The 43261-nt window shown below is 71.9% G+C and carries 34 protein-coding genes and 1 tRNA gene; 14 read left to right on the forward strand and 21 right to left on the reverse strand.

From position 1 onward, the window contains the following. Positions 1 to 133: 133 nt before the first annotated feature. The 3 genes from nrfD to fdh all read right to left on the reverse strand — a co-directional run bounded on the left by nrfD (position 134) and on the right by fdh (position 5435). The gene (gene nrfD / locus ABZ234_RS27270) at positions 134 to 1273 is read right to left on the reverse strand and encodes an NrfD/PsrC family molybdoenzyme membrane anchor subunit (RefSeq protein ID WP_355013929.1); all 1140 of its coding nucleotides are present in this window, start codon (positions 1271 to 1273) and stop codon (positions 134 to 136) included. Beyond that, entirely contained in the window at positions 1270 to 2094 is an 825-nt protein-coding gene (locus ABZ234_RS27275; protein ID WP_330157573.1) for a 4Fe-4S dicluster domain-containing protein, read from the reverse strand. Before ABZ234_RS27275 ends, nrfD begins: the two co-directional genes overlap by 4 nt. Positions 2095 to 2204: 110 nt before the next feature. Continuing rightward, entirely contained in the window at positions 2205 to 5435 is a 3231-nt protein-coding gene (gene fdh / locus ABZ234_RS27280; protein ID WP_355013930.1) for a formate dehydrogenase, read from the reverse strand. Positions 5436 to 5795: 360 nt separating this feature from the next. Between fdh and ABZ234_RS27285 the strand changes: the two genes are divergently transcribed. Further along, a complete protein-coding gene (locus ABZ234_RS27285) occupies positions 5796 to 7454 on the forward strand; it encodes a catalase (RefSeq protein ID WP_355013931.1) in 1659 nt (552 codons plus the stop codon). Between the two features lie 17 nt (positions 7455 to 7471). Beyond that, entirely contained in the window at positions 7472 to 7930 is a 459-nt protein-coding gene (locus ABZ234_RS27290) for a hypothetical protein (protein WP_355013947.1), read from the forward strand. Between the two features lie 70 nt (positions 7931 to 8000). Here ABZ234_RS27290 and ABZ234_RS27295 read toward each other — a convergent pair whose 3' ends face one another. The 8 genes from ABZ234_RS27295 to ABZ234_RS27330 all read right to left on the reverse strand — a co-directional run bounded on the left by ABZ234_RS27295 (position 8001) and on the right by ABZ234_RS27330 (position 16420). Then, a complete protein-coding gene (locus ABZ234_RS27295; RefSeq protein ID WP_355013932.1) occupies positions 8001 to 8459 on the reverse strand; it encodes a DUF4383 domain-containing protein in 459 nt (152 codons plus the stop codon). 316 nt (positions 8460 to 8775) lie between these two features. After that, positions 8776 to 9342 (reverse strand): DUF1349 domain-containing protein, encoded by a 567-nt coding sequence (locus ABZ234_RS27300; protein WP_355013933.1) that lies wholly within the window; start codon positions 9340 to 9342, stop codon positions 8776 to 8778. Between the two features lie 215 nt (positions 9343 to 9557). Further along, complete coding sequence (locus ABZ234_RS27305; protein ID WP_355013934.1) at positions 9558 to 10925, reverse strand: MFS transporter; 1368 nt, start codon at positions 10923 to 10925, stop codon at positions 9558 to 9560. A gap of 504 nt (positions 10926 to 11429) precedes the next feature. Next, on the reverse strand, positions 11430 to 12554 hold the full coding sequence (locus ABZ234_RS27310; protein WP_355013935.1) for a hypothetical protein: 1125 nt from the start codon (positions 12552 to 12554) through the stop codon (positions 11430 to 11432). 92 nt (positions 12555 to 12646) lie between these two features. Then, positions 12647 to 13708 (reverse strand): extracellular solute-binding protein, encoded by a 1062-nt coding sequence (locus ABZ234_RS27315; RefSeq protein WP_267947369.1) that lies wholly within the window; start codon positions 13706 to 13708, stop codon positions 12647 to 12649. A gap of 83 nt (positions 13709 to 13791) precedes the next feature. Further along, on the reverse strand, positions 13792 to 14808 hold the full coding sequence (locus ABZ234_RS27320; RefSeq protein WP_355013936.1) for an ABC transporter ATP-binding protein: 1017 nt from the start codon (positions 14806 to 14808) through the stop codon (positions 13792 to 13794). Then, a complete protein-coding gene (locus tag ABZ234_RS27325; protein WP_344179170.1) occupies positions 14805 to 15602 on the reverse strand; it encodes an ABC transporter permease in 798 nt (265 codons plus the stop codon). The genes ABZ234_RS27320 and ABZ234_RS27325 overlap by 4 nt, the downstream gene beginning before the upstream one ends. Further along, positions 15599 to 16420 (reverse strand): ABC transporter permease, encoded by an 822-nt coding sequence (locus tag ABZ234_RS27330; RefSeq protein WP_355013937.1) that lies wholly within the window; start codon positions 16418 to 16420, stop codon positions 15599 to 15601. The genes ABZ234_RS27325 and ABZ234_RS27330 overlap by 4 nt, the downstream gene beginning before the upstream one ends. A gap of 184 nt (positions 16421 to 16604) precedes the next feature. On the opposite strand from ABZ234_RS27330, the gene ABZ234_RS27335 reads away from it, so the two are divergent. After that, positions 16605 to 17582: a LacI family DNA-binding transcriptional regulator gene (locus tag ABZ234_RS27335; RefSeq protein ID WP_267947365.1), complete on the forward strand. Its 978-nt coding sequence runs from the start codon at positions 16605 to 16607 to the stop codon at positions 17580 to 17582. Between the two features lie 121 nt (positions 17583 to 17703). On the opposite strand, the gene ABZ234_RS27340 is transcribed toward ABZ234_RS27335, so the two are convergent. Next, on the reverse strand, positions 17704 to 19821 hold the full coding sequence (locus ABZ234_RS27340; protein WP_355013938.1) for an SMI1/KNR4 family protein: 2118 nt from the start codon (positions 19819 to 19821) through the stop codon (positions 17704 to 17706). A gap of 280 nt (positions 19822 to 20101) precedes the next feature. Between ABZ234_RS27340 and ABZ234_RS27345 the strand changes: the two genes are divergently transcribed. The 3 genes from ABZ234_RS27345 (at position 20102) to ABZ234_RS27355 (ending at position 22541) form a co-directional block, all read left to right on the forward strand. Next, the gene (locus ABZ234_RS27345; protein WP_355013939.1) at positions 20102 to 20854 is read left to right on the forward strand and encodes a MerR family transcriptional regulator; all 753 of its coding nucleotides are present in this window, start codon (positions 20102 to 20104) and stop codon (positions 20852 to 20854) included. Between the two features lie 456 nt (positions 20855 to 21310). Then, positions 21311 to 22237 (forward strand): alpha/beta hydrolase, encoded by a 927-nt coding sequence (locus tag ABZ234_RS27350; protein WP_355013940.1) that lies wholly within the window; start codon positions 21311 to 21313, stop codon positions 22235 to 22237. A gap of 82 nt (positions 22238 to 22319) precedes the next feature. After that, entirely contained in the window at positions 22320 to 22541 is a 222-nt protein-coding gene (locus ABZ234_RS27355; protein WP_355013941.1) for a hypothetical protein, read from the forward strand. 20 nt (positions 22542 to 22561) lie between these two features. Here ABZ234_RS27355 and ABZ234_RS27360 read toward each other — a convergent pair. From ABZ234_RS27360 to dnaA, 9 genes are all read right to left on the reverse strand, one after another. Further along, positions 22562 to 22635: transfer RNA gene (locus tag ABZ234_RS27360), tRNA-Ile, on the reverse strand. A 180-nt stretch (positions 22636 to 22815) separates the two neighbouring features. After that, positions 22816 to 23571 carry a DUF3566 domain-containing protein gene (locus ABZ234_RS27365; protein ID WP_355013942.1) on the reverse strand — a complete coding sequence of 252 codons (756 nt, stop codon included), beginning with the start codon at positions 23569 to 23571 and terminating at the stop codon, positions 22816 to 22818. A 107-nt stretch (positions 23572 to 23678) separates the two neighbouring features. Then, a complete protein-coding gene (gene gyrA, locus ABZ234_RS27370) occupies positions 23679 to 26300 on the reverse strand; it encodes a DNA gyrase subunit A (protein ID WP_355013943.1) in 2622 nt (873 codons plus the stop codon). Between the two features lie 75 nt (positions 26301 to 26375). Then, positions 26376 to 28313, reverse strand: coding sequence for a DNA topoisomerase (ATP-hydrolyzing) subunit B (gene gyrB / locus ABZ234_RS27375; RefSeq protein WP_267947359.1), 1938 nt, complete (start codon positions 28311 to 28313; stop codon positions 26376 to 26378). 486 nt (positions 28314 to 28799) lie between these two features. After that, positions 28800 to 29225, reverse strand: coding sequence for a DUF721 domain-containing protein (locus ABZ234_RS27380; protein WP_267950582.1), 426 nt, complete (start codon positions 29223 to 29225; stop codon positions 28800 to 28802). A gap of 172 nt (positions 29226 to 29397) precedes the next feature. Then, positions 29398 to 30531, reverse strand: coding sequence for a DNA replication/repair protein RecF (gene recF, locus ABZ234_RS27385; RefSeq protein ID WP_355013944.1), 1134 nt, complete (start codon positions 30529 to 30531; stop codon positions 29398 to 29400). Between the two features lie 186 nt (positions 30532 to 30717). After that, positions 30718 to 31620 (reverse strand): phosphogluconate dehydrogenase (NAD(+)-dependent, decarboxylating), encoded by a 903-nt coding sequence (gene gnd, locus ABZ234_RS27390; protein WP_267947357.1) that lies wholly within the window; start codon positions 31618 to 31620, stop codon positions 30718 to 30720. A 101-nt stretch (positions 31621 to 31721) separates the two neighbouring features. Further along, positions 31722 to 32861: a DNA polymerase III subunit beta gene (gene dnaN / locus ABZ234_RS27395; protein ID WP_267947356.1), complete on the reverse strand. Its 1140-nt coding sequence runs from the start codon at positions 32859 to 32861 to the stop codon at positions 31722 to 31724. Positions 32862 to 34061: 1200 nt separating this feature from the next. Beyond that, positions 34062 to 36233: a chromosomal replication initiator protein DnaA gene (dnaA, locus tag ABZ234_RS27400; protein ID WP_355013945.1), complete on the reverse strand. Its 2172-nt coding sequence runs from the start codon at positions 36231 to 36233 to the stop codon at positions 34062 to 34064. A gap of 751 nt (positions 36234 to 36984) precedes the next feature. On the opposite strand from dnaA, the gene rpmH reads away from it, so the two are divergent. The 8 genes from rpmH to ABZ234_RS27440 all read left to right on the forward strand — a co-directional run bounded on the left by rpmH (position 36985) and on the right by ABZ234_RS27440 (position 42968). Beyond that, positions 36985 to 37128, forward strand: coding sequence for a 50S ribosomal protein L34 (rpmH, locus tag ABZ234_RS27405; protein ID WP_013155858.1), 144 nt, complete (start codon positions 36985 to 36987; stop codon positions 37126 to 37128). A 96-nt stretch (positions 37129 to 37224) separates the two neighbouring features. Next, on the forward strand, positions 37225 to 37713 hold the full coding sequence (gene rnpA, locus ABZ234_RS27410) for a ribonuclease P protein component (protein WP_355013946.1): 489 nt from the start codon (positions 37225 to 37227) through the stop codon (positions 37711 to 37713). Further along, the gene (gene yidD, locus ABZ234_RS27415) at positions 37710 to 38024 is read left to right on the forward strand and encodes a membrane protein insertion efficiency factor YidD (RefSeq protein ID WP_267947354.1); all 315 of its coding nucleotides are present in this window, start codon (positions 37710 to 37712) and stop codon (positions 38022 to 38024) included. Before rnpA ends, yidD begins: the two co-directional genes overlap by 4 nt. A gap of 28 nt (positions 38025 to 38052) precedes the next feature. Beyond that, the gene (gene yidC / locus ABZ234_RS27420; RefSeq protein WP_267947353.1) at positions 38053 to 38997 is read left to right on the forward strand and encodes a membrane protein insertase YidC; all 945 of its coding nucleotides are present in this window, start codon (positions 38053 to 38055) and stop codon (positions 38995 to 38997) included. A gap of 143 nt (positions 38998 to 39140) precedes the next feature. After that, positions 39141 to 39629 carry a R3H domain-containing nucleic acid-binding protein gene (locus tag ABZ234_RS27425; protein WP_267947352.1) on the forward strand — a complete coding sequence of 163 codons (489 nt, stop codon included), beginning with the start codon at positions 39141 to 39143 and terminating at the stop codon, positions 39627 to 39629. Between the two features lie 560 nt (positions 39630 to 40189). Continuing rightward, positions 40190 to 40918 carry a 16S rRNA (guanine(527)-N(7))-methyltransferase RsmG gene (gene rsmG / locus ABZ234_RS27430; protein ID WP_267947351.1) on the forward strand — a complete coding sequence of 243 codons (729 nt, stop codon included), beginning with the start codon at positions 40190 to 40192 and terminating at the stop codon, positions 40916 to 40918. Between the two features lie 158 nt (positions 40919 to 41076). Beyond that, complete coding sequence (locus tag ABZ234_RS27435; RefSeq protein WP_267947350.1) at positions 41077 to 41901, forward strand: AAA family ATPase; 825 nt, start codon at positions 41077 to 41079, stop codon at positions 41899 to 41901. Positions 41902 to 41987: 86 nt separating this feature from the next. Next, positions 41988 to 42968, forward strand: a complete 981-nt coding sequence (locus ABZ234_RS27440) for a ParB/RepB/Spo0J family partition protein (RefSeq protein WP_267947349.1) — start codon at positions 41988 to 41990, stop codon at positions 42966 to 42968. Positions 42969 to 43261: the final 293 nt, after the last annotated feature.

Here is a 43261-nt window from a genome sequence, read left to right on the forward strand (position 1 = left end):
TGCTTCTGGGGCCGCGGGGCGGGTTTAACCCCTTGCGGGGGTCTTTGTGGGTTCCGTCGCGGGTTTCCTTCCCCCCCCCGGGGGGGGGGGGGGGCCCCCCCCCCCCCCCCCCGCCGGTACCACCTCGGCCGGTTCACGCCCCGGCGTCCCCGCCCGCCGCGTCCCCGCCTCCGGCGCCGCCGGCCCCGGCCCGCCCCGCGACGCGTCCGGCCGCCTCGGCCCGGGCCTCCTGCCCGCCGTCCGCCCCGGCGGCCCGTTCGGCCATCCGCCTGCGCTGGGGCACCACCGTGTACTTCGGGTCGGCGGCGGACTGCTTCCCGGCGTGGAAGACCCCCAACCGGGTACACGCCGAACCGGCGAGCAGTGCGGCGCCGCTCAGCGCGGACACCGTCCGGCTGCGGCGGCCCAGCACGGCCCCGGCCGCGCCGGCCAGGGTCAGGGCCTTGGCCGCGCGGACGAAGGCGCCCGCCGTGCCCAGCCGGTAGGGCTCCCCGGCCAGTCCCATCCGGTGCTCCATGGCGGTGGACACCGCCGTCTCCACGAGCGCGCCGCCCACGGCGGCCCGGCGCGCGGGTCCGCTCTGCCCGAGGGGCGAGGCCACCAGCCCCGCCCCTCCCGCCGCGGCCGAGGCCGAGGCCGCGAACAGGAACGGCATGTACCGGTACCCCTCGTGCCAGGACGGTACGGCGGTGTCGCACACCAGGGGGGCCGTGTAGGTGGCGACCAGGGGCCCCACCGCCGCGGCGCCGAGGGTGGCCGCCCGGCCGATCCGCGGGAACCACCCGGTCGCGGCGGTCACCGCGGCGACCCCGGCGAGCGGCCCGTACGCCGTGAGGATCCACGTCCCCACGCTCATCGGCGAGGTCGGCTTGACCACGCGGAGCATGTTCAGGAAGCGCTCGGGCCGCCCCAGGTCGTGGACGAGCGCCACCACGGACCCGGAGATCGCGGCGAGGGCCGTGTACTTGAGCGGGCGCGCCAGGGCGTCCCGGCCGGTGAGATCGGCCCCGGCCGCGAGGACCGACGACGCGCCGGCCAGCCCGCCCAGGAACAGGTACCCGCCGATGTCGGAGGCCTCCCACACCACCTGGTTGAGGACGGGCCGCCCGTAGTAGGAGCGGAACTCGGCGTCGGGCGCCCGCGTGGGCCCGCCGCGCCGCCCGCCGTGCCGGCGGCGCTGCTCCTCCCCGACCACCCGTGCGCTCCCGGTGACCGCGTCCCGTCCGGGCCGCTGCCCCCGCACGCCCTCCCTCGTCACGTCCGACGTGCTCACCGTCGCCTCCCCGCGAACGCGGCGGCCGCTCCGACCAGCAACGCGGCGGCCGCCAGGCCCGCGTGCGCCCACATCGACGGCAGGTCCCGGGTGGTGACCACCGGGTCCGGCGGCATCCCGTAGACCTCGGGCTCGTCCAGCAGCAGGAAGAAGGCCGCGTTGCCGCCCACCCCGTCGCCGGGGTCCTCGCCGTACAGCCGGGCCGAGGAGACCCCCGCCCCGTGGAGGTCCTCCAGGCGCCTCGCCGCGCGCTCCCGCAGCTCGTCCAGGTTCCCGAACTGGATGGAGTCGGTGGGGCAGGCCTTGGCGCAGGCCGGTTCCATGCCGTCGCCGATCCGGTCGTAGCACATGGTGCACTTCCAGGCCCGGCCGTCGTCCTCGCGGCGGTCGATGACGCCGTAGGGACAGGCCGAGACGCAGTACCCGCAGCCGTTGCAGATGTCCTGCTGGACGACCACGGTGCCGAACTCGGTGCGGAACAGCGAGCCCGTCGGGCACACGTCCAGGCAGGCGGCGCTGGTGCAGTGCTTGCACACGTCCGAGGCCATGAGCCACCGGAACTCCTCGCGCTCCTCCTCGCCGGTGTAGGCGCCGGGGAGTTCCGTGGACGGCATGCCGAGGTCGACCGGCGCGGGGCGGCCCACGCCCGCGTCCTGGTGGCCCAGCGGTCGCCGCTGCTCGACGAAGGCCACGTGGCGCCAGGTGTCCGCCCCCAGGCCGACGCTGTTGTCGAACGACATGGCGGTGAAGTCCAGGCCGTCCTCGGGTACGGAGTTCCACTCCTTGCAGGCGACCTCGCAGGCCTTGCAGCCGATGCACACGCTGGTGTCGGTGAAGAACCCGACCCGCTCCCGCTGCTCGTCCCCGTACCCCTGCCCGGTCCCGCTCTCCCCCGGGTCCCCGTGTCCCCGCGCGCTCCGCACGACCACGGTCACACCTCCGTTCCGGTCCGCTCGGTGATCCCGGCGCGCTCGCGGTGCGAGCGCACCAGCTCCTCCCTGTCCGCACCGCGCGGCCGACGCCCCGGGACGATGTCGGCGGTGAGCGCCTTGACCTCCTGGATGTGCGTGTTGGGTTCGAGCGCGATGGACATGAGTTCGTTGGCGGCGTCGCCGGTCGTGTAACCGTTGGGGCCCCAGTGGTAGGGGAGGCCGATCGTGTGGACGACCCGCCCCTGGACGCGCAGCGGCGCCATGCGGTCGGTGACCAGGACCCGCGCCTCGATGGCGGCGCGGGCGGTGACGAGGGTGGCCCAGCCCCCGTGCTCCAGGCCCCGCTCGGCGGCCAGCTCGGGGCCGACCTCGCAGAAGAACGCGGGCTGGAGCTCCGCGAGGTAGGGGGTCCACCGGCTCATGCCCCCGGCCGTGAAGTGCTCCGTGAGGCGGTAGGTGGTCACCAGGTAGGGGTAGACCTCCGCTCCCGGGGTCCCCGCCTGCGGGTGGTACCGGTTGTACTCGTGCGGGTACAGGAGCCGGGTGGGGTTGCGCTGCCGACCGTAGAGCGGGTTCTCGAAGGGGGTCTCCTGCGGCTCGTAGTGGGTGGGCAGCGGCCCGTCGTGGAGGCCGGTCGGCGCGTACAGCCACGCCCGCCCGTCGGCCTGCATGATGAACGCGTCGGTCCCGCTGAGGGCCTCCACGCCCCGGGCCCCCTCCGGCGGCCGGTAGTCCGGCGCCTTGTGCAGCTCGAAGTCGGGGACGTCGTGTCCGGTCCACTCACCGCGCCCGGCGTCCCACCACACCAGCGCCTTGCGCTCGCTCCACGGCCGGCCCTCCGCGTCGGCCGACGCCCGGTTGTACAGCAGCCTCCGGTTGGCCGGCCAGCTCCAGGCCCACTCGGCGGCCACCCAGTCCTGCTCCGCCCCGGGCTTGCGGCGCGCCGCCTGGTTGACGCCGTCGGCGTAGACCCCGCAGTAGATCCAGCAGCCGCAGCTCGTGCTGCCGTCCGCCCTCAGCTCGGTGTAGGAGCCGAGCGGGGCGCCGTCCGGGCCGCGGCCGTTGATCTCGGCCAGGACCGCCGCCGCGTCGGGGTCGCCGTGCTCGTCGGTCGGGTAGTCCCAGGTCAGTTCGAGCAGGGGCAGGTCCCGGTCGAGCCCCGAGTCGGCGAGGAGCGCGCGCAGCATCGTGCCGAGCCGGTGGACGAACCACAGGTCGCTGCGCTGGTCGCCCTTCGGGCGCACGGCGCGGTCGCGCCACTGGACCGTGCGGTTGGTGTTGGTGAAGGTGCCCTCCTTCTCCGTGTGGCAGGCCGCCGGGAAGAAGAACACCTCCGTGGCGATGTCCTCCGTGCGGAGCTCGCCGGACTCGATCTCGGGCCCGTCCTTCCACCACGTGGCGCTCTCGATGAGGGAGAAGTCGCGGACCACCAGCCATTCGAGGTTGGCCATGCCCATCCGCTGCGCGCGGCTGTTGGCGGAGCCCACGGCCGGGTTCTCGCCCATGAGGAAGTAGCCCCGGCACTCGCCGCGGATCTGCGCCATGACCGTGTCGTAGGTGCTGTGCGAGCCGGTCAGGTGCGGCAGGTGGCCGAAGCGGTAGCCGTTCTCCTCCGTGGCGTGGTCGCCCCACCAGGCCTTGAGCAGGCTGACGGTGTAGGCCTCCATGTTCGTCCAGAAGCCCTTGTAGGAGGCGCCGTTGGTCCTGATGTACTCCTGCAGGGACCCCTCGTGGGCGACGTGGGGCATCGGCAGGTACCCGGGCAGCAGGTCGAACAGCGTGGGGATGTCACTGGACCCCTGGATGCTGGCGTGCCCCCGCAGCGCCATGATGCCGCCGCCGGGCCGGCCGATGTTGCCCAGCAGGAGCTGGAGGACGGACGCGGCCCGGATGTACTGGGAGCCGACGGTGTGCTGGGTCCAGCCCACCGCGTAGCAGAACGCCGAGGTGCGGTCCCGGCCCGAGTTGCGGGTCAGGTGGTCGCAGACCCGGGCGAACACCTCCCGGGACACCCCGCACACCTCCTCGACGAGCTCCGGCGTGTAGCGCGAGTAGTGCCGGCGGAGGATCTGGAACACGCAGCGCGGGTCGGTCAGCGTCCGGTCCTCGCGGGGGACGCTGCTCATCACCGCGCCGCCAGACCCCTGCTGTTCGGGCCGGCCCGTGCCCCGCACGCGGTCGAAGTTGGCGCGGTCGCCCGCCGCGGCAGCGACCGGCGCCCCGTCGTACATCCAGCTGGAGGTGTCGTAGCACCGGCCCTCGGCGTCGAAGCCGGAGAAGAGCCCGTCCAGGTCCTCGGTGTCCCGGAACTCCTCGGAGACGATCGTCGCCGCGTTCGTGAACTCCAGGAGGTAGTCACGGAAGTACTTCTCCTCGGTGAGGACGTGGTTGACGATCGCCCCGAGGAAGGCGATGTCGGTACCCGCCCGGAGGGGGACGTGCAGGTCGGCCAGCGCGCTGGTGCGGCTGAACCGGGGGTCCACGTGGATGACGACGGCGCCGCGCGCCTTGGCCTCCATCACCCACTGGAAGCCGACCGGGTGCGCCTCCGCGAAGTTGGACCCCTCGATCACGATGCAGTCGGAGTTCTGGAGGTCCTGGAGGAAGGTGGTCGACCCGCCGCGGCCGAAGGAGGTGCCGAGCCCGGCGACCGTGGAGCTGTGGCACACGCGCGCCTGGTTCTCCACCTGGACCACGCCCAGCGCCGTGAACAGCTTCTTGATGAGGTAGTTCTCCTCGTTGTCCAGCGTCGCGCCGCCGAGGCCGGCGATGCCGAGGGTCCGCGCGACACGGCGCCCGTCGACCTCCTCCTCCCACGTCTCGTCCCGGGTGCGCGCCACGCGCTCGGCGACCATGGACATCGCCGTGCCGAGGTCGAGCTCCTCCCAGTCGGCGCCGTACGGGCGCCGGTAGAGGACCTTCTCCTCGCGGGCCGAACCGGTGGTGAGCTGGAGGCTGGCCGAGCCCTTGGGGCACAGGCGCCCCCGGCTGATGGGGGAGTCCGGGTTCCCCTCGATCTGGATGACGCGCTCGTCCTTGACGTACACGTTCTGACCGCATCCGACGGCGCAGTAGGGGCAGACCGACTTGACGACACGGTCGGCGTCGGCGGTGCGGGGCCGCAGCTCCTCCGTGGCCCCGGAGCGGGCGGCGGCGCCCCGGCCGAGGCGGTCCCCGCCGGTGGCCTGCCGGTACACCGGCCACGACTCGATCCACGTGCGTACGCCCATGCTCGCCCCCGAACCGGCCCCGCGGGCCCGTCGACCTCTCCCGCTGACCCGCGGGCACACGGCTCCACCGTCCGCGAGGCGCGGGCGGCGGCGGGGGAGGACACGCCGCTCATGGGACAGTCATGGAACTCGCCTGGGACGGGGGTTCCACGGGCCCGGGCGCCCGGATGTTTCACGTGAAACACCGAGGTCGGCGCGGCCGGGGACCGGGCCCCGTCCGCGTCCCCCCGGACCGGGAGACGGTCCCGACACGCCCTCCGCCCGGTAAGAAATGCCTTTGCCCTGCGTTAGCGGGCCCGGAGTCGGGCAGGTGCGAGGCTGTGAGGGACACATCATGACGACAGGCGGGGGACCAGTCACATGACCGACGTATCCAGCCAGGGCTCCTTTCCCGGGGACGACCGCGAGGTGCTCACGAACAGGCAGGGCCACCCTGTCTACGACAACCAGAACCAGCGCACGGTCGGCGAGCGGGGGCCCGCGACCCTGGAGAACTACCAGTTCCTGGAGAAGATCAGCCACTTCGACCGGGAGCGCATCCCGGAGCGGGTGGTGCACGCCCGCGGCGCCACCGCGTTCGGCTACTTCGAGTCCTACGGCACGTGGGGGGACGAGCCGATCGACCGCTACACGCGGGCCAGACTCTTCCAGGGCAAGGGCAAGCGGACCGACGTGGCACTGCGCTTCTCGACCGTCATCGGCGGCCGGGACTCCTCGGAGTGCGCCCGCGACCCGCGCGGATTCGCCATCAAGTTCTACACCGAGGACGGCAACTGGGACCTGGTGGGCAACAACCTCGCGGTGTTCTTCATCCGCGACGCCATCAAGTTCCCCGACGTGATCCACGCCCTCAAACCGGACCCGGTCACCTTCCGCCAGGAACCGAACCGCATCTTCGACTTCATGTCGCAGACACCCGAGTGCATGCACATGCTGGTCAACCTGTTCAGCCCGCGCGGCATCCCCGCGGACTACCGGCACCAGCAGGGCTTCGGCGTCAACACCTACAAGTGGGTCGACGCCACCGGGAACACGGTCCTGGTCAAGTACACGTGGATGCCCAAGCAGGGCGTGCGGAGCATGACCGAGGCCGACGCCGCCAACATCCAGGCGACCGAGACCGGGCACGCGACCAAGGACCTGCACGAGGCGATCGAGCGCGGCGACCACCCCGAGTGGGAGCTGCTCGTGCAGATGATGAGCGACGACGAGCACCCCGAACTGGACTTCGACCCGCTGGACGACACCAAGACGTGGCCGGAGCAGGACTTCCCGCCCAAGCCGGTGGGAAGGATCGTGCTCGACCGCAACGTCGCGAACAACTTCGCCGAGAACGAGCAGATCTCCTTCGGCACCGGTGTCCTCGTGGACGGCCTGGACTTCTCCGACGACAAGATGCTCGTCGGGCGCACCTTCTCCTACAGCGACACCCAGCGCTACCGTGTGGGGCCCAACTACCTCCAGCTCCCGGTGAACCAGGCCAGGAACGCGAACGTGCGGACCAACCAGCGCGACGGCCAGATGAACTACTACCAGGACCCCGCCGGGGAGAACCCGCACGTCAACTACGAGCCCTCCATCACCGGCGGCCTGCGCGAGGGGCAGTACCCCACGCACGACGACCAGGGCCCGGAGATCCGGGGCAAGCTCACGCGGGCGCGCATCTCCCGCACCAACGACTACAAGCAGGCGGGCCAGCGCTACCTCCTGATGGAGCAGTGGGAGCGGGACGACCTCGTCCACAACTTCACGACGCTGCTCTCCCAGTGCGACCGCCCGATCCAGGAGCGCATGGTCTGGCACTTCCTCCTGGTCGAGGACGACCTGGGGCTGCGCGTCGGCAAGGGGCTGGGCATCGGCCCCGAGGACGTGTCCCACCTGAAGCCGCTCCAGAGCCAGGACCTGACCGGGGAGGACCGCGAGCGCCTGGGCCGCCTGGGCCGGAACGGGGCCCGCGACGTGTCGGGGCTGACCATGACCCACTGCGTGCCCAACACCCGGCACGTGGTCGAGCGCTGAGGGCGGCGGCCGTGGACATGGGGAGAGCCCTGGGGAACGCCTCGTCGGCCGTCGGCCGGGGCCTGCTGGCAGGGCTGGTCGGCACCGCCGCCATGACCGTGTCCAGCACGGTCGAGGCACGGCTGCGGGGCCGCGCCGACAGCTCGGCCCCGGCCGACGCCGCCGGGAGGCTGCTCGGCGTCAGGCCGAGGGACGACGCGGGCGGGCGCAGGTTCGGCGCCCTCGTCCACTGGGGCTACGGGACCTCCTGGGGAGCGGTCCGCGGGCTGCTCGGCGCCGCCGGCCTGCGCGGCCCCGGAGCGGCGGCCGTCCACCTGGCCGCGGTGTGGGGAGGCGAGCAGGTCGTCCTGCCGGCCACCGGCACGGCGCCTCCCGCCTGGCGGTGGGGGGCCGGGGAGATCGGCCTGGACCTGCTGCACCACACGGTCTACGCCTGCGCCGCCGGAGCCGCCTACGAGTGGCTCGACCGGAGCTGATCCGCCGGGGCCGCGACGGGCCCCGGCCCCCTCGTCGGGGGTCGGGGCCCGTCGTGTGAGCCCGTTCCGGCTAGCCTCGGGTCCTGCGCGAGGGTGCCAGGAGCAGGCCGAGGGCGATCATGCCCAGCCCCAGGCCCAGGTGGAGCCAGTTGTCGGCGTCGTTGAGCGGCACGAAGTTCGCGGCGCTGTCGAAGTCGATCACCAGGCCGTAGAGCCAGAGCACCAGGTAGATCACGCCACCGCCGACGAGGAAGAGCTTCGCCGAGGCCGCGGTGCGGGCCATCGCCACCCCGGCCACGCCGAAGAGCAGGTGGACCAGGTTGTGCAGGATCGACACCTGGAAGAGGCCGAGCAGGTGCGCCTCGGAGTGGTGGCCGGCGAACTGCAGCTGGTCGGTGTTCGTGGTCAGACCGGGGATGAACCCCATGATCCCCACCAGCAGGAAGACGATGCCGACGATGAGGGCGGCGAGTCGGATCGGCTGCCGGGACAGCCGGGTCACGCCCTGGGTCGGAGTCCGATCGGACATGATTCCTCCACATTGGTCGGATTAGCCCCATCCGCCCCTCCCCTTCCGGCGAGGGGTATCGCCCCCACTACCCGAAGTGATGTGGAAAACACACCCGGGAGACCCCCGCGCACGGCATGCCGACACCGGCGAACGGGCAGGTCACGCGCCCGGAGGCCCCGGGGACCGGAGCCGGTCGGGGACACGGCGCGCCCGCCGGGGGACCTCCGCCGCGGCACGCGGCCGACGGCACCGTCCCGGCGGACACGCCGCAAGCGCCCCGGGGGCTCCCTGTCGGTCTGTCGGTCTGTCGACAAACGGTCCCGCGGGGGCGACGCTACGCGTGCAGGTCCCCCGGGATCTCGGCGGAGAGCGTCAGGTCGCGGAAGACGGCCCGGAACCCCTCCCGCTCGGGCGAACAGCACATGACCCCGACCTGGCAGGACTCCGGCAGCGGCAGGTACCCCAGCCGCAGGAGGCGCCAGCCCGCGTCACCGTCGAGGTACTGGACGTTGAGCGCGTCGCCGGTGCGGATCACGCGGAGGGTGACCTCGCCGGTGTGCTCGAGCGGCACCACCGACCAGTCGGAGTGGCCGCGGGTGAGGACCGTGCTCAGGGTGAGCGCGCCCTCGGTGAACTCGACGCCCGCCTTGACCCAGTGCTCCTCGTCCGCCCGGACCATGAGGCCGACCTGGTCGTACTGGACCTCGTAGCCTCCGCCGAAGGTGGCCTGGAGGGTGAAGTCACCGGTCGCGGTCGCGTGCCGGAAGTGCCCGTCGTCGTGGACGAACCCGTAGTGGGTCCGGCGCCAGAAGTCCGTACGGCTTCCGGTCGTGACCGTGAGGACGCCGTCGTCCTCGGTCCAGTGGGGAGGTTCGTTGAGCCAGGTCATCTCGGGGAGCACGGCGCCACCTCTCGGGTCGGGAGGCGAGAAGTCTATGGGAGGGCTCCCACGCGGACGGATCGCCATGTCCACAGGTCGACACGGCGACAGAGTGACACGGCGACAGGGCGACACAGAGATACGGCGACACAGAGACGAGGCGGCGGGGAGACCGGGCGGGAAAGCGGCCCGGGGGCGGAGGGCCGGCGTACCGGCCCTCCGCCCGGGGGGGGCGCCTAGGGGGCGGGGGTGGGCTCGGCGTCGTCCACGTGCAGGTCGACGCCCATGGGCTCCTTCACCATCGAGACGGCGACGAAGGAGACGGCACAGGCCACCACGATGTAGGCGCCGATGGTCCACGAGGCGTCGAAGCTGGTCAGCAGCAGCTCCGCGATCATCGGCGCGAACGCGCCGCCGAGGATGGCGCCGAGCGCGTAGCCGATCGACACGCCCGAGTAGCGGATCTCGGCGGGGAACATCTCCGCGTACAGCGCCGACTGGGGGCCGTAGCTGAGGCCCATGCCGAGGGTGAACACGAAGACCGCGACGAAGTACATCAGGACGTTGCCCGTGTCGATCATGAACCACATCGGCACGGCCCAGGCGGCCAGCATCGCGTAGCCGATCTGGAAGGTGCGCACCCGGCCGATCCGGTCGCAGAGCCATCCGCCGTACAGGGTGGAGATCAGCCAGCCGAACGAGGCGAGCGTGGTCGCCAGCAGTACCGGTCCGCGCTCCATGCCCAGGCCGAACTCCTCCACCGGGCGGGACGCGTACGTCGCGAGGAACGCGATCACGAGGTACCCGGCCGCGTTGTTGGCGAGGAAGATCAGCGCGGAGAGGACGACCTCCCTGGCGTTGTTGCGGAACAGCCGGCGCAGCGGCGCGGAGGCCTTGGCCCGGCGCTCCTGCATCAGCTTGAAGACCGGGGACTCCTCCACGGACTTGCGGATGAGGTGGCCGACGATGATCAGCAGGAAGGACATCAGGAACGGGATGCGCCAGCCCCAGGCCAGGAACGCCTCCTGGCCGATGACCACGGTGATCGCCCAGACGACGAAGGTCGCGAGGATCATGCCGCAGGGGACGCCGATCTGCGGGTAGGCGCCGAAGTAGCCGCGCTTCCCGGTCGGCGCGTGCTCCACCGACATCAGCGCGGCCCCGCCCCACTCGCCGCCCGCGGAGAAGCCCTGGAGGATGCGCAGGAGGATCAGGAGGACGGGCGCCGCCACGCCGATCTGGGCGTAGGTGGGCAGGGCGCCGATGAGGAAGGTGGCCAGGCCCATCATGACGAGGGTGGCGACGAGCACCTGCTTGCGGCCGAACTTGTCGCCGAGGGCGCCGGCGACGATCGCGCCCAGCGGCCGGAAGAGGAACGAGATGCCGATGGTGGCGAACGAGAGCACCTGGGCCACCGCGGGGCTGGTCTCGGACAGCGGTGCGAGGAACAGCGGCGCGAGCACCAGGCCGGCGGCCTGCGCGTAGATGAAGAAGTCGTACCACTCGATGGTCGTGCCGACCATGGTGCCCGCCAGGACGCGGCGGCGCTCCCTTGTCTCGACGGCGTCGGCCGGCACGGGGGCCGCGGGGTCGGAAGGTGCCATTGCTGCTCCGTAGGTTCTCTGCCGACCGGGGGTCGGGTTCTGCTGAGGGGCTCGGCCCTCGGTGGCCGGGAGGACGGTCACCGGTCCGGGGCGCGGTCGCGCGCGCCGGACACGTCGTCCGCGTCCTTCGCGGGGACGTGACGGGGCACACAGACCATACGGACACCATGCCATGTGACTCAAGGCACTTTTGACAATGGGGTCCCTTTATCGCAGATGAGAGGCCATAACCTGACCGAACGGTCGGTGAGGATTCGGGCACGGAGCGGACAACCGGCCCCGGCCGGAGGGCGCCCGCGGCCCTCCCGGGACGGCGGCCCGGAGCCCGTCGGCGCGGCACCGCCGGGAAGGGGGCGCGGCGGCCCCACACGGCGGAGGGGCCCACCGGTTCCTCCGGTGGGCCCCTCCGCCGCCGACGGTGCGCGGCTCCCGCGTTCCGGCGGCGTCCGCACGCCGGGCGGAACCGCCGTCGCGGGCCGCGTGCGCGCCCGCCCGCCGCCCGGGTCACACCCGGGACAGGCCGAACTCGTCGTCCAGGGCCGCCAGCTCCTTCTCGAACCGGCTGCGCAGGGCGGCCTTGCGGTCGGCGGGGAGCCAGCTCGCCTCCACCCCGGCCAGGGCCATGGCGCGGAGCCGGTCCGCGGACGCCCCGATCTCCTCGGACATGATCCGGTACTCGGCGGCCAGGCTCGTCGGGAACATCCCCGGGTCGTCGGAGCAGGGGACGACGTTCAGCCCCGCGTCGAGCATGGCGCTGATCGAGGCGCGGCGCCACGGACGCCACGAGCGGCGCGAGGTGGTGGAGGCGACGGTGAACGCGACCCCCTGCTCGCGGAGCCGCTCCACGACGGCGTCGTCCTCCAGGACGTAGTAGCCGTGGTCGATGCGGTCGCAGCCGAGCAGGTCGAGGCAGGTGATGGTGTTGACCGCGGTGGGGACGTGCTCGGAGGAGTGGGCGGTGCGCCCCAGCCCCGCCCGGCCCGCGAGGGCGTACGCCTCGGCGAAGCGCTCGGGCGGTCCGGCGGTCTCCAGGTTGTCGAGCCCGATCCCGGCGACGTACTCGTGCGGGTGGTCGACCACCTGCCGCACCAGGGCGAGGGCGTCCTCGCCGCTCCGGCTGCGGTCGATGCCCTGGATCAGGAACCCGCTCATGCCGAAGTCGCGCTCGGCCATGCGGATGCCCTCGGCGTAGGCCTCGACGCAGCCCGAGTAGCCGAGCCCGGCCAGGTGCGCGGGCGGCGCGTCGAAGAAGAGCTCCAGGTGGCGGGTGGAGCTGGTCCGGTGCGCGTCCTCGAAGGCCTCGTAGACGATGCGGGTCAGGTCGTCGGCGTCGCGCAGCACCTCCGTGACCCAGCGCGAGACCTGGAAGAGCGAGTAGGACACCTCCGGCTCGTCGGGGGACCTGTCCTGGGGGACGGGGATGCGCGTGTTCCGGTACAGGTCGGGGTCGGGCGGCAGCGAGTTGATGTCGGCGTACACGCGCTCGGGCTCCGCCGGCAGGTCGAGACCCTCCCTCCTGGCCAGCTCGGCGAAGGTCGACGCGCGCACGGTCCCGATGAGGTGGCAGTGCAGCTCCGCCTTGGGCATCCTGGCGACGTAGTCGGCGGGAAGGCTGTGCGGGGTGTTCATGGGCTCCCGGTCTGGTTGGAAACGGGTGGTACGGGTGGTACGGGTCGGGCCCCGCTGCGCGGATCGCGCCGCGGGGCCCGGGGGCGGCGCTCTCAGCCCGCGGTGACCTCGCGGGCGAAGCGCTCGACCCACTCGCCGCGCGTGGGGACGAGCTCGGCGGGGTCGAGGGTCCCGTAGCCCGCGGCGATCGGGTCGTCGGCGACGTCGCCGACCACGTCGGTGATCGTGGCGGGCACGGTGGCGTCGGGGTGCACCGGCATGTCCCCGACCAGTTCGGCCGAGGCGGTCTGGGCCTCGGGCGACAGCAGGTAGTCGACAAAGGCGTGCGCGTCCTCCGCGTGCGCGGCGCCGACGGGGATCATCGCCCGGTTGGTGGCCATGTAGGACCCGCTGGCGGGCGGGGTCCAGGCGACCGGCTCACCCGCGGCGACCATCTCCGTCGCGAAGCCGCTCAGCGCGTCGGCGGCCACGATCTCGCCCTGGGCGAGGAGGTTGGTGACCTCCGTCGTCGACGTGTAGAACTGGAGCACGCCGGGGGCCCAGCCGCCCAGGGTGTCGAGGGCGGTGTCGATGTCGTAGGGGCCCTCGCCGTAGGTCTCGGCCACACCGGAGACCATCAGCTGGCCCGCGGTGACCGAGATGTCGGGCAGGGCCAGCCGCCCGGCGTGGGCCTCGGAGCCGTAGAGCCCCCAGTCGGCGGCCTCCTCGGCCCCCAGCTCGTCCGTGTTGTAGAGCGTGCCGTTGAGCTGGTAGCTGTACGCCGGACCGGAGTAGCCCTCCTCGACGGCGAAGTCGGCGATCTCCGCGAGGTGGGGGACCTGCTCGGCGTCCACCTCCTGGAAGAGCCCGCCCTCCTGGCCGAGGGCGGCGTAGTAGTCGGAGATGAGGACGACGTCGGACCCGCCCCCGCCCTCCAGGTCCAGCTTGGAGAGGCGGTCGGAGTTGGAGCCGGTGTCGAGGACGACCTCGATCCCGGTCGCCTCCGTGAAGGGGTCGACGACGGCCTCCTGGAACTCCTCCACCCCGAACGGGAAGGTGCTCACGACGAGGGCGTCCGCGCTCTCGTCGTCCGAGGAGGAGCAGCCGGTGAGGACGACCGCGGCCGCGACGCCCGCGGTCAGGATCGGGCCGGGGCGGCGGATGGCGTGGGACATGGCGTGCGGTTTCCTCTCGCCGGACGCCCGGCGGATCCGGGCGGTTCGGAGCGGGCCGGGGTTCCGGTCCGCGGGGGACGGGGTCAGTCGGGCAGGCGCACCAGGGCGCCCTCCCGGGCGTCGACGGTCACCTCGCCCCCGGGCGAGAGGCCCTCGGCCGCACCGCCGCGCACGTCGCAGACCAGGCGCACGGCCGCGCCGGTGTCGTCGGTCGCGTCCACGGTGACCAGGAGGTCGGCCCCGCGGTAGGCGATGTGGGCCACCGTGCCCCGCAGGAGCAGCCCGCCGGGGCCGGCCGGGGCGTCGGCGTCCGCGGCCCCCGCGGCGACGCGGAGGTTCTCGGGCCGGACCGTGAGGGTCCGGCCCTCGGCGTCGGCGAGGAAGTTCTCGTAGCCCAGGAACTCGGCGACGAAGCGGTTGGCCGGAGCGGGGAAGACCTCGCGCGGCGGCCCCTGCTGCATCACCCGCCCCGCCCGCATGAGCACCATGTCGTCGGACATCTCCAGTGCCTCGTCCTGGTCGTGCGTGACCAGGACGACGGTCAGGCCCGTCTCCGCCTGGATGCGGCGGATCTCGGCCCGCATCTGCACGCGCAGGCGCGCGTCCAGGTTGGAGAGGGGCTCGTCGAGCAGCAGGAGCTTGGGGCGGATCGCGATGGCGCGGGCGAGGGCCACGCGCTGCTGCTGTCCGCCGGAGAGCTTCTTGGGCCTGTTCCCGGCGAGGTGGGCCAGGCCCACCAGCTCCAGGGTCTCCATGACCCGGCGCCGCCGCTCCTCCTTCGCGACCCGGCGGAGCTTGAGGCCGTAGCCGACGTTGTCCGCGACGGTCATGTGCGGGAAGAGCGCGTAGGACTGGAAGACCATGCCCAGGTCGCGCCGTTCCGGGGGAACGCGCGTGCAGTCCCGTCCCGCGATCCGGATGGTCCCCGCGGTGGGCCTGGAGTACCCGGCCAGCATGCGCAGGCTCGTGGTCTTGCCGCAGCCGCTGGGGCCGAGGAGCGTCGTGAGCCGCCCCTCGGCGATGGTCAGGCTGAGGTCGTCGACCGCGGTGAAGTCACCGAACTTCTGGCTGACGCCGACGAACTCGGCAGCGCTGGTCATCGGTTGATACCTCCGAAGATCTTGGCGAAGCCGACGGTGCGTTCGGCGATGACGGCGAGGACGACGGTGCCCGCGAGGATGAGCGTGGCCATCGCCGCGACCATGGGGTCGTAGCTCTGCTGGACGTAGTCGAGCATCGTGACGGGCAGGGTGCGGAACTCCCGGGTCTGGAGCAGCAGGGAGAGCGGCACGTTGTTGAAGGAGGTGACGAAGCTCAGGAGCGCGGCCGAGAAGATCCCCGGGCGCAGCAGCGGCAGGGTCACCGTCGCGAAGGTCCTCAGGGGCGAGGCCCCGAGGCCCCGGGCGGCCTCCTCGACGTGCGGGTCGGCCAGCGCCAGGGACGCCCCCGTGACGCGCACCGCGTAGGGGACCATGAGCGCGGTGTGCCCGAGCGTCAGCGCGGTGAGGCTGTCGAGCCCGAACCCGATCATGAGCTGCTGGTAGAGGGCGAGCCCCACCACCAGTTCCGGGACGATGAGCGGCGACAGGAACAGGCCCTCGACCAGGCCCTTGCCGGGGATCCGGCCCCGGTGGATCGCGACGGCCACGGGCACGCCGATCAGCAGCGCGAGCGCGGTGGCCAGCGCCGCCAGCTGGAGGCTCGACACGAGCGCGGTGAGGAAGGGCTCGTAGCCCAGCGCCTCCTCGAACCACCGGGTGGAGAGCCCCTCCGGCGGGAAGCGGAGCGTGCTGCCCGCGGTGAACGCGGTGACGACCACGAACAGGATCGGCACGAGCATGACGACGTATCCGGCGACCGCGAGCGCGGCCGCGACGGGGCGGCGGGTGTTCACGCTGTGGCCCCCTTGCGGCCGAAGGCGGAGGACAGGCCGGAGACGAGGAAGACGAGCACCGTCATGACGAGCGCGGTGGCCGAGGCCGAGGCCCAGTCCACCGTGACGCTGGAGTAGGCGTAGAGCTGTGTGGCGAGCATGCGCTGGCCCGAGCCGCCCAGGAGGTAGGGCGTGGTGTAGGCGGTGACGGCGCCGGCGAAGACCAGGGTGGCCGCCACGACGATGCCCGGCGACGAGAGCGGCACCACGACGCTCCAGAAGGTGCGGACCCGGCCCGCGCCCAGCCCCCGGGCGGCCTCGTCGAGGCCGGGGTCGACCTGGGCGACCGCCGAGTAGCAGGAGATGACCGCGAGCGGCAGGAACAGCTGGGTGAGGCCGAGGACGATGGCGAGCTCGGTGTAGAGCAGCTGCGGCGCCCTGTCCACGAGTCCCGTCGCGACGAGGGCCTGGCCGACGGCGCCGTTCGCGCCCAGGATGACCAGCCACCCGAAGGTGCGCACGACGTTGCTGAGGAGCAGCGGGAAGATCGCGAGCGCGAGCAGGACACCCGCCCAGCGCGAGGTGGAGCGGGCCAGCAGGTAGGCGATCGGGAACCCGAGCCCGACGCAGAGCGCCGTCACGATCAGCCCCAGGCGGACCGTGCGCCAGATGATGCGCAGGTCGTAGGGGTCCGTGAGCATCCGGCCGAGCCGGACGAAGACCTCCGCGGCTCCCGTGCCCGGCGGGGAGAAGAGCATCAGCAGCGTCGGGACGAGGAACCCCACGAGCAGGAAGGCCAACCCGGGCACGAGCAAGAGGGCCGACTTGCGTGAGTGCACGGCCTTCCTCCTTCGGGCGTGATGAAACCGGTTGCACAACCGGTTTCACACACCCTAGGGTGCGAGGACGCGTCCACGCAGCATCATCCGTGTAAACACCGTGTAACGACCTGCGAGACCCGGTGGCCGAGCCCGTGCCCCGCGACCGGGCTAGGGTTGACCGACGAGACCTGGAGGCGAATCCGTGCCCACTCTGGCCGACGTGGCCGCGCTCGCCGCGGTGTCGAAGGCGACCGCGTCCCGCGCGCTGAGCCGTGAGGAGCTGGTGGCCCCCGAGACCGCCGCCCGGGTCAGGGCCGCGGCGAAGCAGCTGGGGTTCGTCCCCAACCGCGCCGCACGCCAGCTCGCGCGGGGGCGCACCGGCATCGTCGCCCTGGTGGTGCCCACCCTGGACAACAGCTTCTTCACGCCCATCATCGGCGGCGCCCAGGCACGGGCGGGGGAGGCCGACCTCCAGCTCACCGTGGCGGTGCACCCCCTGGACTCCCCGGACGCGCCGGGGGCCTTCACCCGCCTGGCCAGCCAGGTCGACGGCTTCGTCGTCGTGGCCCCGCGCGGACCGGACGACGTGGTCCGCGCCGCGGGGGAGCTCAAGCCCACCGTGCTGGTCGACCGCGAGATCGAGGGGATGACCTCGGCCGTGGCCGACACCGCGACCGCGTTCGGCTTCCTGGTGTCGCGCCTGGTGGACGACGGCCACGAACGGATCGTCTACGTCGGCGGGCCGGCGGGCTCCTGGCAGGACCGCCAGCGGACGGCCGCCGTCACCTCCGCCGCCTCCGGCCGCGCCGAACTGACCGTCCTGGGACCCCACCCCTCCACCTTCGCCGCGGGGGTGGCGGTCGCGCCCTCCGTGCGGGACTCCGGCGCGACCGCGGTGGTGCCCTACGCGACCGCCATCGGGCTGGGCCTGATGTTCGCGCTGGCCGCCGAGCCCGCCGGACGCCCCGTCACGGTCAGCTCGGAGCGCATGGTCGTGGAGTCCCTGGCGATGCGCGGCGTACCGGCCATCGACGTCGACGGCGCCGAACTCGGCCGTGAGGCCGCGGACCTGCTGCTCGCCCGGATCGCCGCCGACCCACGGCACCCCCTCCCGGCCGAGCGCCGGCGCCTGCCCGTGCCGGTGCGCTGGCCCGACACCGCGGAGCCCGTGGACGCGTGACCCGGGACGGCTTCCCCGTCCCGGGCGCAGAGCGCCGCCGGGTCCGCCACCGCGGCGGCGGTGGCGGACCCGGCGGCGCCCGGACGGAGGACGGCCCCGCCCCCGGGCGCCCCGTCCCCGGTCAGACGTCCGGGTGGACGCCGCGCGGGGTGAACACCACCTCGCGCGCCCGGCTCGGGGTGACCGCGCCGCGCAGGGCGGGGTCGGTGAGCAGGACGACCGGCGCGACGCGGTTCGGCGAGACCGGGTACCACTCGGCCAGCGCCTCCTCGATGACGGCCCAGGCCTCGTCGCCGGCGCCCCGTGCCACCAGGGCGCGGGCCCGGTCCAGGGCGCGCTCGAAGGCGGGCGGCTCCGGGGCCCGGCGGGAGGCGAGCAGGGCGTCCCGCTCCTCGTCGGTCGACGGCAGCTCGAAGCCCGTCGCCCCGCCGCCCAGCGCGCGGACCGCGAAGGCCGTGCTCCCGTGGGCGTCCAGTCCGGCGCTGTACAGGTAGAGCGGAAGGGCCTCGGACTCGATCTGCCCGACACCGACCTCGGCCACCACGTGGGGCCGGTGCAGGAGTCCGCGCAGCTCGTGGTGGATCCCGTTGACGTCGAGGAAGGCCGAGAGCACCGCCCTGAGGTAGGCGGCGGCGCCCGACCCCTTCTCCTCGGCCTTGCGGAAGGTCTCCATCGCGTCGGTCACCCGGCCGCGCAGCGCCGCAGCGCGCCCCCGGGCCAGGAGGTCCTCGGCGCCCTCCGGGCGCACCGGCCGGCCCTCCGACCCGCTCAGCTCCTCGAACGAGGCGCGCTCGGCGACGACCAGGTCCGCGAAGGAGCGGTGGCGCTCGCCCAGCCCGGGGTACCAGCTCGCCCACACGTAGGCCGCCCACTCGCCGTCGGGGGAGACGTCCCCCGCGTCGAGCAGCCAGGTCTGCGCGTCGCTGGCGCCGGAGACCACGAGGAACGGGCCGACCAGTCCGTCCTCCTTCAGCTCCTCCTCGTCGAGCATCGCCTCGTCGTGGAAGTCGTCCGCCCAGCCGGCCTCGTCGGCGGGGAGGAGGGCGTACATGAACATGCCCATCCTGGTCCAGCCGTCGGAGGCCCCGAGGAACGACCTGTAGCTGGGCGGCAGCGGGGTCCCGAGCCTTTCCTCCAGGGCCGCGATCCGCTCCTCGGAGGCGCCCTCGTAGCCCAGCCAGGACGCGGCGCGCTGTTCGCCGGTCGTCTCCACGAGCTCGCCCGGCTCCAGGACCCGCAGCATGTCGGCGCTGTACTCGGCGAGGAAGGACCGCCAGCTCCCGACGGTGTTCGGGGCGCCCTCCACGAGCTCGGCGGCGATGCCCGCGTACGGCGCCGGTGCCTCCCCCGCCGCGTAGCGGTGGCCGGTGAACGCCTCGTACGAGCGCCTGCCGGAGAAGAACCGGACCCGGCACAGCTGGGTCTCGCCCCCGCCGGAGTTGCGGGTGATCTCCAGCCTCAGGAACCGGTAGGACTCCTCGGAGGCCTCGCCGGTCACGTGGAAGTCGCGGGCGTGGTGCCGCTGCGGGAAGGTCTCGTCGGCGCGCGCGTCGAGGTCCACCCACGTCCGGCCGTCCTGTGAGCCCTGGAGCACCCAGTCCCTGGGGTCGCGGTCGGCGAAGTCGTTGGCCGACTCCAGCGCGTAGTGCCGGACCCGGACGGGCTCCTCCATGGTGAACTCCAGGAAGTCGGCGTCCCGCCAGGAGAGCCACTTGGCGGCCGTCGCGTCGAGCACGTTGAGGGCGACCTCGCCCGCCCTCGCGTGCTCGTTCCCCGCCCGCACCTCGCGCACCCGGTCGGTGATCTCGACCATCGAGGCGGACTCGTCCAGGTCCACGGAGCGCAGGAGGACCGAGCCGCCGCCGCCCTCGCGGTCGGCCCAGCCGAACCGCGAGACCGGCGCCCCGCCGTCCTCGACGAGCAGGCGCAGCTCCTCGTCCGCCCGGCCGCCCGCGACCAGGAAGCGGTGGGGGCCGGCCGAGGTCCGCTGCACCAGACGGCCCCGCCACTCGTAGGAGGTGCCGTCCGCGGCGACCCGCAGGCCGACGAAGGCGGTCATCCCGGGGTCGAACCCGATCACCGCCTCGGCGCCGTCGACGTCCCGCCAGTCGAGTCGGGCGAGCGGCACGGCCGGACCGGCCTCGAACCCGACGACCAGTCCGTGGTCGGAGGTCCACCGCCCCGTCCCGCTCCTCTGCCGTTCGGTGAGGAAGACGAGGGCGGGCATGTGCTCCGGCATGAGGGCTCCAAGTGAGGGGAGGAGGGGAGGGGTGCTGTCCGGCTGCGCGGACGACCGCGCCCCGGGGACGGGGGAAGGCTACGCGCGCGGGCCGACAGTCGGAGCCGCGCGGAGCACACGGCGGCTCCGGGGTTCCCGGCCGCTCCGGCGGGCGCCGCGCCCCCGTCGCTGCGGTGTGCGCCGCGACGGCGGGGCTTGACCATGCCGTAGGGGCATGGTTTCCCATGGGTACCGTCGGCGCGTCCGCGCCGAGGGGCGGGAACTTCGAGGAGGGACGGGCATGGCCTGGAGCACCCGGCAATTGGCGGAGCTCGCCGGCACGAGCGTGCGGGCGGTGCGGCACTACCACGAGGTGGGCCTGCTGGAGGAGCCGGAACGGCGCTCCAACGGCTACAAGAGCTACGGGGTGGCGCACCTGATCCGGGTCCTGAGGATCAAGCGCCTGGCGGAGCTGGGGTTCTCCCTGGCCCAGATCGCCGACATGGGCGAGGCCGACTCCTACCCGGACGAGGCGCTGCGGAGCCTGGACGCCGAACTGGAGTCCACGATCGAGCGGCTCCAGCGGGTGCGCCTGGAGCTCGCCCTGGTCCTGCGCAGGTCGGCGCCCACCGAGCTCCCGCCCGAGATGGCCCTCGCCACCGCCGACGTGGACATGAGCGACGCCGACCGCGCGTTCGTCGTCGTCATGACGCGGCTGATGGACCCCTCCGCGATGGGCTCCTACAGCGAGGCGCTCAAGGACTGCAGGGTCGTCGATGAGGAGGCCGAATTCGACGACCTGCCCGAGGACGCCGACGAGGAGACGCGCCGCGAGCTGGCGGAGCGGCTCGCCGGTCCCGTCCGCGGGCTCCTCGCCGACCACCCCGTGCTGGGGGACCTGAACCTGATCGCGCCGAAGCGCCCCCGGTACGCCGCGGAGACGAGCGTCACCGCCCTCAAGGACCTCTACAACCCCGCCCAGATCGACGTCATGGTCCGCCTGGGAAAGCTGTTGAAGAACCCTCCGGGGTCCGCGCGGGACGACCGGGCGTGACCGCGCACGCGTCCGGCGCCGCGCCGGGGTGTCCGGCGCCGGACGCGGGACCGCCGCCGGGAGTGCCGACCGCGGCCGGGTCGACACGTCGCCGCGGCCGTGTGTCGACCCGGGGACCTGTCGACCCGGAGCTTTGTCGACCCGGGGACTTGTCGACCCGGCGCCGCGCTCAGGCGCGGCCGGAGGAGCCGCCGGAGCACCCCGGGTACGCCCGCCCCTTCGACCCGGGGCGCATCGGCGCAGGTGAACGGAGGCCGTGCCGTCCGGAGGCCGCCCCTGTCCCCCGTGCGAGCGACAAGCAGGTGTCCACCGTGTGGTGACGACGCCGACCCGCCGCGTCCGTAGCGTTCTCCCCAGTCGCCGCGTTCCGTCGGGCCGCGCGGTCCGTGCCGCGGTGAACGGCGCCGACGCCCCTGGCGACGTCCGCTCCCTCAACCCGTTCCTCTGGAGGACCCCATGCCCCGCACCGTCCGGGCGACCGCCCTGACCGCACTGTGCTGCACCGTCGCCGTCACGGCGCTCACCGGATGCGGGCCGCTCTCCGACGTGCGGTCCGGCCTGGACGAGGTCCGGACCGACCTGGAGACCGCCGCCGAGGACGTGATGACCGACGGAGAGCTGTTCACGGGAACCAAGACGCTCGAGGTCGGGGGCGGCTCCGTGAACGTGTCCTGTTCCGGCCTCCCTGCGGACGACCGGCCGGTCGTCGTCCTGATGGCCGGGATGGGCGACGGGCTGGACACCATGGCCGACCTCCAGGAGACCCTGAGCGACGGGGACCGGGTCTGCTCCTACGACCGGTTCGGCGAGGGCGCGAGCGACCAGCCGGACGGCCCCCAGAGCATCGCCGACGTCGGCGAGACCCTGACCGCCGTCCTCGACGACATCGCCGGCGACGGCCCGGTCGTCCTGGTCGGCCACTCGCTGGGCGGGCTGATCGCCGCCCGCTACGCCCCCGACCACCAGGACAGGGTCGCGGGACTGGTCCTGCTGGACGCCACGTCCCCGACGATGCTCGACGACATCACCGGCGTGATCCCCGAGACGGCCACCGGGCCGGGCGCCGAGGTGCGCGCCCAGAACCTCGCCGTGTTCGAGGGTGAGAACCCGGAGCAGATCGTCATCGAGAGCGACCCGGAGGTGCGCTCCGCCGGGGACATCCCGACGGAGATCATCCAGCACGGGGTGCAGTACCTCGGGGAGATCCCCGAGTACGGCGCCGACCTGGAGCGCGTGTGGGCCGAGGGCCAGGAGAAGTGGAGCGGGGTCTCCGGCCTCAGCGAGCTCAGCACCGCCGAGGAGAGCGGGCACTACATCCACGTCGACCAGCCCGGGATCGCCGTCGAGGCCGTCCGGCGCGTCACGGACCAGGCCGCCGCCTGACGCCGGGCGTCCGCACCCGCGGCGGGGTCCCCGGCCGCGGCCGGGTCGGCGTGTCGATCCGGGCACCTGTCGACACGGCCGCTTGTCGACACGGCGACATGACGACCCGTCGATGCGGATCCCCCGCCACAGCCGGTTCAGGCCGACCACGGACCTGCGCACCGACGTCCACGACGACAGCACGGTGGAAGCGCTCGAGCGGCTCGGAGAAAGCATCGGCGGAGGATGGGACCGGCCCGGATACAGGCTCTACGAGCAGCTGATGCCGTACTTTCCAGCAGTACGCAAAAGGCCCCCCGGGTGACCGGGGGGCCTTTTCGTGGGTGGGCGTACCAGGACTTGAACCTGGGGCCTCATCCTTATCAGGGATGCGCTCTAACCGACTGAGCTATACGCCCTCGTTCCGAGGAAACTCTACCGCACCCACCGCACCCGGGCGAACCGGATAGTCGAGGCGCGAACGAAGGGGGACACGGGTCGCGCGCCCCTCTTCACTTCCCATTTTACCCCTGGCCGAGAGTGCTCCGTACGCGCTTCGGCCCGGCCCTCCGGGGGAGGACCGGGCCGGCGCCAAGGGCCTACTCGGCCTCGGACAGCGTCACGTCCACGCCGCCGACCAGGTCGGCGACCAGGTTGTAGACCATCGCGCCCACGGTGGACAGCGCCGTGATCAGCACGATGTTCAGCGCGCCGACCACACCGGTGTAGCCGAGCACGCGTCCCGGCGAGAACCACGCGGCCGGGTTCAGGCCGAGCTCGCCGTCACCGCCGTCGCCCTCCAGGAGGGCGTCGATCATGCTGGTCAGCTCCTCGAAGACGCCCAGCATCGACAGCGTCGCGTAGATGACGGCGATCGCCACGAACAGGACGATGAAGCAGACCAGGGAGACGACGAAGCTGAACTTCATCACCGACCAGGGCTCCACACGGGAGACCGTCAGGTGCGCCTTCCGGCTGGACAAGGTGGCCTTCACGGCGTTCGGGCCCTCGGGCACCGAGGCCTTCGTTTCGGTCACTGGCGTTCCCCCCGCCTCAGCGCGGTCCTCCGTCACGGACTCCTCCTCCGCCGGGTCGGCCGGCGCGGACACGGGGACGACGGGCTCCTCGGCCGCGGCCGGGGCCTTCGCGGGCTCCGGCTCGGCCTCGGGCCCGGCGGGGGCCTTCGCGTCGTCTCCGGACTCCTCGACGCCCTCGCTCGCGGGCGTCCCGGCGGTCCCGGTGACCTCCGCCCCGACAGTGTCCCTCTCGGCCGTCTCCATGTCCTCGACCCCGGCGGTTCCTGCCGTGTCCGAGTCGGATTCGTTCGTGGTGGTGTTCCGCTGGTTGTCAGACATAGAAACGTTACCGCTGGACTTTCGTTGAGAACGGGTGATTGAGGCGCTCGGACCCCGTGGGGTTCGCGAAGCGAACCCCACGGTCCTTATCGGGCTTAACGCGCAGTCTAGGCCTCAGGGTTGCGATCCCCGTCGACCGCGTTTCCGTCCGTGTCGGCGGTGGCCTCGGCAGCCTCCGCCACCTCGGCGGCGACGGCGTCGGCCTCGGCCTCTTCCGCGGCCTCGGCGTTGCGCGCCACCGCCACGATCTTGTTGCCCTTGTCGAGGTTCATCAGACGGACGCCCATGGTGGTGCGGCCCGACTGCTTGACCTCGGCGGCCCCGGTGCGGATGACGCCGCCCCCGGACGTGATCGCGAAGATCTCGTCCACCTCGGGGTCGACCATCATGGCGCCGACCAGCTTGCCCCGTGCCTCGACGACCTTGGCCGTCAGGACGCCCTTGCCGCCCCGGTTCTGCACCGGGTACTGCTCGGAGGGGGTGCGCTTGGCGTAGCCGTTCTCGGTGGCGACCAGGACGTCGGTGGAACCGTCGTCCGGGCGGATGACGTCCATGCTGAGCAGGTAGTCGCCCTCCAGGAACCGCATGCCGATCACACCGCTGGTGGCCCGGCCCATCGGCCGCAGCGACTCGTCGGAGGCCGGGAAGCGGATCGCCTGGGCGTCACTGGAGATGAGCAGCAGGTCGTCGTCGGGGAAGACCAGGCGGGCGGCGATCAGCTCGTCCTCGTCGCGGAGGTTGATCGCGATGATGCCCGCCGCGCGCGCCGAGTCGAAGTCCTCCAGGCGGGACTTCTTGACCAGGCCCTCACGGGTGGCGAGCACCAGGTAGGGCGCGGCCTCGTAGTCGCGCAGCGCCATGATCTGCGCGATCTCCTCGCCCGGCTGGAACGGCAGCAGGTTCGCCACGTGCTGGCCGCGCGCGTCGCGCGCCGCCTCCGGCAGCTCGTACGCCTTCGTCCGGTACACCCGGCCCTGGTTCGTGAAGCACAGGATCCAGTGGTGGGTGGTGGTGACGAAGAAGTGCTGGACGATGTCGTCCTGCTTGAGCTGGGCGCCGCGCACGCCCTTGCCCCCGCGCTTCTGCGCCCGGTAGTTGTCGATGCGGGTGCGCTTGGCGTATCCACCGCGGGAGATCGTGACGACCACGTCCTCCTCCGCGATGAAGTCCTCCATGCGCATGTCGCCCTCGAACGGGATGATGTGCGTGCGCCGCTCGTCGCCGTACTTCTCGACGATCTCCCTGAGCTCCTCGCGGATGATGCTCCGCTGGCGGACGTCCGAGGCGAGGATGTCGTTGTAGTCGGCGATCTGGGACATCAGCTCGTCGTACTCGGCGGTCAGGGCGTTGCGCTCCAGCGCGGCGAGCTTGCGCAGCTGCATGTCGAGGATCGCGCGGGCCTGGATGTCGTCGATCTCCAGGAGGTTCATCAGGCCGGTGCGCGCCTCGTCGGCGGAGGCGCTGGCCCGGATGAGGTTGATGACCTCGTCGATGCGGTCCATGGCGCGCAGCAGCGCGCGCAGGATGTGGGCCCGCTCCTCGGCCTTGCGCAGCAGGTACTTGGTGCGCCGGACGATGACCTCGACCTGGTGCTTGACCCAGTGGCGGATCATCTGGTCCAGGCGCAGGGTCCGCGGCACGCCGTCGACCAGCGCGAGCATGTTCGCGCCGAAGGTCTCCTGGAGCTGCGTGTGCTTGTAGAGGTTGTTGAGGACCACCTTGGCGACGGCGTCGCGCTTGAGCACGATGACCAGCCGCTGGCCGGTCCGGCCGCTGCTCTCGTCCCGGACATCGGCGATGCCGGTGATCTTGCCGTCCTTGACGAGGTCGGCGATCTTCAGGGCGAGGTTGTCCGGGTTGACCTGGTAGGGCAGCTCGGTGATGACCAGGGTCTGGCGTCCCCGGCGGTCCTCCTCGACCTCGACCACGGCGCGCATGGTGATGGAGCCGCGACCGGTGCGGTACGCCTCCTCGATGCCGCGCTTGCCGACGATGAGGCCGCGGGTCGGGAAGTCGGGGCCCTTGACGCGCTGGATCAGCGCGTCGAGCAGCTCCTCGTCCCCGCTCTCCGGGTTGTCGAGGTACCAGTTGACCCCGTCGGCGATCTCGCGCAGGTTGTGCGGCGGGATGTTGGTCGCCATACCGACCGCGATACCCGAGGAGCCGTTGACCAGCAGGTTCGGGAACCGGGCCGGGAGGACGACGGGCTCGGAGGAGCGGCCGTCGTAGTTGGGCCGGAAGTCGACGGTCTCCTTGTCGATGTCCCGGAGCATCTCCATGGCCAGCGGGGCGAGCTTGCACTCGGTGTACCGCATGGCGGCGGCCGGGTCGTTGCCCGGGGAGCCGAAGTTGCCGTTGGGGTCGACCAGCGGCATCCGCATGGACCACCACTGGGCGAGGCGCACAAGGGTGTCGTAGATGGCGCTGTCGCCGTGCGGGTGGTAGTTGCCCATCACGTCGCCGACGACGCGGGCGCACTTGAAGTAGCCGCGGTCGGGGCGGTAGCCGCCGTCGTACATCGCGTAGAGCACGCGCTGGTGGACGGGCTTGAGGCCGTCGCGGACGTCGGGGAGGGCACGGCCGACGATGACCGACATCGCGTAGTCGAGGTAGCTGCGCTGCATCTCGACCTGGATGTCGACGGGCTCGATCCGGTCCGTCGTGCGCGGGAGCGCCTCCACCGTGGAGTCCGCTCCCTCAGGGGCGTCCGGGTTGTTCGCATCCGTCACGGATGTCGATCCCTTCTACGAAGCTTGTGTTGAGCGTGGTTCACTGCCCGGGACCTCGCCCCGGGCCCGGTCCCTCTAGATGTCCAGGAAGCGGACGTCCTTGGCGTTGCGCTGGATGAAGGCGCGCCGGGACTCGACGTCCTCGCCCATGAGCACGCTGAACATCTCGTCGGCCTGGGCCGCGTCCTCCAGGCTGACCTGGAGCAGCACCCGGCGGTCGGGGTCCATCGTGGTGTCCCACAGCTCGTTGGCGTTCATCTCGCCCAGGCCCTTGAACCGCTGCACCATGTCGCGCGGGCGCGGGTCGCGCTTCCCCTCGGCGATCCCGGCCTCGATGACCCGGTCCCGCTCGGCGTCGGAGAAGGCGTAGCTCGCGTCGCTGCCCTTCTGGTCCCACTTGATCTTGTACAGGGGCGGCGCGGCCAGGTAGACGTTGCCGGCCTCGACCAGGGGCTTCATGAAGCGGAACAGCAGGGTCAGCAGCAGTGTGCGGATGTGCTGTCCGTCGACGTCGGCGTCGGCCATCAGGATGACCTTGTGGTACCGCAGCTTCTCGGCGTCGAACTCCTCGTGGATGCCGGTGCCCAGGGCGGTGATGATCGCCTGGACCTCGTTGTTCTTGAGGATGCGGTCGATCCGCGACTTCTCGACGTTCAGGATCTTGCCGCGGATGGGCAGGATGGCCTGGTTGTGCGGGTTGCGCCCGCCCTTGGCGGAGCCGCCGGCCGAGTCGCCCTCGACGATGTAGACCTCGCACTCCTCCGGGTTGGTGGACTGGCAGTCCGACAGCTTTCCGGGGAGGGAGGTGGTCTCCAGCAGGGTCTTGCGACGGGTGAGGTCGCGCGCCTGCCGGGCGGCGACACGGGCCCGGGCGGCCTGGCTGGCCTTGGACACGACGTCCTTGGCCTCGCCGGGGTTGCGCTCGAACCAGTCGCGCAGGTGCTCGTTGGTGACCTTCTGCACGAAGGACTTGGCCTCGGTGTTGCCGAGCTTGGTCTTGGTCTGGCCCTCGAACTGCGGGTCGGCGAGCTTGACCGAGATGATCGCGGTCAGACCCTCGCGGATGTCGTCGCCGGTGAGGTTGTCGTCCTTCTCCCGCAGCAGCTTCTGGTCGCGGGCGTACCGGTTGACCAGTGTGGTGAGCGCGGAGCGGAAGCCCTCCTCGTGGGTGCCGCCCTCGGCCGTGTTGATCGTGTTGGCGAAGGTGTGCACCGACGAGGTGTACGACTGGTTCCACTGCATGGCGACCTCGACCGCGATGCCGTCGCCCTCTTCCTCGAAGGAGATGATCGACGCGTGCGCCGGCTCCTTCTTGGCGTTGATGTGGCGGACGTAGTCCGAGAGGCCGTCCTCGTAGTGGAAGGTGTTGACGGTCGGGCCGCCGTCGGTGTGCTCGGGCCGCTCGTCGCGGATGGTGATGGACAGCCCCTTGTTGAGGAAGGCCATCTCCTGCATCCGGCGGGCGAGGGTCTCGAACGTGAACGTCGTCGTCTCGAAGATGGAGCCGTCCGGCCAGAACGTGATCTGGGTGCCGGTCTCGTCGGTCGTCTCGCCCTTGACGAGCTCGCCCGTGGGCGCGGTCATCTCGTAGTGCTGGCGCCACACGTGGCCGTGCACGCGGATCTCCACGTCCAGTGCCGTGGACAGCGCGTTGACGACGGAGACGCCGACGCCGTGCAGACCGCCGGAGACGGCGTAGGACTTGCCGTCGAACTTGCCGCCCGCGTGGAGCGTGGTCAGCACGACCTCGACAGCGGGGCGCTTCTCCACGGGGTGGAGGCCGACCGGGATGCCGCGCCCGTTGTCGGCCACCCGCACCCCGCCGTCGGCCAACAGGGTGACCTCGATGGCGTCGGCGTGCCCGGCCAGCGCCTCGTCGACCGAGTTGTCGACCACCTCGTAGACAAGGTGGTGCAGGCCCCGCTCTCCGGTGGAACCGATGTACATTCCGGGGCGCTTGCGAACTGCCTCAAGCCCCTCGAGAACCGTGATTGAACCTGCGTCGTAGGCCAAGTGGGAACACCCTCCTGCTGGGGACGCCTGCCGGCCGTGGCCGGGCGGACGACGGTTGGCCCTCGGCACGGTGATCGAAGGGCCGAGATGCCGCGACACCTGGGGGATCACCGTTCGCCGCACGGGCCGTCCGCCCACCCTCTCCTGGGGGCGTGGTACCGGCTACAGGCGTCTGAAGAACCGTCTCCATGATACCCCGCGCGGTACGACAAAGTGGCATTGGCGGCCCTGTGCCGCATCACAACGAACGTTCAGGGAGGGAGCCGACTCCCTACACGCGGGAGGGGTCTCCCGCAAGTCCCGGCGCGCTTCAGTGGCGTTGGGCCGGACGTCGGGGACGTGCCGCCCGCCCCGGATCGCGCACCCCGCACCACGTACCCCCGGTAGCACACCACCCCCGGGAGGACCGCGTTCACCTGCGGCTATCCACAGCCTGTGGACGGTCCGGGCCTCCCCCTCCGCGGGGCGGGAGGCCCGGAAGGCCGTTCAGCGGCGCCGGAAACCGGGGCCCCGGACCTTGATCGCGACGACCGTCCCGTCGCCCAGCTCCTCGTTGAGGCGGCGCATCAGATCGCGCACCATCGCTCGTGCGTGGGCTGCCATCGTCGGCGAATCGGCCACCACGACCAGTTCGCCCTCCGAATAACTTTCGGGGCGCAGATGCTCGGCATTGAATTCGCCCACGATGTCCGACCAGCGGCCGAAGACGCCCCCGATCGCCACCTGTTCCTGCCACCCGTGCTCGATGAGCCAGGTCCGCACGGCCTCGCCGAACAACTGCGGCTCGTTGCGTGACCGCATCCGGCCACGCCTCCGCGAGCGCTGGGATCCGCGGGGGACGGCGCCGCGGTCGCGCGCCTCGGCCCTGGCCCTCGCGAGAGCCTGGCGCGCGAGGTCGGCCCCGGACGCCACGGGCTCGGCGGGCGACGCGGGGACGGGCGGGGAGGACGGAGCCGGGTCGGGGGGTCGGAGTGCTCCATCCACAGCCTGTGGACGGAGCGCGCCCCCGCCGAGGACCGATGCCCCCGCCCCCGGGCCGGGGCCCGGGGATCCGCCCGGCGTGTCCACAGGCTGTGGACGGTGGTCACTCACCCTCGACGGCCCCCTCGCGCACTCCGAACCGCGCCCCGTCCAGCTCCTCGGGGATGTCCTCGGCGACGGCGGCGGTCACCAGGACCTGCTCGGCGTCGCGCACGCGCTCGGCCAGCCTGCGGCGCCGCTCGCTGTCGAGCTCCGCGAACACGTCGTCCAGGATCAGCACCGGGTCGTCCCCGTCCGCTCTCAGCAGCTCGAACGCGGCGAGCTTGAGGGAGAGGGCGTACGACCAGGACTCGCCCTGGCTCGCGTACCCCTTGGCCGGCATGTCGCCGAGCTGGAGGTGGAGGTCGTCGCGGTGCGGCCCCACCAGGCTGATCCCGCGCTGGAGCTCCTTGTCGCGCGCCTCCGCCATGGCCGCGCGAAGGGCGTCCGCGAGCCGGGGGCGGTCCTCGGGAAGCCCGGCGCCCTCCGGCGCCGCGGAGCTCCGGTAACGGGGGACCGCCGGCCCGCCCGAGTCGGTCAGCCCGGCGTAGGCCGCACCGATCCTCGGTCTCAGCTCCTCCACCAGTGCCAGCCGCGCCGCCAGCAGCTCCGCCCCCGCCTCGGCCAGGTGGTCGTCCCAGACCTCCAACGTGCTCAGGTCGGGCGCCGCGCGCTGCTTGAACATGCGGCTGGAGGCCGACTTGAGCAGCGCGTTGCGCTGCTTGAGCACCCGGTCGTAGTCGGAGCGCACCCCCGCCATGCGGGGCGTGCGGGCCACCAGGAGGTCGTCCAGGAAACGGCGCCGCTCACCGGGGTCGCCCTTGACCAGGGCCAGGTCCTCCGGCGCGAACAGCACCGTGCGCAGGATCCCCAGGACGTCGCGCGGCCGGCCGGCCGCGGCCTGGTTGATCCTGGCGCGGTTGGCCCGGCCGGGGTTGAGCTCCAGGTCCACCACCATGGACCGGTCGTCACGGACGACCTTGGCCCGGACGATGGCGCGGGGCGCGCCCATGCGGACCAGAGGGGTGTCGGAGGAGACCCGGTGGCTCCCCAGGGTGGCCACGTAGCCGATCGCCTCGACGAGGTTGGTCTTGCCCTGGCCGTTGGACCCGACGAACACGCTCACGCCCGGAGCCAGCTCCAGCAGCGCGGACTCGTAGGAGCGGAAGTCGGCCAGTTGCAGGTGGGATACGTACATCCGGCCTTCCTCCTGGGGCTGGAGCGCGGACTTCGGGCGGAGAAGGGTGCGGTGGTCCCGGGGACGGGCACGAAGGCGCGTCCCCGGGGAGGAGCGGTGCGGGAGCCCCGTACCCGGGCGGGCGGCGTACGGCACGGACCGTGCCGGGGCGCGGGCGCCCCGGGCCCGGGGGAGAGGGACGACGGCCTAGGGCTCGTCGTGGTCGTCGGCGGCGCCGGCCTTGGTGACGGCGTGGCCGCCGAACTGGTTGCGCAGCGCGGCGACGACCTTCATCGCGGGGCTGTCGTCCTGGCGGGAGGCGAACCGGGCGAAGAGCGCCGCGGTGATCGCCGGGGCCGGGACGGCGAGGTCCACGGCGGCCTGGACCGTCCAGCGGCCCTCGCCGGAGTCCTGGGCGTAGCCGCGCAGCTCCGCCAGGTCCGGGTCCTGCTCCAGGGCCCGGGAGAGCAGGTCGAGCAGCCACGAGCGCACGACCGTGCCCTCGCGCCAGCTCTCGAACGTGCCGGGCACGTCGTCCACGACGTCGGAGGCGGCCATGAGCTCGTAGCCCTCGGCGAAGGCCTGCATCATGCCGTACTCGATGCCGTTGTGGACCATCTTCACGAAGTGGCCGGCGCCGACGCCGCCGGCGTGCACGAAGCCGCCGCCCTCGTCGGGGGTGAGGGAGTCGAAGACCGGGCGCGCCCGCTCGATGTCGGACGCCGCGCCGCCGACCATGATGCCGTAGCCGTTCTGACGGCCCCAGACCCCTCCGCTGACACCGGCGTCGACGTAGCCGACGCCCCTGGCCGACAGGGCCTCGGCGCGGGTGCGGTCGTCGACGTAGTGGGTGTTGCCGCCCTCGATGACGAGGTCGCCCGCCTCCAGGAGGTCGCCGAGTTCGGCGACGGTGGCGGAGGTGGGCTCCCCCGCGGGGACCATCACCCAGACGGTCCGCGGAGCGGCCAGTCGGCCGACCAGCTCGGCCAGGGTGTCGACGTCGCGCTCCTGCGAGGCGACGTCGTAGCCGATGACCTCATGGCCCTTCTCCCGGAGCCTGGCGGCCATGTTGCCGCCCATCTTGCCGAGACCGATCATGCCGATCTGCATCGTTGTACTCCCCTTCGCCACCTGCGGATGGAAGCCGACCGGCCCGGGGCGGAAGCCGCGGGCCGGGTCCGGCGGACGCCAGTCAATCGAACCTGTCCGGATCAGCCGGGCTGGCGCACCGGCATGATCAGGTAGCGGTACTCGGGGGCCGAGCCCTCCTCCGCCGGCTTCCCGGTGAGGATCGACGGCTTGGTCGAGGTGGTGAAGTTCATGCGGGCGACGTCGGTGCCGATGGCGCCGAGCCCGTCCAGCAGGAAACCGGAGTTGAAGGCGATCTGGATGTCGTCGCCGTCCAGATCGGCCTCCAGGACCTCGACCGCCTGGGCCTCCTCGCCGGTACCGGCCTCCAGGACCAGCTGGCCCTGGGTGAAGGAGAGTCGCAGCGGGGTGTTGCGCTCGGCGACGAGCGAGACGCGCTTGACCGCCTCGACGAACTCGGCGCGCCCCACCTCGGCGACCGAGTTGAACGTGTCCGGCAGGAGTGCCCGGTACTTGGGGAACTCGCCGTCGAGCAGGCGCGTGGTGGTGCGGCGGCCGCCGCCCTCGAAGCCGATCATGCCCTCGCCGGAGTCGCTGCTGGCGAGCGCGATGGAGATCTCGGCGCCGGAGGTCAGCGACTTGGCGGTGTCGTGGAGCGTTTTGGCGGGGACCAGCGCGACCGCGGAGAGGTCGGGGTTCTCGGGCTTCCAGGTCAGCTCGCGCACGGCCAGGCGGTAGCGGTCGGTGGAGGCGAGCGTGATCGTCTCGCCCTCGATCTCGACGCGGACGCCGGTGAGCATCGGCAGGGTGTCGTCGCGCCCGGCGGCCACGGCCACCTGGCTGACGGCGGCGGCGAAGGCGTCGCTGCCGATGGTCCCGCTCACACCGGGCATCTCCGGGAGCGTGGGGTAGTCCTCGACCGGCATGGTGTTCAGCGTGAACTTCGCGCTGCCGCCGGTGACGACGACCTTGGAGCCGTCGGTGGCGACCTGCACAGCCTGGGGAGGGAGGTTGCGGGTGATCTCGGCGAGGAGCTTGCCGGTCACCAGGACCTGGCCGGGCTCCTCGACCTCGACGTCGACCGCCGCCTGGGTGGACACCTCGTAGTCGAAGCCGGACAGGCGCAGCTGCTGCCGGCCCTCGAACTCGCCGGCCTCCAGCAGGATGCCGACCAGGACCGGCACCGAGGGGCGCGTCGGCAGTGTGCGCGCGGTCCAGGCGACTGCCTCGGCCAGGACGTCGCGTTCGACCCGGAACTTCACTTTCCGACTCACTTTCCGCACGACCGGCAGTACCGGTCGAAGCCTCAACGTTGCAGCTCGTGGGGTGTCTGTGGGTCTGCCGGAGTACTCCGTCGACAGGGCTGTGGACAGCGCCTGGGAGCCGGCTCGGATCCCGTAGGGGCCACCGCTCGGATGTGGGCGGCGGAGGACAGGGGCGAGACCACACGTTACCCGGATTCCTCCCCTGCCGCTGACAGCTCGGCACCGGTCTGTCGTCGCTGTCGTCTCGGGGCTTTGTCCACAGATTTTCCGCGAAGCTGTTGTGAAGCCACTCTTGGGTTAATGAAGGTGCGCCGTAGTAGTAGGGCCTGTGGATAGTGTGGATAACCATCATTGTCGCAGGTCAGACTGCGAATTTTTGTCCACAGGTCCTGTGTGTAACCCTGTGCGTAAGTCGGGCCCCTTGTGGACAACCGAGGGCCCCCTCAGGTTGTCCACACCGCGTCCACAGGTTCGTCCACAGGTTTTCCCCAGCTTGTCCACAGTGGGGCGGGGTGTGGACGGGAAGGGCCCGGCTTCGGCGTCCACAGAGAAGGGGTGGGTTACCCACAGCTTCGACGCGGTTGTCCACAGCTTGTCCACAGGGTTGTCCACAGATTTCGGCCCTCTCCTGTGGATAACTTCCGCGAGAATCCGCCAAAGTTTTTTTCCGACACCCTCCACAGACCACCCGAACGCGGACAAAGAGTCTGTGCACAGGTTTTTCCACAGGGCCTGTCCCCGCCATGCGCCGTGAACAGGGGCGGAGCGCCGCCGGACGTCCGCGGGCGCCGGTGTGGGGAGGGCAACAGCGGGGGCGCCGGCCCCGGAACCAGGCGAAACGGAGAGTGTCGCGGACGGACCGCGGCGGCCCCGCGCAGGGGCCGTGAACCCCGACAAGGCGGGGCGTTCGTCCCCACAGGCCTGTGGATAACTCCGGGGGAGGCGGCGGGCGGGGCGTCCGCGGACGACAAGTCGCCATGTCGCCCCGTCGACGGGACGACATGTCCGCAGGAGCCGGGGCGCGGTCCCGTCCGGTCCGTGCGGGAGTGTGAGGGGGAGCCGTCCGCCCCCCCGGGCGCCCGCCGGGGCCGGACGGGGCCGTCCGGGAGCGGGGCAGGGCGCGGTCCCGTGCGGACAGGGGCGGGAACCGTGGAGGGGCCCGCCGACCGGCGGGCCCCTCCACGGTCGGAAGCGGGGTCAGGGCAGCGAGGGCTGGTCCTTGATGCGGCTGGTGAGCTCGTGCACCTGGTTGTAGATCGACCTGCGCTCGGCCATCAGCGCGCGGACCTTGCGGTCGGCGTGCATGACCGTGGTGTGGTCGCGCCCGAACTGCTGACCGATCTTGGGCAGCGACAGATCGGTCAGCTCCCGGCACAGGTACATGGCGATCTGCCTGGCGGTCACCAGGACCCGGGAACGCGACGTCCCGCACAGGTCCTCGACCGTCAGGCCGAAGTACGCGGCCGTCTGGGACATGATCGCCCCGGCCGTGACCTCCGGGACCTCCGTGCTGGGGACCAGGTCGCGCAGCACCTGGCTGGTGAGGTCGAGGTCGACCGACTGCCGGTTGAGGCTCGCGAAGGCGGTCACGCGGATCAGCGCGCCCTCCAGTTCGCGGATGTTGGTGGAGATCTTGCTGGCGATGAACTCCAGGACCTCCGGCGGGGCCGCCAGCCCCTCCTGCGCGGCCTTCTTGCGCAGGATCGCGATCCTCGTCTCCAGCTCGGGCGGCTGGACGTCGGTGAGCAGGCCCCACTCGAACCGGCTGCGCATGCGGTCCTCCAGCGTGGTCAGCTGCTTGGGCGGCCGGTCGCTGGAGATGACGATCTGCTTGTCGGAGTTGTGCAGCGTGTTGAAGGTGTGGAAGAACTCCTCCTGCGTCTGCTCCTTGTTCTCCAGGAACTGGATGTCGTCCACCAGGAGGACGTCGATGTCCCGGTAGCGACGGCGGAACCCGTCCGCCTTGCCGTCCCGGATCGAGTTGATGAACTCGTTGGTGAACTCCTCGGAGCTGACGTAGCGCACACGCGAACCCTCGTAGAGGCGGTGCGTGTAGTGCCCGATGGCGTGCAGCAGGTGCGTCTTGCCCAGGCCGGAGCCGCCGTGGATGAACAGCGGGTTGTACGCCTTGGCGGGCGCCTCGGCCGCCGCGACCGACGCCGCGTGCGCGAAGCGGTTGCTGGAGCCTATGACGAAGGTGTCGAACGTGTACTTGGGGTTCAGTCGCGCGTGCTCGCCGGGGGGCACCTCCGGCGAGCGCCCCGGCGGCGGGGCGGGGGAGGGCGCGGAGGGCCTCGGCGACGCCCGGACGGGCTCGGGCGGGGGCTCGGGGGCGGGGTCCCGGTCCCGGTTCCGGGAGGCCTCGTCCGGCTCCTCCTCGGGCCGTCGGTCCCCGGCCGCGAACTGCTCGGAGCCGGTGGCCGGGCCCCGCGGGGTCTCCCAGCGGTTGGGCTGGTCCCAGCCGGGCCCGCTCCAGCTCTGCTGCTGCCACGACTCCGGTTCCCGTCGGCCCTCCCGGGCGGAGGGCTGCTCCCACAGGGGGGAGGTCGGGGTCTCCTGCGGTGTGGCGAACGTCTGCTGGACCCAGGGCGCCGGGACGTCGCGGGCCGCGTACGCCGACGGGTCCTGGCCGTCCTGGCCGGGGCCCGCGTGCGGGTCCGCCCGGCCGGGTGACCGCTCTGCCGGGGGGACGGGACCGCCGTCCGCGGCGTAGGCGTCCGGGGAAGGGGTGGGACCGAGCAGGTCGGCGTGTCCGGCCTCCCCCGACGGGCCGGAGGTCCACTGCCGTCGGGCCGTCGGCGGCGCGTGGTGGGCGCCCGCTCCCGCGGCGGCGTCCTCCCTGGTGTGTCCGGACGGGGCGCCCCCGCCTCCCGGGAGCCTGTCCTCCTGCGACGGGGCCGGGCGCGCGTGCTGGCCCCTGGCGCCGGCCCGCGACTGCGGGGCCTGGCCGTGGGGGGTGGCGGGGGCCGTCGGCGAGGACGGCCCGGCCGAGGCGACGCCGGGCGTGCCGGGGGAGAAGGTGTGCCCGCGGTCGGCCTCCGCGCCCCGCGTGGCCGAGGGGCCGTAGGAGGCCGACGGCGCGGGGGTGGGGGGCGGGGTCGGCACGGCGGTCGGGTCGACCGTCACCGCGACCCGGATCTCCCGTCCCAGGTGGGCGGAGAGCGCCTTGCTGATGGCGGGGTAGAGGCGCGTCTCCAGCACCTTCTTGGTGAACTCGTTGGGCGCCGCGATCAGCGCGGTGTCCTCGATCAGGCCCAGTGGCCGGGTCTGCGGCAGCCATGCCCTCTGGTGCGCTGGCAGGGAGTCGTTGTCGATCCCGTCCAACACGCTGGACCAGACCATTGCGAGGTTGACCTGTGCGTCAGCCAAGGTGACCTGCCATGGGTGCTGTCCCTTCGGTGCGGATCAGTGCGTTGCGGGTGGAGCAGGAGGGGACGGGGGACGGGGAGCCCGCGGAGTGTCGTCGGTCATGCGCCGCGGGAGCCGGAGGCCTCGGGGAGCGGCTTCCCATTGTCCTCCCCCCGGGGCAGTGCCGGGGCAGGGGAACGCGGCCGGGTGGGCGTTTCGGTGCGGTTTGATCCTGTGGATAACCTCACTGCCCGAGATCGGCCTCGCATGCGGGCGCGGCGGGGTATCCACAGATCCAGGGCGTTGTCCACAAGTTGTCCACAGGTTTATCCACAGGATGGCAGATCTCTGTGCACAGTGCGGAGTTGTCCACAATTCGCAGGTCAGTGCGTGTGTAGGCGGGATGGTCCATGGGCCGGGGGTGGGGCGGGGCGGTGGCGTCAGAAGTTATCCACAGGCTGAGGTTATCCACAGAAGTGGGCGGACGTGGAAGTCGCACGGACCTGTGGACAACAAGTTGTCCACAGGCTGGTGGGTCCCGGTGCCGGAGGGGCCCGGGGCCCGGGCGGCCCCGGAGGCCGGGCCGGCGCCGCCGCGGACGGGTCTGATTTGACCGCGACCACACCAGGTCGTATCTTCTTTATGCTTATGCCGACCATCCTGCCTGCGCACGTGTCGTCACGGTTGCGCGGCTGCGGTTCATGCACCCTGGGACCCCGCATATCCTGGGGGTCCGTCGTAGTACTTTCCTGACACGCCCCTGGAGCCAGTAGTGAGCAAGCGTACGTACCAGCCGAACAACCGGCGTCGCGCGAAGGTCCACGGCTTCCGGCTGCGCATGCGTACGCGCGCCGGTCGCGCCATCATCGCCTCGCGGCGCCGCAAGGGGCGCGCGGCGCTGACCGTGAGCCACTAGGCCACGCTCAGCCCCAAGTTCTCAGGGACCGGTCCGGCCTTCTCGCCGGCCGGTCCCTTTTTCGTGGGGAGAAGTCCCGACACCGGAGGAGCGCGGATGCTGTCGCCGAGGAACCGGATGCGCCACAGTGCCGAGTTCGCCTCCGTCATGCGCTCCGGCAGGCGCTCGTCGCGCGACGCCGTGGGCGTCGTCTACCTCGCACCCACGCCCGGAACCGCCGACCCGGCGGTTCCCGCGGACCCGCCGCGCGTCGGCTTCGTCGTCAGCAAGGCGGTCGGGGGAGCGGTGGTGCGCAAGCGCGTCCAGCGCCGGCTGCGCCATGCCATGCGGCCCCTCTTGGCTGTTCTGCCAAACGGTAGCCTGCTGGTAGTGCGTGCCAAGCCCGCCGCCGCCTCCCTGCGGCAGGAGGACCTGGCCGCGCAACTCGACAGCGCGATCGCCGCGGTGGTGCGCCCCCGCGGATCGTCGTCGCGTCGCCGGCGCGGTCGCGGGGGAACCCGGCCGCCCGAGGCGGATCAGGCGAAGAGCGAAACAGCGGGGAACCGCCGCCCGGACGAGGGCGGAGAACGGTGGGCGAGCCGATGACCGAGCACAGACCGACGGCGTTCGCGCGTGTGCTGATCCTGCCCATCCGGGGCTACCAACGCTTCATCAGCCCGCTCTTCCCCCCGGTCTGCCGTTTCTACCCTTCGTGCAGCACGTACGCCGTCCAGGCGCTGCGGGTGCACGGAGCCCTCTACGGGTCGTGGTTGGCGATCAGGCGTATCGGCCGTTGCCACCCCTTCAACCCGGGGGGTCTTGATCCGGTTCCGCCGCCCAGGGGGCGCCGGAACGAGGAGTCCGAGGAGTCTACGGGCGAGGCCGGTCACGCCGGAACCGCTTCCGGGGACCAGTAGCTGAACCGAAGCAAATAGGAGTTGGCCGGTGCTGGACTGGCTTTACAACATCGTCGGCTGGATCTTGGTCCAGATCCACGCGGGTCTGACCTTCGTCGGCCTCGACACAGACAGCGGTTGGGCCTGGGGCCTGTCCATCGTGCTGCTCACCGTGCTCATGCGGCTCCTGCTCGTCCCGCTGTTCGTCAAGCAGATGAACACGCAGCGGAAGATGCAGGACATCCAGCCGAAGATCATGAAGCTGCGGGAGCGCTACAAGCACGACCAGCAGCGGCTCCAGCAGGAGTCCATGAAGCTGTACCAGGAGAGCGGCACCAACCCGATCATGGGTTGCCTCCCGCTCCTCCTGCAGATGCCGGTCTTCTTCGCGCTCTTCAGCGTCCTGCGGAGCGTCGCCGAGGGCAACGCCCAGTACAACTTCACGCCGGAGCTGGTGGAGAGCGCGCGCCAGGCGCTGATCTTCGCGGCCCCGGTCGCCGCGCAGTTCAACAGCTCCCCCGAGGAGCTGACGGCGCTCGGCGCCACCGACCCGATCATGGCCAAGGTCATCATCGCGATCGCCTGTGTGGTCATGGGGACCACGACCTTCCTCACGATGCGTCAGAGCATGAAGCGCAGCATCTCGCAGATGCCTGACAACCCCATGATGCAGACCCAGAAGATCATGATGTACATGGCGCCCCTCTTCGGGCTCTTCGGTCTGGCGATGCCCGTGGGCGTGCTCGTCTACTGGGTCACCTCCAACGTCTGGACGATGGTCCAGCAGCACTTCCTCTACCGGAACCAGCCCGTTCCCGGTCAGGCCGACGACAAGGCCAAGGGCGGCGCCTCCCCGAGCGGTTCCGCCAAGGGCATGCTGGGTCGAAAGAAGGCTGCCGAATCCGCTCCTGAGCCGAAGGAACAGCCTAAGATCGAACGCAAGCAGCCGAAGAAGCAGCCGCGCTCCAAGCGCTCCGGTGGCGGTTCCCAGTAGGGGCCTCCCGGCTTCGCGTCGGTTGCGGGGACTTTCGAGTGCGCAGGCGACAATGCCCCTGAGGCGTACGACGGCCAGGGCGTGATGGATGAGGAGACGGGATCGCTGTGGGCAGTAGCGAGGAAGAGAACGGTGGAGTAGCGGTGGCTGAGGCGCCTGAGGCCGGAGTCGACGTCGAGGCCCTGGAGAACGAGGGCGACATCGCCGCGGACTACATCGAGGGACTCCTCGACATCGGGGACTTCGACGGCGACATCGACATGGACGTCGAGGGCGACCGTGCGATGGTCTCCGTCGTGGGGGCCACCCTCGACGAGCTGATCGGTGAGGACGGCGAGGTGCTGGAGGCCCTCCAGGAGCTGACCCGTCTGGCCGTCCACCGGGCGACGGGCGAGCGCAGCCGGCTGATGCTGGACATCGGCGGCTACCGCGAGGGCCGCCGCAAGGTGCTCTTCCAGATCGGGACCGAGGCCGCCGACAAGGTCAAGGAGTCCGGCGAGATCCACCCGCTGGAGCCGATGACCCCGTTCGAGCGCAAGGTCGTCCACGACGCGGTGGCCGCCGCGGGCCTGCGCAGCGAGTCGGAGGGCGAGGAGCCCAACCGCTACGTCGTGGTGCATCCCGCCTCGTAGGACGATCATCCCCAGGGGGTGTCGGTGTTTCACGTGAAACACCGACACCCCTTCTCTGTGTCCGCCTCCTGTGCCCGCCTCCCGTGTGCGGCGGGCGGACGCCCCGGGAGAGGCCGCTCCGGGACGGAGCGCCTGCCGTGAGAGGTCTCCGGCCGCCTTGTGCGGCACCGGGCCGCCGGGGCTGCCGGGAGGACCCCGGTCGGGCGAGCGGGTATGTCGACACATCGACGGACCGGGGTCGGCATGTCGCCGTGTCGATGTTTCACGTGAAACGCTGCGGGACAGAGAGCGGGGTGGGGGAGCGTTTCACGTGAAACACTCCCCAGGGAGGCTTTCGGAGAGTGAGGGCACACTGCGGACACGCCCTCGGGAAGGGCGTCACGTGAAACCCTGGTGCCGCCCGCACGTAGGATCATGAAGGATCTTTTCTCACGCGCGCGGAACCGTGATCCGCAGCGCGCATCCCCCTCTCCGACCGATGCCGCGCCGCGCGCGGAGTCCCGGGTGCGGCGGACCGAGCATGGAAGTGACGATGGACGAGTTCCGACAGGTGGTGACCGATGACCTCGGATGTTGAGGAGCCCGGCGCCGCGCCACCCGCCCCACCAGCACAGGCGGAGGCGGTCTTCGGTGACTCCCTGCCGAAGGCGCGGCGCTACGCCGAACTACTCGCCGACGACGGGGTGCGTCGCGGTCTGATCGGCCCGCGGGAGGTGCCCCGCCTCTGGGAACGCCACCTCATCAACTGCGCCGTCGTGGAGGAGCTGATCCCCGAGGGCGCCGAGGTCGTGGACATCGGCTCGGGCGCCGGCCTTCCGGGGCTGGTACTCGGAATGATGCGCCCCGACATCCGCATGGTCCTCCTGGAGCCGCTGCTGCGCCGGACGGTCTTCCTCGACGAGGCGGTCGAGATCCTGGAGCTGTCCAACGTGGTGGTGCGCCGGGGGCGGGCGGAAGAGGCCCACGGGCAGCTGCTGACCGACTTCGTGACGGCCCGTGCCGTCGCGCCCCTGCCCCGGCTCGCCGGCTGGGCCCTGCCGCTCCTGCGCAAGGGCGGCAGCCTGCTGGCCCTGAAGGGGGAGCAGGCGGAGGCCGAGCTGGCCGCCGGCCGCGAAGACGTTTCCCAAATGCGGCCGAGCGTTAGCGATGTGATCAGGGTGGGGCGGGGTAAAGTCGATCCCGCTACCACGGTCGTTCGCGTCACGGTGACATCCGACGGTGGTCCGCCCGCGTCAGCAGGTTCCCAGAAGGCGCGGGGCGGCAAGAAGAAGCGCGGACGGAAGAGGTGAACTCATTCGTGCCCCAGAATCCAGCCGACAACGCCGATGTTTCACGTGAAACATCCCCGGGCGCCTATGGAGACCTGCTCGGTGATTCACGTGAAACACCGGCCGGATCCAACTACGGCGTCCCCGACACCCCCCTCGCCCGAGCGGCCCACGCGGCCATGGCGGTTCGCGGGCACGACGAGGTCTGGCCCCGCCCGGCGGCCTGCCGGGTGATCGGCGTCGCCAACCAGAAGGGCGGCGTCGGCAAGACGACCACGACGGTGAACATCGCCGCGGCCCTGGCGATGCACGGGCAGCGGGTCCTCGTGGTCGACCTCGACCCCCAGGGCAACGCCTCCACGGCCCTCGGCATGGAGCGCGACACGCAGACCCGCTCCATCTACCACTGCCTGGTCGAGGACGAGGAGATCCGCAAACTGGCCCAGCCGGTCCCGGACATCCCGAACCTGTGGTGCGCCCCGGCCACCATCGACCTGGCGGGAGCGGAGATCGAACTGGTCTCCCTCGTCGCGCGCGAGGCCCGGCTCAAGCGTGCCTTCGCCGCGTACGACACGTCGGACCTGGACTACATCCTCATCGACTGCCCCCCGTCGCTCGGCCTCCTCACGGTCAACGCGATGGTGGCGTGCGACGAGGTGATGATCCCGATCCAGTGCGAGTACTACGCCCTGGAGGGTCTGGGGCAGCTGCTCCGCAACGTGGAGCTCGTCCAGTCCCACCTCAACCCGGGGCTGGCGGTCAGCACCATCCTGCTGACGATGTACGACGGCCGGACCCGTCTCTCGCAGCAGGTCGCCGACGAGGTGCGCTCGCACTTCAAGGAGACCGTCCTGGACACCCTGATCCCCAGGAGCGTGCGCGTGTCCGAGGCGCCGAGCTACGGCCAGTCGGTGATGACCTACGACCCGGCGTCGACCGGGGCGGTGGCCTACCTGGAGGCGGCTCGCGAGATCGCCCACCGGGCGCGGGCGATCGCCGGCTGACGCCGGATGTTTCACGTGAAACACGGTCTCCGCCCGACCGGTGGGGCCGGGCGGAAAGTTCACAAGGAGTGTGGAGGGAGTTGCCGGTGAGCCAGCAGCGGCGCGGTCTGGGCAAGGGACTGGGGGCGCTGATCCCGCAGGGGCCGCCCGCCCCCGCCCCGGCGGAGAGAGAGCGGGAGACGGCACCGCCGCCCGCGCCGGAGCCGGTGGAGGTGCGTGACACGACAGCGGTGCCCGGCCCGGCCGAGATGCCGGACGGCACGTACCTGGAGGAGGTCAAGCTCTCCGACGTACGGCCCAACCCCCGTCAGCCCCGGAAGTACTTCGACGACGAGGCGCTGGAGGAGCTGCGGGAGTCGATCGTCGAGGTCGGCCTGCTCCAGCCGGTGGTCGTGCGCAAGCTGCCGGTCGGAGCGGAGGTCGGCTTCGAGCTCATCATGGGGGAACGGCGGTTCCGGGCGAGCAAGCTCGCGGGGCTGGAGCGCATCCCGGCGATCGTACGCAGGACGGACGACGACGAACTGCTCCGGGAGGCTCTCCTGGAGAACCTCCACCGGCAGCAGCTCAACCCCCTGGAGGAGGCGGCCGCGTACCAGCAGATGCTGGACGACTTCGGCACCACCCAGGCGGAGCTGGCCCACCAGGTCGGCAAGTCGCGCTCGCACATCACCAACACCCTGCGCCTGCTGAACCTCCCCGGCAAGGTGCAGACGCGTGTGGCCGCCGGGGTGCTCAGCGCCGGACACGCGCGGGCGCTGCTGGGGCTGGAGGACCCCGAGCTCCAGGACCGGCTCGCGGCCCGCGTCGTCCAGGAGGGGATCTCGGTCCGCTCCCTGGAGGAGATGGTCTCGCTCCGAGAGGCGCCGGACGACGACCGGCCCCGGAGGGCCGCGGAGCGGATCGCCACCCCGCCCCAGGTGGACGAGTGGGCCACGCGCCTCTCCGACCGCTTCGACACCACGGTCAAGGTCCAGATGGGCCGCAAGAAGGGCAAGATCGTGGTGGAGTTCGCGACACCGGAGGATCTGGCCCGCATCATCGAGCAGATGGACGCGCAGAACTCCTGAGCGTCCCCGGGATGGTGGTCGAAGGCGGTGTTTCACGTGAAACACCGCCTTCGCGCCGCCCGGACTCCGGGGGCGACGGTGCGTGTTTCACGTGAAACACGCACCGCGGGCGCGAAGCCGCCGGAGGTCGTCGTGGCGGCCCCGGGAGGGGTGCTCCCCCGGCCCGGGGACCAGGACGTGGGGGGGGGGCCCCCGGGGGGGGGGGGGGGGGGGCGCCCCCCCGGGGGGGGGGCCCCCCCCCGGAGCGGGAGAGGGCGAGGGCCGGCTCGACCACCCGCGGGGGCGGGGGGGCG

This window comes from Nocardiopsis sp. NPDC006198, from assembly GCF_040613895.1.
Taxonomy (GTDB): domain Bacteria; phylum Actinomycetota; class Actinomycetes; order Streptosporangiales; family Streptosporangiaceae; genus Nocardiopsis; species Nocardiopsis tropica.

Coding starts and splice junctions, on each gene's coding strand:
- rnpA (WP_355013946.1), top strand. CDS start 37,225: ATGCTGTCGCCGAGGAACCGGATGCGCCACAGTGCCGAGTTCGCCTCC.
- rsmG (WP_267947351.1), top strand. CDS start 40,190: ATGACCTCGGATGTTGAGGAGCCCGGCGCCGCGCCACCCGCCCCACCA.
- recF (WP_355013944.1), bottom strand. CDS start 30,531: ATGTACGTATCCCACCTGCAACTGGCCGACTTCCGCTCCTACGAGTCC.
- ABZ234_RS27310 (WP_355013935.1), bottom strand. CDS start 12,554: ATGAACACCCCGCACAGCCTTCCCGCCGACTACGTCGCCAGGATGCCC.
- ABZ234_RS27350 (WP_355013940.1), top strand. CDS start 21,311: ATGCCCCGCACCGTCCGGGCGACCGCCCTGACCGCACTGTGCTGCACC.
- ABZ234_RS27315 (WP_267947369.1), bottom strand. CDS start 13,708: ATGTCCCACGCCATCCGCCGCCCCGGCCCGATCCTGACCGCGGGCGTC.
- ABZ234_RS27340 (WP_355013938.1), bottom strand. CDS start 19,821: ATGCCGGAGCACATGCCCGCCCTCGTCTTCCTCACCGAACGGCAGAGG.
- ABZ234_RS27285 (WP_355013931.1), top strand. CDS start 5,796: ATGACCGACGTATCCAGCCAGGGCTCCTTTCCCGGGGACGACCGCGAG.
- ABZ234_RS27290 (WP_355013947.1), top strand. CDS start 7,472: ATGGGGAGAGCCCTGGGGAACGCCTCGTCGGCCGTCGGCCGGGGCCTG.
- yidD (WP_267947354.1), top strand. CDS start 37,710: ATGACCGAGCACAGACCGACGGCGTTCGCGCGTGTGCTGATCCTGCCC.
- ABZ234_RS27295 (WP_355013932.1), bottom strand. CDS start 8,459: ATGTCCGATCGGACTCCGACCCAGGGCGTGACCCGGCTGTCCCGGCAG.
- ABZ234_RS27305 (WP_355013934.1), bottom strand. CDS start 10,925: ATGGCACCTTCCGACCCCGCGGCCCCCGTGCCGGCCGACGCCGTCGAG.
- gnd (WP_267947357.1), bottom strand. CDS start 31,620: ATGCAGATCGGCATGATCGGTCTCGGCAAGATGGGCGGCAACATGGCC.
- ABZ234_RS27435 (WP_267947350.1), top strand. CDS start 41,077: ATGGCGGTTCGCGGGCACGACGAGGTCTGGCCCCGCCCGGCGGCCTGC.
- fdh (WP_355013930.1), bottom strand. CDS start 5,435: ATGGGCGTACGCACGTGGATCGAGTCGTGGCCGGTGTACCGGCAGGCC.
- ABZ234_RS27365 (WP_355013942.1), bottom strand. CDS start 23,571: ATGTCTGACAACCAGCGGAACACCACCACGAACGAATCCGACTCGGAC.
- ABZ234_RS27320 (WP_355013936.1), bottom strand. CDS start 14,808: ATGACCAGCGCTGCCGAGTTCGTCGGCGTCAGCCAGAAGTTCGGTGAC.
- ABZ234_RS27345 (WP_355013939.1), top strand. CDS start 20,102: ATGGCCTGGAGCACCCGGCAATTGGCGGAGCTCGCCGGCACGAGCGTG.